The organism is Pseudoalteromonas sp. MIP2626 (assembly GCF_013414205.1).
GTDB lineage: Bacteria > Pseudomonadota > Gammaproteobacteria > Enterobacterales > Alteromonadaceae > Pseudoalteromonas > Pseudoalteromonas nigrifaciens.
This window is the reverse complement of the sequence record NZ_JAATTW010000031.1, coordinates 1-41,913: the sequence shown is the minus strand read 5'-3', so window position 1 is coordinate 41,913 and position 41,913 is coordinate 1. Positions and strand designations below refer to the sequence as shown.

Annotated in this window: 42 protein-coding genes, 1 tRNA gene and 1 riboswitch; of the genes, 29 read left to right on the top strand and 14 right to left on the bottom strand. The window is 40.7% G+C overall.

Features of this window, described 5'->3' with window-relative positions:
* Positions 1-621: 621 nt before the first annotated feature.
* A complete protein-coding gene (locus HC000_RS12810) occupies positions 622-1,548 on the bottom strand; it encodes a manganese-dependent inorganic pyrophosphatase (RefSeq protein WP_011327155.1) in 927 nt (308 codons plus the stop codon).
* Positions 1,549-1,667: 119 nt separating this feature from the next.
* Here HC000_RS12810 and HC000_RS12805 point away from each other — a divergent pair, with 119 nt between their 5' ends.
* Positions 1,668-2,174, top strand: a complete 507-nt coding sequence (locus tag HC000_RS12805; RefSeq protein WP_089367731.1) for a hypothetical protein — start codon at positions 1,668-1,670, stop codon at positions 2,172-2,174.
* A gap of 26 nt (positions 2,175-2,200) precedes the next feature.
* Entirely contained in the window at positions 2,201-3,010 is an 810-nt protein-coding gene (gene mutM, locus HC000_RS12800) for a bifunctional DNA-formamidopyrimidine glycosylase/DNA-(apurinic or apyrimidinic site) lyase (RefSeq protein WP_058372547.1), read from the top strand.
* 127 nt (positions 3,011-3,137) lie between these two features.
* Here mutM and HC000_RS12795 read toward each other — a convergent pair whose 3' ends face one another.
* Genes HC000_RS12795 through HC000_RS12785 form a run of 3 tightly spaced genes read right to left on the bottom strand, consistent with a single transcriptional unit; the run spans position 3,138 to position 5,580 of the window.
* Positions 3,138-3,638, bottom strand: coding sequence for a DUF3299 domain-containing protein (locus HC000_RS12795; RefSeq protein ID WP_011327159.1), 501 nt, complete (start codon positions 3,636-3,638; stop codon positions 3,138-3,140).
* A gap of 11 nt (positions 3,639-3,649) precedes the next feature.
* Positions 3,650-4,897 (bottom strand): ABC transporter permease, encoded by a 1,248-nt coding sequence (locus HC000_RS12790; protein ID WP_179807851.1) that lies wholly within the window; start codon positions 4,895-4,897, stop codon positions 3,650-3,652.
* Positions 4,894-5,580, bottom strand: coding sequence for an ABC transporter ATP-binding protein (locus tag HC000_RS12785; RefSeq protein WP_179807850.1), 687 nt, complete (start codon positions 5,578-5,580; stop codon positions 4,894-4,896). The genes HC000_RS12790 and HC000_RS12785 overlap by 4 nt, the downstream gene beginning before the upstream one ends.
* A 360-nt stretch (positions 5,581-5,940) precedes the next feature.
* Here HC000_RS12785 and HC000_RS12780 point away from each other — a divergent pair, with 360 nt between their 5' ends.
* The 8 genes from HC000_RS12780 to HC000_RS12745 all read left to right on the top strand — a co-directional run bounded on the left by HC000_RS12780 (position 5,941) and on the right by HC000_RS12745 (position 13,985).
* Complete coding sequence (locus tag HC000_RS12780; protein WP_041454642.1) at positions 5,941-6,231, top strand: helix-turn-helix transcriptional regulator; 291 nt, start codon at positions 5,941-5,943, stop codon at positions 6,229-6,231.
* Positions 6,221-7,516, top strand: coding sequence for a type II toxin-antitoxin system HipA family toxin (locus tag HC000_RS12775; protein ID WP_179807849.1), 1,296 nt, complete (start codon positions 6,221-6,223; stop codon positions 7,514-7,516). The genes HC000_RS12780 and HC000_RS12775 overlap by 11 nt, the downstream gene beginning before the upstream one ends.
* 149 nt (positions 7,517-7,665) lie before the next feature.
* A complete protein-coding gene (locus tag HC000_RS12770) occupies positions 7,666-8,769 on the top strand; it encodes a phosphoribosylaminoimidazolesuccinocarboxamide synthase (protein ID WP_179807848.1) in 1,104 nt (367 codons plus the stop codon).
* A 121-nt stretch (positions 8,770-8,890) separates the two neighbouring features.
* Complete coding sequence (locus HC000_RS12765) at positions 8,891-9,568, top strand: methylamine utilization protein (RefSeq protein WP_179807847.1); 678 nt, start codon at positions 8,891-8,893, stop codon at positions 9,566-9,568.
* Positions 9,561-11,876, top strand: a complete 2,316-nt coding sequence (locus HC000_RS12760; RefSeq protein ID WP_179807846.1) for an EAL domain-containing protein — start codon at positions 9,561-9,563, stop codon at positions 11,874-11,876. The genes HC000_RS12765 and HC000_RS12760 overlap by 8 nt, the downstream gene beginning before the upstream one ends.
* Positions 11,863-12,696 carry a DUF3034 family protein gene (locus HC000_RS12755; protein WP_179807845.1) on the top strand — a complete coding sequence of 278 codons (834 nt, stop codon included), beginning with the start codon at positions 11,863-11,865 and terminating at the stop codon, positions 12,694-12,696. The genes HC000_RS12760 and HC000_RS12755 overlap by 14 nt, the downstream gene beginning before the upstream one ends.
* Positions 12,696-13,115, top strand: coding sequence for a group 1 truncated hemoglobin (locus HC000_RS12750; protein WP_179807844.1), 420 nt, complete (start codon positions 12,696-12,698; stop codon positions 13,113-13,115). The genes HC000_RS12755 and HC000_RS12750 overlap by 1 nt, the downstream gene beginning before the upstream one ends.
* Before the next feature lie 66 nt (positions 13,116-13,181).
* Positions 13,182-13,985: a sulfurtransferase gene (locus HC000_RS12745; RefSeq protein WP_179807843.1), complete on the top strand. Its 804-nt coding sequence runs from the start codon at positions 13,182-13,184 to the stop codon at positions 13,983-13,985.
* A 253-nt stretch (positions 13,986-14,238) separates the two neighbouring features.
* Here HC000_RS12745 and HC000_RS12740 read toward each other — a convergent pair whose 3' ends face one another.
* Entirely contained in the window at positions 14,239-14,589 is a 351-nt protein-coding gene (locus HC000_RS12740) for a cysteine-rich CWC family protein (protein WP_179807842.1), read from the bottom strand.
* A 42-nt stretch (positions 14,590-14,631) separates the two neighbouring features.
* On the opposite strand from HC000_RS12740, the gene HC000_RS12735 reads away from it, so the two are divergent.
* Positions 14,632-14,955 carry a hypothetical protein gene (locus HC000_RS12735; RefSeq protein ID WP_179807841.1) on the top strand — a complete coding sequence of 108 codons (324 nt, stop codon included), beginning with the start codon at positions 14,632-14,634 and terminating at the stop codon, positions 14,953-14,955.
* 210 nt (positions 14,956-15,165) lie between these two features.
* On the opposite strand, the gene HC000_RS12730 is transcribed toward HC000_RS12735, so the two are convergent.
* On the bottom strand, positions 15,166-16,134 hold the full coding sequence (locus HC000_RS12730) for a class 1 fructose-bisphosphatase (protein WP_011327173.1): 969 nt from the start codon (positions 16,132-16,134) through the stop codon (positions 15,166-15,168).
* A 154-nt stretch (positions 16,135-16,288) separates the two neighbouring features.
* Here HC000_RS12730 and HC000_RS12725 point away from each other — a divergent pair, with 154 nt between their 5' ends.
* Entirely contained in the window at positions 16,289-18,718 is a 2,430-nt protein-coding gene (locus tag HC000_RS12725) for a zinc-dependent metalloprotease (RefSeq protein ID WP_179807840.1), read from the top strand.
* A gap of 210 nt (positions 18,719-18,928) precedes the next feature.
* Positions 18,929-19,702, top strand: a complete 774-nt coding sequence (locus tag HC000_RS12720; RefSeq protein WP_011327175.1) for a YggN family protein — start codon at positions 18,929-18,931, stop codon at positions 19,700-19,702.
* A gap of 115 nt (positions 19,703-19,817) precedes the next feature.
* On the opposite strand, the gene rsuA is transcribed toward HC000_RS12720, so the two are convergent.
* A complete protein-coding gene (rsuA, locus tag HC000_RS12715) occupies positions 19,818-20,516 on the bottom strand; it encodes a 16S rRNA pseudouridine(516) synthase RsuA (RefSeq protein WP_089367748.1) in 699 nt (232 codons plus the stop codon).
* A gap of 59 nt (positions 20,517-20,575) precedes the next feature.
* On the opposite strand from rsuA, the gene zapE reads away from it, so the two are divergent.
* Positions 20,576-21,685 (top strand): cell division protein ZapE, encoded by a 1,110-nt coding sequence (gene zapE / locus HC000_RS12710; protein WP_179807839.1) that lies wholly within the window; start codon positions 20,576-20,578, stop codon positions 21,683-21,685.
* Positions 21,686-21,866: 181 nt separating this feature from the next.
* On the opposite strand, the gene galE is transcribed toward zapE, so the two are convergent.
* Entirely contained in the window at positions 21,867-22,880 is a 1,014-nt protein-coding gene (galE, locus tag HC000_RS12705; protein ID WP_179807838.1) for a UDP-glucose 4-epimerase GalE, read from the bottom strand.
* A gap of 274 nt (positions 22,881-23,154) precedes the next feature.
* Between galE and HC000_RS12700 the strand changes: the two genes are divergently transcribed.
* Positions 23,155-23,646, top strand: coding sequence for a DUF3016 domain-containing protein (locus HC000_RS12700; protein WP_179807837.1), 492 nt, complete (start codon positions 23,155-23,157; stop codon positions 23,644-23,646).
* Between the two features lie 79 nt (positions 23,647-23,725).
* Here HC000_RS12700 and HC000_RS12695 read toward each other — a convergent pair whose 3' ends face one another.
* Positions 23,726-24,016: a hypothetical protein gene (locus HC000_RS12695; RefSeq protein WP_011327181.1), complete on the bottom strand. Its 291-nt coding sequence runs from the start codon at positions 24,014-24,016 to the stop codon at positions 23,726-23,728.
* A gap of 168 nt (positions 24,017-24,184) precedes the next feature.
* Between HC000_RS12695 and HC000_RS12690 the strand changes: the two genes are divergently transcribed.
* Complete coding sequence (locus HC000_RS12690; protein ID WP_089367752.1) at positions 24,185-24,394, top strand: hypothetical protein; 210 nt, start codon at positions 24,185-24,187, stop codon at positions 24,392-24,394.
* A gap of 8 nt (positions 24,395-24,402) precedes the next feature.
* On the opposite strand, the gene epmB is transcribed toward HC000_RS12690, so the two are convergent.
* Positions 24,403-25,416 (bottom strand): EF-P beta-lysylation protein EpmB, encoded by a 1,014-nt coding sequence (gene epmB / locus HC000_RS12685; RefSeq protein WP_179807836.1) that lies wholly within the window; start codon positions 25,414-25,416, stop codon positions 24,403-24,405.
* A 41-nt stretch (positions 25,417-25,457) separates the two neighbouring features.
* Between epmB and efp the strand changes: the two genes are divergently transcribed.
* Both efp and epmA read left to right on the top strand, forming a co-directional pair.
* Entirely contained in the window at positions 25,458-26,024 is a 567-nt protein-coding gene (efp, locus tag HC000_RS12680) for an elongation factor P (RefSeq protein WP_011327184.1), read from the top strand.
* 59 nt (positions 26,025-26,083) lie between these two features.
* A complete protein-coding gene (gene epmA / locus HC000_RS12675) occupies positions 26,084-27,058 on the top strand; it encodes an elongation factor P--(R)-beta-lysine ligase (protein WP_011327185.1) in 975 nt (324 codons plus the stop codon).
* 139 nt (positions 27,059-27,197) lie between these two features.
* Here the strand turns inward: epmA and HC000_RS12670 are convergent, their stop codons facing one another.
* The gene (locus HC000_RS12670; protein WP_179807854.1) at positions 27,198-29,297 is read right to left on the bottom strand and encodes a TonB-dependent receptor; all 2,100 of its coding nucleotides are present in this window, start codon (positions 29,295-29,297) and stop codon (positions 27,198-27,200) included.
* 102 nt (positions 29,298-29,399) lie between these two features.
* Between HC000_RS12670 and HC000_RS12665 the strand changes: the two genes are divergently transcribed.
* Positions 29,400-29,801, top strand: a complete 402-nt coding sequence (locus tag HC000_RS12665) for an acyl-CoA thioesterase (RefSeq protein WP_086993121.1) — start codon at positions 29,400-29,402, stop codon at positions 29,799-29,801.
* Between the two features lie 164 nt (positions 29,802-29,965).
* Here HC000_RS12665 and HC000_RS12660 read toward each other — a convergent pair whose 3' ends face one another.
* Positions 29,966-31,063, bottom strand: a complete 1,098-nt coding sequence (locus HC000_RS12660) for an RNA-guided endonuclease TnpB family protein (protein WP_179807835.1) — start codon at positions 31,061-31,063, stop codon at positions 29,966-29,968.
* A gap of 70 nt (positions 31,064-31,133) precedes the next feature.
* On the opposite strand from HC000_RS12660, the gene tnpA reads away from it, so the two are divergent.
* From tnpA to HC000_RS12620, 8 genes are all read left to right on the top strand, one after another.
* On the top strand, positions 31,134-31,553 hold the full coding sequence (tnpA, locus tag HC000_RS12655; RefSeq protein WP_179807834.1) for an IS200/IS605 family transposase: 420 nt from the start codon (positions 31,134-31,136) through the stop codon (positions 31,551-31,553).
* Positions 31,554-31,710: 157 nt separating this feature from the next.
* A complete protein-coding gene (locus HC000_RS12650) occupies positions 31,711-32,109 on the top strand; it encodes an META domain-containing protein (RefSeq protein ID WP_041454338.1) in 399 nt (132 codons plus the stop codon).
* A 162-nt stretch (positions 32,110-32,271) separates the two neighbouring features.
* A riboswitch (TPP riboswitch) is annotated at positions 32,272-32,384 on the top strand.
* A 172-nt stretch (positions 32,385-32,556) separates the two neighbouring features.
* A complete protein-coding gene (thiC, locus tag HC000_RS12645; RefSeq protein ID WP_218911006.1) occupies positions 32,557-34,509 on the top strand; it encodes a phosphomethylpyrimidine synthase ThiC in 1,953 nt (650 codons plus the stop codon).
* Between the two features lie 57 nt (positions 34,510-34,566).
* Complete coding sequence (locus HC000_RS12640) at positions 34,567-35,568, top strand: FAD-dependent oxidoreductase (RefSeq protein ID WP_179807833.1); 1,002 nt, start codon at positions 34,567-34,569, stop codon at positions 35,566-35,568.
* A gap of 7 nt (positions 35,569-35,575) precedes the next feature.
* On the top strand, positions 35,576-35,770 hold the full coding sequence (gene thiS, locus HC000_RS12635; RefSeq protein WP_011327191.1) for a sulfur carrier protein ThiS: 195 nt from the start codon (positions 35,576-35,578) through the stop codon (positions 35,768-35,770).
* Positions 35,771-35,775: 5 nt separating this feature from the next.
* Positions 35,776-36,567 (top strand): thiazole synthase, encoded by a 792-nt coding sequence (locus tag HC000_RS12630; protein ID WP_179807832.1) that lies wholly within the window; start codon positions 35,776-35,778, stop codon positions 36,565-36,567.
* An 11-nt stretch (positions 36,568-36,578) separates the two neighbouring features.
* Entirely contained in the window at positions 36,579-38,105 is a 1,527-nt protein-coding gene (gene thiE, locus HC000_RS12625; RefSeq protein WP_179807831.1) for a thiamine phosphate synthase, read from the top strand.
* Between the two features lie 22 nt (positions 38,106-38,127).
* The gene (locus HC000_RS12620; protein ID WP_179807830.1) at positions 38,128-38,874 is read left to right on the top strand and encodes a HesA/MoeB/ThiF family protein; all 747 of its coding nucleotides are present in this window, start codon (positions 38,128-38,130) and stop codon (positions 38,872-38,874) included.
* Positions 38,875-39,056: 182 nt separating this feature from the next.
* On the opposite strand, the gene asd is transcribed toward HC000_RS12620, so the two are convergent.
* Both asd and rsgA read right to left on the bottom strand, forming a co-directional pair.
* Positions 39,057-39,923 (bottom strand): archaetidylserine decarboxylase, encoded by an 867-nt coding sequence (gene asd / locus HC000_RS12615; protein ID WP_041454339.1) that lies wholly within the window; start codon positions 39,921-39,923, stop codon positions 39,057-39,059.
* 15 nt (positions 39,924-39,938) lie between these two features.
* Entirely contained in the window at positions 39,939-40,997 is a 1,059-nt protein-coding gene (gene rsgA, locus HC000_RS12610; RefSeq protein WP_011327196.1) for a small ribosomal subunit biogenesis GTPase RsgA, read from the bottom strand.
* Positions 40,998-41,118: 121 nt separating this feature from the next.
* On the opposite strand from rsgA, the gene orn reads away from it, so the two are divergent.
* Both orn and HC000_RS12600 read left to right on the top strand, forming a co-directional pair.
* Positions 41,119-41,664: an oligoribonuclease gene (gene orn / locus HC000_RS12605; protein ID WP_058372577.1), complete on the top strand. Its 546-nt coding sequence runs from the start codon at positions 41,119-41,121 to the stop codon at positions 41,662-41,664.
* 175 nt (positions 41,665-41,839) lie between these two features.
* Positions 41,840-41,912: transfer RNA gene (locus HC000_RS12600), tRNA-Gly, on the top strand.
* Position 41,913 lies beyond the last annotated feature (1 nt).

Genomic DNA, 41,913 nt, shown 5'->3' with positions numbered 1-41,913 from the left:
CATGTTCATCGCCTAATCCTTAAACTCTTGATAGAGTAAATTATGATAGGCAGTTACACAAAATTAGTTACATCCTCAAAAAAATAAAGATGAGGTAGGGTAACGCAATTCTCTTTAAAATCTTTAGCGCACTGTTTTGAATATTAGCGTTAAAACTAAAAAAGTAACCCGATAAAATAAGAAATAATGGCATATGAAACGTGTATATAAAGGCTTTCACTGTATAAAGACTACTTGTAAAAGAACCTATATATGAAACGTGACCAAATACCATCAATAAAATGCACATTCCTTTAATTGCATCCGGGCTATTATCACGATTTATCATTATTATTTTTCTCACTCATATTTTGTTGTTTTAATTAGTATAAGTTAGCCGACATTGAAGAATTTATCTTGTGCTTATTAAAAATAGCATAAAGAGTGAGTTTCAGCGATAAAGTGCTGTTTTTGGCTTGGAGGTGAACTTTAAGGGGGCGGTCGGTTTCTGGTTAGAGTAATGTTTGTTGATAGTGTGACTTTATAGCATTTGATTACTACGATTTTAAATAAAAACACCGCGTTTATTTAAACGCGGTGTTTTTTTGAAGTCTGATTGCTGACCTCTAGTATCTGCTTACATTATACTTTTTGAAAAGCATCTTGTAGTGGTGGTACTACTTGCTTTTTACGGCTCAGTACGCCGTCTAGCCATACTTTTCCGTCTGCTGGTTTTTCACCATAAGCTTGCTCTACTAGGTTTGCGTCGTCTGATGCAATTAGCATTTCTGAGCCTTCTTTCATGATGTCGGTAAGCAGTAAAAATACTGAGTGGCGGTTACCTTCAGTTTTAAGCTTGGCGATATCGGTCGCTAAATCAGCTTTAATATCGTCAAATACTGCAAGGTCGATCACTTCTAGCTGGCCTATACCTACTAGGTTGCCGTTCATGTTAAAGTCTTTAAAGTCGCGCATAACCAGGTCGCGTATAGGCGTGTCGGCAACTGCCGATTTAACGCGAAACATCTCCATGCCGAGCTCTTTAGGATCGTCAATACCGGCTATTTCTGCTAGCGCTTCAACACATTTAATATCGGCAGTAGTGCACGTTGGCGATTTAAAAATAACGGTGTCGCTTAAAATAGCGCACATCATAATACCGGCGATGTTTTTAGGGATTTCTACATTGTAAAAATCGTACATCATTTTAATTATGGTGTTTGAACAACCTACAGGGCGGATCCAACACTCTAGTGGTGCTGATGAGGTTAGGTCACCAAGCTTATGGTGATCTACTACGCCGACTATGCGAGCTTGGTCTATATCATCTGGTGCTTGGGTTTTTTCTGTGTGGTCAACAATATACACATCTTCGCCGGCGTAGCTAAGCTTTAGCTCTGGCGCTTCGAAGCCAAATTTATCAAGAATAAATTGAGTTTCTGGTGAAATTTCACCAAGACGCGTTGGAATGGCTGGTTCATTAATTTGGTTTTTTAAATAAGCGAGTGCAATTGCGCCGCATATTGAATCTGAATCTGGGATTTTATGGCCCACTACATACATTGACATTGATGAAACTCCTAAAAATTTGCGCGTATTCTAACAAAGTATAGTGGATTTAACATATAGACAGTGTAATTAAGTTTTGGTTACACTTTAAACTATTGAACTAATTAGGAACATCGAGCATGCAATTAAGCCGTAAAGGTTGGAACAACGTTATTATTTTTTCGATGTTGATTATGATCTTCTTTTTAAATGGTTGGCATAAAAATATTGGTGGTAATAATATCGAGCCGGTACTGCAACCAGTGTTACCAATACAAAGTTTTGTATTAACGTTGAGTTTTGTTGATCAAAAAATTGAACGTATAGGCACAAGCTGGCGTACAACCGCATTACAAATCGATGTGCCGCTTACTTGGCAAGGCACGGAGCAGCAGCTAGGTGAACTGGTTAACGTGTGGCAAAGTGCTCAGCTTATGTCGGTTCATGAGTCAGTTGTTTTTAATCCTAATGCGCCACTTTCGGTAGCTACCTTTGAACTGGCGGGCGAACCTTTACCTTGGGTGTATTTGCTTTACAAGGGCGATGGGCAGTATTATCTACTCGAAAAAAATAGCCAGCGTGTATTTGCGCTTGATTTAGCTGTAGTTAAACAGTTGTTTCCTAGTTCAACCCCGAGCGAACAATAATCTTTATAATAAAGTGAGTGTATTAAATGCCTGAATTACCAGAGGTAGAAGTAAGCCGCATGGGCATAACCCCGCATGTTTTAAATCAAGTTGTTACTAAGGTAAATATTCATAATGGCAGCATGCGTTGGCCAGTGCCAGACGATGTATATCAGCTAACGGGTTTAACCGTAACGGGCGTTGAGCGCCGCGCAAAATATTTGTTATTACACTGTGAGTTAGGCTCTACTATTTTGCATTTAGGTATGTCGGGAAATTTACGCGTAGTAAGTGCTAACGAGCCACTTAAAAAACACGATCATATAGAATTTATTTTTGCTAACGGTAAAGCGCTGCGCTTAAACGATCCGCGCCGCTTTGGTTGTTGCCTATGGCAAGCGCCGGGCTCAGTTCATAAGTTATTGGCAAAGCTTGGGCCTGAGCCGCTTACGGACGAATTTTTTGCGAAACAGGTATATCAGCAATCACGCAATAAAAAAGTGCCGGTAAAACAATTTATAATGAATAACGCTATTGTCGTAGGGGTCGGTAATATTTACGCTAACGAATCATTATTTAAAGCGGGAATAGATCCTCGCCGCGAAGCCGGTAAAGTATCGCTGAAAAGTTTTGAAGCGCTTATTCCTATAATTAAAGACACGCTAGCCGCGGCAATAACCCAAGGTGGTACTACCTTAAAAGATTTTGCCCAAAGCGATGGGAAACCGGGTTACTTTGCTCAGCAACTTTTAGTGTACGGTCGCAAAGGGCAACCTTGCTTGGTGTGTAAAAGCGAATTACAAGAAGTTAGGTTAGGGCAAAGAAGTACTGTGTTTTGTGGGAAGTGTCAGAAGTGAAGGGCAGCGAATAGTACTAAAGATTCTCATCTACCCTCTTTGTGCAAAATGCTTTTAAGTGATTAATTCACAAAGAGGGTGAGATCGTGATGTGGAGGGGGAACCTTACCCGCTGAAACCTCCGGTTTTAAAGCTCAAACGGGGCTACGCCTACGGCTTTCATTGTGTAGCCTACTTGGGCTATTTCGCCTGACCATGTTTGGGTGCTAATTACACCAGTCACTACTATGGCGTCGTATAGGCTGTCGATGGGGACACCGCCTTTAATGGTTACATGTACTATTTGATTTGGCGGCGGCGGCGGTACGTGTATACAGGCGCCAAAATAAGGAACCAGTAAAAATTCGGTAATTACTTCACTGTCGCCTTCAAGTGGTACTACAAAGCCCGGTAGGCTTACCGATTTACCATCAAGTGCTTTTACTACAGGTGCGTTTAGATCTGGTTGAACCCAGTTTTGCTCACTGCCTTCGTGGTTAGCTTGCGCTTGGGTGTTTATTTGCATATGACCTTGTGGAATTAGGTCTTCCCAAAAAATTTCTTTGGGTGGATTTGCACTACTAACAAAGCTGGTTAGTATTAAGCTTACCAAGGCGATGTATTGAAAAGTTGTTTTTAAAAACGTCATGATTGTCCTAGTTATATTTTTATACTCATGCCATCGCTGAGTGAGTAAAAGTAAGCGCGAGTTGCGGGAATTAAACCAATAATAAATCCTGCAATCATAATAACGCCTATAAGTGTGAGTTCATAGTAAGAGAGCATAGCAATGTTAATGCTAATACCAGCGTGACTTTGTAAGTAACCTGCGCCAAAAAACATCAGCGCATAAAATAATACACACCCAACTATGCAGCCGAGTAAAGTGGTAAGCAGCGACTCTATGCTAATGAGAGTAAATAATTGCCATGGCCGAGCGCCTACTGAGCGTAATATGGCAAGCTCTCTACGGCGCTGATTAAGATTAGCTAGGAGCGTGGTTAACATGCCAAGCAAGCTAATAATGACTACCACAACAGAAAATAACAGCAGTATTTTTTCAACAATGGCGAGCATTTCCCATAACTCTTTTAGTGTAACTGTAGGCATAATACCCAGCAGTGCTTCTTTTTTATATTGGTTTATATTGCGCCTAATTTGCAGCGTGTAAAGTGGTGAGTTAAAGCCCATTAAAAACGCAGTAATTTGTTTTGGGTGGCCAACTAAGTTGCTATGTTCCTCGTGCTCATGTTCGTCATGCTCAGCACTATGGCCACCATGGATTAAATCGATAGCAGCCAGCGGTATATGCAGCGTTTTATCTACAGGGGTGCCGGTGGCATTTAAAATACCGACCACTTTAAACGGGTTGTCATCATGATGATGAAAACTAGTGCTGCCCATACCATGAGATATAACAATGCTGTCGCCCAGTTTATAGTTTAATTTACTCGCTACCTCACTCCCCAGCACTACTTGGTTAATCGTGTTAAATGCGTGGCCTTGCTTAAAGCTCAGTGGCTGCTTTTTGCCAAACCGATAATAATTAAAGTAATCAAGGGTGGTACCTAATACTGCTTGGCCTTTGTGGCTGTCGCCAAGGCTTATTGGAATGCTCCACTTTACGCCGCGTTGTCCGGTTATGTATTCATAACTTTGCCAACTCACACCATTGTTAGTGTGGCCTATTCTAAATACGGACGAGAGCAGCAATTGAATATCGCCAGTGCGCGCACCGACAATTAAATCGGTGCCCGAAATAGTATTACTAAAACTGCTTTTTGCGTCTATGCGTACCCGTTCAATGCTTAGCAGTAACATAACGCTAATAGCGATAGTAAGTAAGGTTAATAGCACGCTGCTACGACGGTTTAATAGGCTTTTATAGGCGAGTTTAATTAAGATCATGATGCTGCCTGCAAATTAACTAAATCGATGCTGCGATTAAAAAGTGGTTGCAAACTTTCGTCGTGGCTAACAAAGACTAAAGTACTGTTGGCGTGCTTAGCTTGCTCAAACAGCAGTTTTATAAAGCTTTGACGGTTGTTGGTGTCGAGCGCCGATGTGGGCTCGTCGGCAATAATTAACTCTGGGCTGCCTATAAATGCGCGTGCTGCAGCAACACGCTGTTGCTGGCCAATACTTAATTTACCCACATCTTGATGATGTAAATGCTGCGCTAACCCTAAGGCATTAAGCAACCTTGCGGCCTCTGCGGTTAAGCAGTGTGATTGCTGTAGCGCCCTTTGTTGGCGCTGCTTTGAAAACTGACAACCCAAGCTTACGTTTTCCAGCGGCGTTAAATAGGGGAGTAAATTAAAATTTTGAAAAATATAACCAATATGATCCGCTCTAAACACATCGCGTTGAGTATTACTTAGGGTGTTTAAGTTTTTATTTAAAATACTTACTTCACCGCTGGTGGCGGTATTAATACCCGCTAATAACGCCAGTAAAGTAGACTTACCACAGCCACTTGGTCCATGTAAAAACACATGCTCGCCTTGCTTAATGTTCAGCTGGTTAATATTAAGTGTGGAGCTAACTGCATTTTTATGCCATTTAAATAACAGCTTAGAAAGTGTGATCATAACAACTTAATAGTTAAACATTTATAGTTGTGATGTTAAGCGATAATAAAAGGGAAAGGAAGGAGGGGCGCGTTCAGTGGTTATATTTCAGCGGCCAGCTTAATATTAGCCAAGCATTGAGCTAATCAAACCCTTTACGCATGGCTTAAAATATAAGCATTCATATAATGGGTATGAAAGAGAGTAAATGAAAAGCAATACAGTGATATTAATAAACCCAATAGCTAAGGAATTATTTGCATTTGAGAATCGAAGTATATTAACTTAATACAAATAATTGGACGCTATGATGTCTTTTTTCTTTTATTTTAGTCTTTTTTGGGTATGGTGGTGTCTAATTGTGTTTTTAGGGCTACAGTTATCAATTATTTATTATTAAGTGAAGGCGATGTGCAACTTGCTTTTGCAGCACATTTACAAGCGCTTCGAAAAAAAGCTAAATTGTCTCGAGAAGCTTTAGCTAAGAAAAGTACCGTACCGGCTTCTACAATAAAAAAATTTGAAGTTACGGGACTCATTTCATTTAGGCAGCTATTACTTTTGTGGCAATCATTAGACGACTTAACTCGTTTATATGATTTAACAAAAGATCTTCCTCAAAGTAAAGATGCACCAACGTCTATAGAGCAGGTTTTGAAAAATGGTCTTTAAGCCAATAAATAAACTAGAAGTTAAACGTACGCTATCTGATTCCACAGAATTACTTGTTGGTGTGCTTGCTCAAAATCGGCAGGGTGTTTATTTTCAATTTGATCAAAACTACTTAGATCAATATAGCAACCTTTCACCATTTTCATTGTCCTTTAATAGGGATGTGCAATTAGCACCTAAAAGCCCACACAATGGGCTTCATGGAGTTTTTTCTGATTGTTTGCCTGATGGTTGGGGATCATTACTTCAGGACCGTGTTTTTAGACAAAATAATATAATGCCAAACTTCATTACTGCAATGGACCGATTATCGTTTGTTGGTCATTCTGCTATGGGGGCATTATCTTTTACACCAGAGACTAATTATAATATTCCAAGTGAAGAGGAGCCAGGTCTAGCTGAATTAGGCCAACAAGCTCAAGCCATTTTTGATAGGCAAACAGAAACAGTACTTTCGGCATTGGTTGCAGCTGGTAGCTCTGGTGGTGCACGTCCTAAAGCTCAAGTATATTTTCCTGAACATAATATAGAAGAATGTAGAACTCAGCCTAAAATTGGTGATGATGCATGGCTGATAAAATTTACATCCAAAAATTTGTCTTTAGGCCATGAAGAAGGATTGTGCGAAGCTGTGTATTTGGAGTTAGCAGATAAAGCTAAATTAAGCCCACCTGAAAGACTTTTGGTAAATGCACCTGAAGGCACTGGAGCAAAACAATGGCTGGCATTAAAGCGATTTGATAGATTTAAATTACCAAGCAATAAAATGGGCCGTAAACATATGCACAGCGCATGTGGTTTATTGGATGCTGACTTTCGTGCACCCACATTAGATTATGAAGATTTAATTAAAGCTAGTCGTGTTTTATGCAAGTCTCCTGCTGCTGGGCAGTTACAGTTTCGCCGAGCTATATTCAATTTGTTTAGTTGTAATCAAGATGATCATTCAAAAAACTGGGCATTTCTTCAAGAAGATTCTGGCGAGTGGAACCTAGCTCCTTTTTACGATGTTACTTTTAGTCCTCATCCGTTTAATGAGCATGCAACTTCGTTTGCAGGATATGGGAAAAACCCTCCAATAAAAGCAATTCAAAAGTTAGCCTCTGCGGCTGGGTATGCAAATTGGAAACAAGTTCAGATTATAATCTCTGAAATTGCAGACATTGTTTTTAGCTTTAAAGACACAGCTAAAACATTTGAGGTAAATAAACAGACTATTCAATTGATTGAACAACAACTTGATAATACTTACCGCATAAATAAACAGTTATGCGGGAGTCTTTAATAATCCTTAAACCTAAATAGTAAATCACTAGCTAAAACCGGCTCATTAGCCAAAGCGATTGAGCTTTTTATGACTCTGGATTATTATGTGTGGCTTATAACCCCAATCCCATACTTTGCTCTTTGAGCATGCCTAACCCCGGAGATAGCATGACTAGCTATAAAGTTTTAGACGTAAATGATGATTTACCTATTCGTACCAAAGGTGACGTACACAGTGGTAAAGTACGCTCGGTTTATTGGCTAACCGACGCAGACAGCAAACGTTTAATTAGCGAAAAGGGCTATAAAGTACCAGCCGATACTGAGCTGGCAATTATGGTTATTTCCGACAGAATTTCAGCTTTTGATTGTATTTGGCAAGGCGAAAACGGCTTAAATGGCGTGCCAGGTAAAGGCATAGCGTTAAACTCGGTGGCTGCGCATTGGTTTAAGTTATTTGATGAAGCAGGACTTGCGGGTAATCACATTGTTGATATTCCGCATCCGTATGTTTGGATTGTACGCAAAGCCAGTACGGTAAAAGTAGAAGCCATTGCCCGCCAATATATTACTGGCAGCATGTGGCGCGACTACGCTAAAGGCATACGAGACTTTTGTGGTATTAATTTACCAGAAGGTTTAACAGCTAATCAAAAGCTCGATAAAGTATTAATTACTCCCTCTACCAAAGGCATTATTACTGGCGTGGCAGATATTCCCCCAGTTGATGATGTAAATATAACGCGTAGCAATATTACTAATAACTTAAGCGTATTTAACTTTAGAACAGGTGATGATGTAGCCCAATACGAAAAATTATTAGTGGAAGGTTTTGAGCTAATAAGTGGCGAGCTGGCTAAGCTTGGGCAAATATTTGTAGATACTAAGTTTGAATTTGGCTATGTAGAAGATATAAATGGTGCAGAGCAGCTTATTTATATTGATGAAGTAGGCACGCCTGATTCATCGCGTATTTGGGATGAGGCATCTTATCGCGACGGTAAAATTGTTGAAAACTCAAAGGAAGGTTTTCGTCAGCTGTTAATTAATAACGTGCCAGAGAGCGACGTACTACTTAATAAAGACCGCATGGATGAGCGTGAGCAACTAGCTAAAAATTATATTTTACCTGAGTCAGTAATGCTTGAGGTGTCAAATACCTACGTGGGCATTGCCAGTAAAATTGTAGGCAAAGAAATTGTTATTCCTGCTGATCCGCGCCAAGAAGTAATTGCTATTTTAGATGCCGATTATGGATTAATTATAAAATAACACGACTAAAGTGCTAAAAAATGAATGCTAAAATGTTTATTTTTAGTGACTGAACTATATTTCTTGCAATTGGTGCTCGTCTCTAATTAACTGAACTTAAAATTAATATTTGAGTATGGTTATGTTTGAACGAGCATTGCAAGTTTTTGCAAAAAAACGTTATTTATTCGCTTTAAGTGTGCTTTTTAGCCACGCTGCTATTAGCGCAAATATTGATTTAGTAATAAAAGATCAACACGGTATGGTGTTACCTAATGCCGTTGTTGAAATAGGCCAAGCAAACACTGCTTTTAAGCCTACAAATCCAAGTGTTAAAAAGCTCCCCGTTGCGGTAATAGATCAGGTAAATAAGCAGTTTTTACCTGAGCTACTTATTGTGCAGCAAGGGCAATTAGTTAACTTTCCTAATAGCGATAATATTCGCCATAACGTGTATTCGTTTTCAAGCGCTAAATCTTTTCAATTAAAACTCTACTCAGGGCAACCCAAAGAGCCAATTGTTTTTGACACTCAAGGTGTTGTGGTACTAGGCTGTAATATTCATGATTCTATGGTGGGTTATATCTATGTGGCTAAGAGTGAGCAAGTTTATAAAACCGATAAAAACGGAGTTGTAAGTTTGCCTATTACTACGCAGCCTTTACAAATAAGTATTTGGCATGCGTTGCAAACTGCGCCTTTAGAAAATAAAAAAATGATGAATATAGAGCCACAAGCTATTTTACCTATAACCATAAATACTTCCTCGCCAGCACCACGTAACACCTTTGGCAGTCAGTTTAAGGGCGGTAATGACTAACAATTTGCGAAACCGTATAACCATTTTATGTGTAGGCTTGGTGTTATTAACCACTGTGGTTAGTTTGCTGAGCTTTTGGTGGTCTACAAGTAAGTTTCAAGAAGAAAAAGTCAATCAAGACATAAGCGTGGCACAAAATGTTTATAAACAATATTTAAACTCGAAAGAAAACCTACTATTAACTGCCGCTAAAGTACTTACCTCCGATTTTGGCTTTAAACAAGCGGTTGCCACGCGTGACGCTGCTACTATAAGCAGTGTTTTATACAATCATAGCCAGCGTATAAATGCCGATTTAATGCTGCTGTTAGATTTGTCGGGGCAGTTAATATCAACCAATGATGATGAGGACAACTTTACCGATAACCTGCAGCCTTTAATGAGCGAGTTATTAACTAACGCAGAGCGCTCTAGTTTTGTGGTATTAAATGGCCAACTGTATCAGGTTATTTTACTGCCAGTTAAAACCCCGCGCACCATCGCTTACAGTTTAGTAGGCTTTAAAGTAACCAGTAATGTAGCTTCAGAGCTTAAAAGCCTAACCGGTATGGAAGTAAGCTTTATAGCGATCGCAGACAGTGTAGTAAAAACCTCATTGGTAGCCCCTCCAGCAAACTTGCAACCAGTTAATTATTTTAATAGCAAAACGACGTCGCGCTTTTTTGGTGATTATTTAGTGTATAAAAATCGTGAAATTGAGCTGCCTGCACTGCAAGCGCACCCGGTAATAATTTTACTCAGCGCCGATTTAACCCAAAGCTATCGCGATTTTGAACAGCTATTTATTACGCTGATTATACTTGCCATACTTACTTTAATTGTTGGGGTAGTAACCAGTAGTTTATTAGCAAATAATTTAACTACACCACTGTCGCAATTGGCCGTGGTGGCTAAGCAATTTGCAAAGGGTAATTATAATTTTGAATTTAAAGGCAGCAAACAAAGCAGTGAAATAGCTACCCTTATGGATGCTTTTCATAACATGGGTAGCGATATAAATGAACGTGAACAGCAAATTAGCTACCAAGCTCGCCATGATGCGCTAACCGGATTTTATAACCGCTCGGCCATGCTAGAAATGCTAGCTAAACAATTAAATAAAAGCACTGCACACACGTTAGTAGCTATCGATATTAAAGGCCTGCGACATATAAACGATAAGTTGGGGCCACGCATTGGTGATAAGTGCTTAAAAGCGGTGGCACATCGTATTCGTGAGTTTTCAGAGGAGTTGGGTGGGTTTCATGCGCGTATTGGTGGTGATGAATTTTTAACCGTATTTCCGGCGGGGGCAGTGAGCGAATTTAAACGCGGCATTATTGCTTTAATGGCGCAGCTCCAAGCGGGTTACACCATTCAAAACTTAAAAATAAATTTACGCTTTAGTGTGGGGGTGGTGCAATATCCGCTACACGGTGAACAAGCTGAGGATCTAATTCGTCGAGTACTTATAGCAGTAGAAAGCGCAACCAGCCATCATCAAAATATTCATTACTATCAACAAGGCGAAGACGAAGCGCATTTAGAGCGCTTAGTTATGCTTGATGAGCTTAAGCAAGCTATAAGCGATGATGACGGCCAGTTATTTATGACCTATCAGCCAAAACTAAATATGAAAATACAAAAGGTTGATAAGGTTGAGTCCTTAATTCGCTGGCAACGTAAAGATGGTAGTTGGGTGTCGCCTGAGGTGTTTATTGATTTAGCCGAACAGTCGGGATTAATTGTAGAGCTTACCGCCTGGGTGGTTAATACCGTTATTGCACAAGTTGCCGCTTGGCAGCAAAAAGGCATACATTTACAAGCGGCTATCAATGTATCAGCACAAGATATTGCGTTTGCGGGGTTTCATTCGTCATTAGTACGTACTTTAAAAAAGCATAAGGTTAACCCTGCGTTGATCACCATTGAGCTCACCGAGCGCGATATGATCGAAAATGAAGAAAAAGGCATAATTGCCCTCGAAAACTTAAAAGCTATTGGGGTAAAAATATCGCTTGATGATTATGGCGTAGGGCAAACATCGTTAGGGCGTTTAAAAATGCTACCAATTGATGAGCTTAAATTAGATAAGTGCTTTATTTTAAAGCTTGATGAATCGCAAAAAGATCAATTTATTGTGCAGTCGAGTATTACTTTAGGGCATCAATTAGGGTTTTCGGTAGTAGCCGAAGGGGTAGAAACAGCAGGTACCTTAACATTACTTAAGCAGATGCAATGCGATCACGCACAAGGTTATTATTTAAGTCGGCCATTAAAAGCTGAGCTATTAGAGCAGTGGTTAGAGGAATACGATGGCGTACATTAAGTGTTTTATGGCAGGGGTATTACTCACAGCCAGTTTTATTACTGCTGCGAGTAGCGGTAAATTATTAGCTACTCCTGGGGTGTCTCAAGTTGAGGGCGCTGGTGGCGGTGGCCTTGTTCCGTGGGCGCAACTTGCTGGGTATGCCAGTGAGGATGAGGTTTCGGTTAATGGTTTTTGTAGCCGTGCAGATGTAACCGACTATACGTTAGATGTATGTGGCGCACAGCTTAATTTGTTTAATCGCGTTGAGCTTAGCTATGCGCAGCAAGAGTTTGATGTACCCGCGCTGAGTACGCAAATAGAGCAGTCGATAACTGGTGCTAAAGTTCGTTTATATGGCGACATTGTTTACAGTAATTGGCCACAAGTAAGTTTAGGTATGCAGCATAAGTCGTTAGACGATGGCACGGTTGCAAAGCTAGTGGGTGCACAGAGCACCAGCGGCACCGACTTTTACTTAGCGGCAAGTAAATTACACTTAGGTGCTATTGCAGGATACAACTGGTTTTGGAACGTGACCACCCGTTACAGCAAAGCCAACCAACTAGGTTTACTGGGTTATGGCGGCAATAATGCCAGCAATAAATTGTTATTTGAGGCAAGCACAGCGATATTTTTAAGCCGTAAAGTCGCGTTAGGTGTTGAGTATCGTCAAAAAACAAATAACCTAGGATTAGGCGAGCAAGATTGGAAAGATGTGTTTGTAGCTTGGATGCCAAATAAACATATAAGCGTAACCGCCGCCTACTTAGATTTAGGCAGTATAGCTGGAACAAGCGATCAAACCGGTTGGTACTTATCGGTGACAGGATATTGGTAATGAGAATTTTTATACTATTTTTATTGGCTACAAGTGTATTAGCTGGCTGTAGCAGCAAGCCTAAACAGAGTTTGTATCAGCAAATAAATGGTAATGCCGGCATAGAAAAACTAGTGGATAGCTTTATTTATCAAATAGGTAATGACAGGCAAGTGTTTCACTATTTTGAGCACAGTAACATTACTCATTTTCGCCAAGGCTTTATAAGCCACTTATGCGCGCTAACAAACGGCCCGTGTGAGTATAAAGGCGACTCTATGGTTGCTATTCATACTGGCATGAATATTAATGAAAAAGATTTTAATCATGTAGTCGATCTGCTAATTAATGCGATGGACGAGCAAAGTATACCCCATCCAGTACAAAATAAAATAATATCGAAAATGGCACCACTGCGCAGTGAAATAATAAAGATTTAAGAGCTGTAAAGTGGCAGCGCTCAGCTGTTCACTTTTAAAAAAGCAGCCAAACCTTGAGATAGATAAATGAAAAATATAATTACCAATGAGCAGCTTTATACGCAATTAAATGATCCTGCATTAATATTATTTGACGCGGGTATGCTGCGCCCGGGTTTAACTGGTAACTACGTTGCTAAAGCAGTACTGCCTAACGCGCAGCGCTTTGATATTAAAAATGAACTAGCAGATCGTTCTAACCCGTTACCTAATACTTTGTGTAGTGCAGAACAATTTACTCAAGTGATGCAAAAGGCAGGCGTTAACCACGATTCGTACATTGTTATTTATGAAGATGAGGGTTTGTTTAGCGCAGCTAGGGCATGGTGGATGCTAAAATCTATGGGCTTTGATAATGTAAAAGTGCTCAGTGGTGGGCTAAGTAAATGGCTTGAGAGCGGCTACCCGGTACAGCAAAGCTATAGCAAGGCAAAACATAATGGTAATTTTATTGCGCGTTATAGAACGGGTTACTTTATTAATAAGCAACAGGTACAAAACGCAATTGATGATCCGGCCATAGTATTACTCGATGCGCGAGCACACAAACGCTTTACAGGCGAAGACCTTGAACCCCGTGCTGATATGCGCAGCGGCCATATTCCTAATAGTCTTTCATTACCTTATAGCGAATTACTGTGCAGTGGTGAGGCTAAGCCACTTAACGAAATACAGCAGCAATTTAAAGCCCTAGTCGGTAATGCAGAAAAACTACAATTTACATGTGGTGCGGGTATAACCGCCTGCATATTAGCGTTATTTGCTGATGAGTGCGGTTACGCTAACTTAAGTGTTTACGATGGTTCGTGGAGTGAATGGGGAAAGAAATAAAGAGTAGATAAAGCCGCGGTGAGTTATTAGTAAAAACAAACCAAATCAAACACCGCGCTTGGCTTTTGCTAGTAGGCGCTGAGCTTGCTGGCGCAATATGTTCAACGAATATATAATTACTTAAAGCATTCGCACCTTGTGCGCGCGGTGGCAAGCCACTCGCCTACGGGTTAACTAAACACCGCGCTTGTTTACTCCTTTACTACCAGCCCCAAATTAAAAACTGTTATTTAACGAGCTTCTTTAACCGCTATTACTTGTACGGGCAATTTTTGCAGCCATTTTTACAGCATGTGCCACGCTTTAAAAAAAACCACTTACTAAATACCATATAGCTGTTTTGCATAGTGTAATCGAGCCCTTTAATCAGCTCTCCATTATTTTTAAATTGCTTAGCAAACGCGAGTTGTATTTTAATCGGCTGCGAGTAAAGGTTTTGTAAGTAAGTGTTTATTTTAGCCAGCGTACAGTTACGGCATAAACAGCTTGTAGCGTTAAGATCTAACGGTAAAATAGCGGGTAACTCGTTGCACCAACATGCTGATATGTCAGTCACATTACAGGTAAGAGCAGTATTACATTGGGGGCAGTTAATTTGGGTCATTATTTTACTTTTAAATCACGGTGAGCGCAGAATAACAATATTATGGATATACAAAAAGCATTAGCGCAGTTTATTACCTTCGGGCCAGAAAAAGACGAGGCTATTGCTGTTATTGTATCTGCGGCAGCAGCAAAACAGCCATTATTTACCCTAAGTACGTCAATCATACTAAATGTGTTTGAGCGTTGTTTACATAATGAAATAGCACTTGATGATTTGGAACTGTGGGCGAATGTGATTGAAGCGCGAGATGATATTGATTGCGCTGAATGTGAGGGCGTTATTTATGCACTTAGTAACAGTGAGCAAATGGGCGAGCTTAATTATGAAAAGCTCGCCAAATTAGCCACGCTTTTACAAGAGTAAAAGCGTGGCTAATTTTTAGTCAAGTATTAAAGGTACGAGATCTCAGGTGTTGATAAAATACCGAACCGTAGGCGGGAGTTTACCTCGCGCATTTTATAAATTTAACAAGCGCGGCATAAAGCCCCGCCTTGTATCTACGGTTAATTTAAACACCGCGCTGGCTTAATTCTCGCCTAAAATCTGATACCTAAAACCTTGTATTTCTATTTATTACTTATGATATCCCAAGCAGGTTTCTACTTCGTTTTTTGAGCCTAAAATTACAGCTACGCGCTGGTGAATGGCATTAGGCTGTATATCCATAATACGCTCGGTGCCAGTTGACGCAATCCCGCCAGCTTGCTCTACTAGCATGGCCATAGGGTTTGCTTCGTAAAGCAGACGAAGCTTATTTGGCTGGCTTGGGTTTTTGGTATCGGTTGGATAGGTAAATAACCCGCCACGGCTTAATACGCGGTGTACATCGCCTACCATTGCAGCAATCCAGCGCATATTAAAGTTTCGAGCGCGTGGGCCAGTGTCGCCAGCTACAAGGTCGTTAATGTAGTTTTGCATAGCAGGTTGCCAATGGCGTTGGTTTGACGCATTAATAGCATATTCGTTGGTATCTGCTGGTATTTTTGCAAAATCTTGAGTTAATAAAAAGGTGCCGTGAGTTTTATCTAGGGTGAAAAAGCGGGTGCCTTTACCTGTCGTTAGCGCCAATATAGTCGATGGACCATATAATACATAACCTGCCGCTACTTGATTAATACCCGGTTGCATAAAAATACTTTGGTCAGCAGGATCTGCGCCTTCAGGCGCTTTCATTACTGAAAAAATAGTACCTACTAACGAGTTTATGTCGGTGTTTGATGAGCCATCAAGTGGGTCAAACGCTACAATATATTCTGCATCAGGATTACCAGCAACTGTGTAGTCTTCTTCTTCAGAGGCGATGGCTTTTACGTAGCCCGATTCCAATAATATATCTTTAAGCAGTTGGTTGGTTAAAACATCAAGCTTCTTTTGAGTTTCGCCTTGAATATTCTCGTCAAGTGTTGAGCCTAATACACCCGATAATTCGCCTTGGCCAACACGAAATGAAATTTCTTTACATGCGGCTAAAATAGTTCTGATCAAAGAGATTAATTCTCTTGGGCAACCATCTTCAAGTAATACTGGAGGAAGTCTACGCATTCTATTTTCCTGATAACGTGATTAAACTAATCATAATGTGAGAGGGATTAGTTTGGAGCGCTGAAATTCGTCTTAAATAACTGTATTATTTAAATTCCCCCCTATAATGGGGTTACCTAATCGTACTTAAAACGCCAATAACAAAGATAAGATTATGCAAAAAATAAAACTACTAGGTTACATTCTCTTTACTGTGTTGCTCACTATGATAACTCAAGCGCACGCAGCAATTAAGTCTATTGATGAATTTACTGGAAAGATGAATCATTTTCCGGGATATTTTTCATTTTTTTACGATACAGAAAACGGCAAAGTTTATTTAAAAGTAGATAAACTAGAGCAGCAATTTTTGCTACAACAAAGCTTGCCAAATGGCTTGGGCTCTAACGATATAGGGCTCGATAGAGGGCAGCTTGGTAATACACACTTAGTGCAATTTGAGCGCTTTGGCGACAAAGTAATGCTACGTGCTGTAAATACTTACTATCGCGCAAATACCAGTAATAAAGCCGAGCAGCAAAGTATTAATGAAGCGTTTGCATCAAGTATATTAGCGGGCTTTAAAGTGGTTGCGCAAAATAAGCGGGCGCTATTAATCGATTACACTCCGTATTTACTTAGTGATGTACACGGTGTAAATCGAACCCTGGCAGCGACTAAACAAGGTAACTTTAATCTAGACGAATCGCGTAGTGCAGTTTATATGAACCGCTCCAAAGCATTTATTAATAATACAGAGCTTGAAGCTGTGCTGACCTTTGCCGGTACTCAACCGGGTAAGTTTGTGCGTGAAATAAGCCCTGACGCCTATTCGTTAACGGTGCATATGCACCATTCACTAATTAAATTACCAGACGATAACTACACCCCGCGCAACTTCCATCCACAATCGGGTTTTTGGAGTATTGAGCATAAAAACTATGCTGCAGCACTTGGTGAGTCTATGTATGTGCGATATATACCGCGCCATCGGTTAACTAAAAAAGATCCGAGTTTACCTATTAGCGAGCCCATTGAGCCGATTGTTTATTACCTTGATCCTGGGGTGCCGGAGCCGGTAAAAAGTGCATTGCTTGAAGGTGCACAGTGGTGGGATGAAGCGTTTAGTGCAGCGGGTTATAAAAATGCATTTATAATAAAAGTACTACCAACAAACGCTGATCCTATGGATATTCGCTACAACGTAGTGCAGTGGGTGCATCGTGCTACTCGTGGTTGGTCGTATGGCAGTTCGGTAATTGATCCGCGCACCGGCGAAATAATAAAAGGGCATGTAACGCTTGGTTCATTGCGCGTACGCCAAGATATTTTAATTGCAGAAGCGCTGGCTGCGCCTTACTTAAACGGCAATGAAATAGCAAAAACACTACAAGCTATGGCACTTGATCGTATTAGGCAGTTAAGTGCCCACGAAATTGGGCATACTTTAGGTATTTCTCATAACTTTGCCGCTTCAGTGGGCGATAGAGCCTCGGTAATGGATTATCCGCATCCGCTGCTTAGCTTTGATGAGCAAGGCAAGCTTGATGTATCACGCGGTTATGCTACGGGTATGGGCGTGTGGGATACACAAGTTATTAAATACGGCTACAGCGACTTTACTAATCAAAACGAAGCAGCAGCATTGGCAGCTATTTTAAAAGAAAACAACACAAAAGGGCTCGAATTCATATCAGATAACGACGCCCGCGCTGCTGGTGGTGCGCATCCAACAGCTCATTTGTGGGATAACGGCGCAGCACCAAGCGAAGAGCTATTAAGAGTACTAGAAGTGCGTAAGCAAGCACTCGCACAATTTGGTATTCATAATATAAAAACGGGTGAGGCGTTATCGCAATTAGAAGAAAAACTAGTGCCCTTGTATTTATTTCACCGTTACCAAGTAGAGGCGGTGGCTAAACTAATCGCAGGGGTAAATTACGAGTACGAAGTACGTGGTGATAAACCTGTAAAAGGCGCGCAAGTGGTTGCTAAACAAACGCAACAACAGGCGGTTAAAGCTATTTTAACCACGCTTGAGGGCAGTAATTTAGTGTTGCCAGAGTCGATACTCGCACTTATTCCGCCAAAAGCGTACGGCGAGTCTAGAACGCGCGAAAGTATAGTGGGGCGCACTGGTTTAACCCTTGATGCAATGGCGTTACCTGAAGTTGCCGTGCAGCATAGCTTATCGTTATTACTAAATGCACAGCGTTTAAATCGCCTTGCGCAACAACAAGCACGCAGTGATGATTTTTATAGTTTAGATGAGTTACTTTTACAGCTTTATAAGCAGGTTTTTGTGGCATTGCCATCCAATAACATGGTGGCAAAGATCACTCAGCGAGTGCAATTTTTAAGTGCTAAAACAATGGCTGATTTAGTGGCCAGCGATAACGTAAGTCCAGAAGTACAAGCACAACTGCGTTACTATTTAACTAAGTTAAAAGATGACTTTGAACAAAATTCACTACTAAGCAACACCAGTATAGGTGAAAGCGCGTTTAAACAATATTTAGCTGAACAAGTTAACCTGTTTTTAACCACAGGTAGCTGGCCAGATAACTTTAAAGCATTACCAATCCCGCCAGGTTCGCCAATTTAAAAGGATCGCTTTTAGCTATAAAGCAGCAGACGGCTTTTAACTAAGAAATTAAAAAACACCGCGCTTAATTTAAACGCGGTGTTTTTTTGTATTACTCATTGCATAGGTTAAATACGCAGGGCTGTCTTTATTATTGTGTTACTTTTGCTTGCATAAAGTTGTTTTTTTGTTAATCTACCCGCCTTCTGTTGTGGCTATTTTGAGGTGTTTATGGCGTTTTTATCTCGTTCGATATTGGCGTTGTCTGTAGCACTTTTAAGCAATAATGTATTTGCGCAAAAGCAGTGTGATGTAGAGCTTCGTCACGGTTTAATCATTACTGATGATATTATTCGCATTGTTGATAAAGGCCAAACCCGCGTACAAATTAATAATAATAACCAATTGTTTATCCGTGGCTATTGGATTGACTTAAGTGATGACGAAAGTAAAGTCCTTGAGCAGTTTAGCAGCGGTATTCGTCAAACTGTTCCTGAACTCGTTAACTTAGCCACCGATGGTGTTAATTTAGGGCTCAGTGCAATTGAGCATGTTGTTGAAGGCATGACAGATAAAGAATCAGAAGTGCTTAAAACGCAATTGCAGTACGTTGAACGTGCGCTAATGGATAAGTTTAAACGCGGCGATGATTTTTTCTTTATTGCGCCGCAATCACTTTCCAAAATAGACGACTTTTTCACTAAAGATATTAGCAAAAAAATTCACTCGGCAGTGCATGGCTCCCTCGGGGCTATTTTAATGTCGTTAGGCGATGCATTTAAATCGCGCGAAGGTAATATTGAAGATCGAATGAACGACATGAGCCAACGCATGGATATCATTTCTTCAGAAATAGATAAATCACTCCAAGAAAAAGCCCGCCAACTCGAACTTAAAGCCGCGGAATATTGCGAATGTTTAAACGCCCTTGATGTGACTGAATCTCGCCTACAAGCCATAGTACCAGGTATGGTGAACTTTGACTTAGTGCAAATAAAGTCTTAAAACAGGCTAAAGGGCTGCTATCAGACTCTAGCTAGCAGTGTTGATATAAAAAACACCGTATTACTAGTAGCGCACGGTGTTTTTTATGTTTTCCTGACAACTAAAAATTTTAACTTTACAGTTTAATCTCTTCGGCTGTTAACAAGCGATATTCACCCGCTGCTAGGTTTTCATCTAGTTTAATATTGCCAATTTGTTCGCGGTGCAATTCAACCACTTTGTTGTCTACAGCGGCTAACATGCGCTTAACTTGGTGGTATTTACCTTCACAAATAGATAAACGTAAGCCGTAATTAGCGAGGCGCTCTGCTTTTGCCGGACGGGTTAGAGCTTTTTCGTTATGTAATTGTACCCCTTCGCGCAGTGCCTCTAACGATTCGTCAGTAATGGGCTCTTGGGTTTCTACTAAATAGGTTTTAAATTTATTGTTTTTAGGAGACGTTATTTTATGCGACCAGTCGCCATCGTTGGTTAAGATAACTAAGCCAGTGGTGTCAATATCGAGGCGGCCTGCTACGTGAAAGTCGCTCATATTTGGCTCGTCAATTAAATCGAATACCGTTTTGTGTAGTTCATCACTATTGGCACTTACATAACCAACGGGTTTGTTTAACATGAAGTAGCGTTTACCTAAAAATACGAGTTGTTCACCTTGAAAAACTACTTCGTCTTGCTGCTTAATTTGAAAATCGAAAGCAGTGACCACTTCACCATTGACTAGTGCGGCTTGGCGTTTAATGCTGGCTCTGGCTTTTGAGCGTGGCAGCTCTGCTAAATGGCTAATAAATTTATCTAGGCGGCAAGGGAATTTCATTGGGGTTCACATTTTGAGTCGGCTACAATGGACGCGATTATAACGGATAGTGAAATACCATGACAGTGCAGGACACACAAATAATAAGCCTTTACCAAGCTAAGGTTGCATCGGGCGAGCTTAGCTTCGATGCTGCGCAAAATAATGCCGTACAGGCACTTAATTCGCTTAGTGAACAATTACAAATACACTATAGCTGGTGGCAAAAGTCGCCACTCATAAAAGGTGTGTATTTGTATGGACCGGTAGGGCGTGGTAAATCCATGTTAATGGATTTATTTTATAACAATGTTGCTATAAGTAAAAAGCAGCGGCTGCATTTTCATCACTTTATAGCGCAGGTACACCAGCAGTTAGGGCAGTTACAAGGGCAAAAAGATCCGTTAATAATTATAGCTAAAAATTGGGCCAAAAATATTCGGGTGCTATGTTTTGATGAGTTTTTTGTTAGCGATATTGGCGACGCTATGATTATGGCCCGGCTGTTTGATGCATTATTTAAACAAGGTGTAGTGTTAGTGGCCACTTCAAACGCAAAACCAGAGCAGCTTTATTACAATGGCCTGCAGCGAGCACGATTTTTACCTACCATAGATTTAATTAATAATTATTGCGAGATAGTTAATGTAGCGGGAGAGGAGGATCATCGTTTTCGTTATGGTAAAAATAGTAGCCATTACTTTATTAATTTACCCAGTGATGACTTTAAAGCTAAATTTTTAACGCAGTACCCGCAAGCATCACACAGTGGCAATATCACGGTACACGGTAGAGCGCTGTCTTATTTATTAAAAACAGCAAATGCCTTAATGATTGATTTTATGGCGTTGTGCTCTGGCCCGCGTAGCGCTAACGATTACATGTTTTTAGCTCAGCAATTTTCTGTGTTATACGTGGCAAATGTGCCAAAAATGGGCGTTGGCGCAACCGGTAAAGTAATAGTGCACGGTATAGAGGACAGCTACCAGCGTGAAAAAAAAACTCTAGACGAGCACTTTTTTGATGATGAAGCACGACGTTTTATTGCTTTGGTCGATGAGTTTTATGACTGCCATAAGTTACTGGTTATAAATGCACAGGCTGATATAGACACCTTGTATCAAGGTAAAAAACTAAGCTTTGAATATGCACGAACGCAATCGCGTATAGTCGAAATGCAAAATTGGTAAAAATAATAATCGTACTAGGAAGTAAATCAGGGCTAGGTTCTAGGTTAAACTCTAAACCTTAAACTCTGAGCTTAAATTTGAACACGTATATCTTTATTGAATTAAATAAATGACTTACTCCAACCATAATTAACATGCCCCTATAAAAACAGGGACATATTGATTATAGGTATATGGTTTTCTACTTATACCCATTTGGGTTATTTGACTGCCAGCGCCAGGTGTCTTGCATCATAGTATCGATACCGCGCATCGCTTGCCAGTCTAGTTCATTCAGGGCTTTTTCAGGAGCTGCGTAACAAGCGGCTATATCGCCTGGACGACGTGGTGACACTTGATATGGTACTGCTTGCCCACTGGCCTTAATAAAGGCGTTCACCATTTGCAGTACTGAATAACCGTTGCCTGTACCTAGGTTATAAACCAATGCACCGGTGTTTGTGGCAATTTTATTCAGCGCTTTAAAATGTCCTAAAGCTAAGTCGACTACGTGAATGTAGTCGCGCACGCCGGTGCCATCTACTGTGTCGTAATCATCGCCAAATACGGCTAGTTGCTTGAGCTTGCCCACAGCGACTTGTGAAATATACGGTAATAAATTATTAGGGATCCCGTTTGGATCTTCGCCAATTAACCCCGATTCATGCGCGCCTACTGGATTAAAGTAGCGCAAAATAGCAAAGGCAAAGCGCTCGTCTGATTTTGCGATATCTTGCAACATCATTTCAACCATTAACTTTGATGTACCATAAGGGTTGGTGGTGCCACCAACAGGAAAGTCTTCTTTAATAGGTAAGCTTGCTGGGTCGCCATAAACGGTTGCTGATGAGCTAAATACTAACTTAAATACACCCGCATCGCGCATCGCATCAACTAGTGTTAATGTACCTTGTACGTTATTTTGATAGTACTCAATTGGTTTTACAACCGACTCACCCACCGCTTTTAAGCCAGCAAAGTGAATTACGCTTTCAATAGTATGCTTAGCAAATACTGAGTCTAAAAATGCTTTATCGAGAATATCACCTTGGTAAAAAGTTACTTCTTTACCGGTAATATTTTTAACGCGCGTAAGTGACTCTGATGATGAGTTGCTTAAATTATCAATAATAACAACATTACTGTTTTGTTGTAAAAGTTCTAAAACAGTGTGCGAGCCAATATAGCCTGCGCCACCGGTTACTAAAATAGTCATGAATGCTCCGTGGATACCTTTTATCAATAATGTTGATTGCACCATAAATTGCGATATTTTACATGCATTATCTGCTTTATATACGCTGTTATTTAAAAAAAGCTAAATTTACATATTTGATTACATTTTGAACGCTTTAAATAACACTTATGTCACAAAATTAAGTTATAGTTAATAAACAGCTGTTAAAATGAACTCAGTTATTTAGGTGTTAATACTGAGCATGCCCTAATTGCAATAATGTAATATTCGGCGCACCTTTTTGGAGAGTGATATGAATCCAGTAAACAAAATCGCAATGTTAATGTGCTTTGCACTACCAGCACTTGCCCATGCGGGTGAGTCGGCTATTAAATGGCATGATTTTAAAGACTATCGTGATGTACGCGAATCCAATCAAGGTAAAGCTTCGTACCATAAGCATATAGCGAGCAGTATTGAAGAGCATGTTGCTAAACTTGCAGAGCAATTGCCAAAAGACTACAAACTTAGCCTAGATATTACTGATGTCGATTTAGCTGGCGATGTACGCTATGGCGGTATAAATGAAATCAGGGTGGTTAAGCCTATTTACTTTCCGCAACTCAAACTTAATTATTCACTTACTAATGAAAAAGGTGAGGTAATAAGTGCAGCAAGTGATGTAAAGCTTAAAGATATGGGCTTTATGGATAAAATTAAAATGGGCCGAGATGGACCTTTCAATTACGAAAAACGCTTACTTACAGAGTGGTTTGGTGAGGAAATATTACCGAAAGTTGATTAACTGAGCTTTACAAAAACGCCGCTAAATAGCGGCGCTTTTAATGCTTATAGAATAATAAACTTTTTAACTAAAGTTTACGTTACTTAAACGTAGCTAACAAAGTAAGTAGTTGCTGTAATTTAATAACGGTGGTTTTAAGTTTTTCTTCATTAAAACCGTCACTAGATAAGCTCTCTACGTCGGCTGCTACATCAAGCACATATGGCTTAAAGCGTTTAGCTTCAAAGGTAAAACCTGAGTCGGCTGTAAAGAGTGCTTTAAATTTGCCGTGACCTTGCTGTTGTAACTCGTCGAGTTTTTTGTCAGCATCAAGCGCCTGTCGGTAAACAATTTTTAAGTTAGCGTTGAGTTGTTCAATAATAGAATCCATGGTTTTCCTAAAGCTTTGTATTGAGTTGCCGATAATTTATTATGTAGCATGCGCATACTGCATATGTTACTTGGATTATATTTAAAAGTCAGGTTTTTAGCACTGTGCATTGTTTAACTCCTTTTAAATTATTGCACAACAAACACTGATTAAAGGTGGGTTAATTTTATGAATATATCAGGCGGAAATTTACCGGTAATGCCAAGTTCAAGCCAAGGCGGCGAAGTGTTGAGCGCTGCATTGTCTAAAAAACAGCAACTAGCTGATGGCGCAGCTGCATTAGCACTGATTGAGGGTGCTGCGCAGTCATCCAGCGCGCAAACACCGACTAAGTCGGCGACTGCAACACTGGGTAATAACGTAAACATTTACGTTTAAATACTGCTTTAAATTAACTTAAGATCGATAGGTGTTTTACTTTTTTCACCGCCAATCTCTCTGACCAATTTAGGCACTAAAAAACCAGGTAGGGCTTCTAACAGCTCTGCCATTATTTTAATTGCTTGCTCCTCACTAATGTCAAAGTGGCTTGCCCCTTCTACCTTATCTAGCAAATGTAAATAATAGGGCAATACATCGGCATCAAATAACGCTTCACTTAAATTCACTTGTGCTGCAGTTGTATCGTTCACGTCTTTTAAAATAACCGCTTGATTAAATAGCACTACACCTACTTGTTTAAGCTTTTGCATTGCGGCTTTAAAGTCGTCGTCTATTTCGTTGGCATGGTTTATATGATTAACAAACACAATTTTTAATGGCGTTCTTGCAAGTCGTTCGCATAACTCATCGGTAATGCGCGCCGGAATAACCACCGGCAGACGGGTATGAATTCGCATGCGTTTAATTTGTGGTAGTTGCTCAAGCTCATCTAAAAACCAACTAATGGCATCGTCTTTGGCCATAAGCGGATCGCCACCACTTAAAATCACTTCATTTATATTATTGTCGGATTTTATATAGCTAAGCGCATCTAGCAGGCTACGCTTATTAAGTTGGTTTTCTTGATACGGAAAATGGCGTCTAAAACAATAGCGGCAATTTACTGCACAACCGGTTTTAAACATTACTAAAACACGCGATTTATACTTGTGTAATAGCCCTGGCTGCTGGTTACTTTGCTCAAGCAGGGGATCTTTATTAAAACCACTTTTAGTTAAGAATTCTTGATGGCGCGGCATAACTTGTAATAATAATGGATCGTTTGCATCGCCTTTACGCATTTTTTTTATAAATGGTATTGGCACACGAACTGGGAACAAGCTACGAGCTTTTATGTCGTTATCATGGACTTGGCTCGATAAACCGACCATTTCTAGCAACACTTTTGGGCAGGTAACTACATTTGCTAATTCTTTTTGCCAGTTTTTATGCAAATTTGCTTCATTTCTTTGTATCATTGGCACGTAGATTACTCGAAAAAATATAAATAGAGGAAACGATGGCGAATTATAGCACCAACGAGTTCAAGGGCGGCCTAAAAATTATGATGGATGGCGAGCCTAGTAGTATCATAGAAAATGAAATGGTAAAACCTGGTAAAGGCCAAGCGTTTAACCGTGTTCGTATCCGTAAACTTATTTCAGGTAAAGTACTTGAAAAAACCTTTAAATCGGGTGAATCTGTTGAAGGTGCTGATGTAATGGATACTGATTTAGCGTATTTATACACAGACGGCGAATTTTGGCATTTCATGAATAACGAAACATTTGAGCAAATTGCTGCTGACGAAAAAGCGTTAGGCGATGCGGGTAAATGGTTAGTTGAAAATGACGTGTGTACAATTACATTATGGAACGGTAATCCTATTGTAGTAACACCACCTAACTTTGTAGAGCTTGAGATCACTGAAACTGATCCGGGCCTTAAAGGTGATACAGCCGGAACTGGCGGTAAACCTGCAACATTAAGTACTGGTGCTGTAGTACGTGTTCCACTATTTGTACAAATAGGCGAAGTTATTAAAGTAGACACCCGTAACGGTGAATACGTAAGCCGCGTTAAATAATTTTAAGCGTCGCTTTATAAAATCCTAGCTTAAAAGCTGGGATTTTTTTTGGAGAAAATATGTCAGTAAATCTTTGGGCTCCCAGTGCAAGTATTGCAACACTTAAGCAGCGAGCTGTTATTTTACGCAGTATTCGCGAGTTCTTTTATGCTCGCAATGTAATGGAAGTAGAAACCCCCAGTTTAAGCGGAGCCAGTGTAACCGATATACACTTAGTGAGTTTTAACACTCGATTTGTAGGCCCAGGGCACGCCAGCGGCCTTGAGCTATATTTACAAACCTCTCCAGAGTTTGCAATGAAGCGCTTGTTAGCGGCGGGCTCAGGGCCTATATTTCAGTTGTGTAAAGCATTTAGAAACGAAGAAGCTGGCAGCCATCATAATCCAGAATTTACTATGCTGGAATGGTATAGACCGGGGTTTGACGAATTTGCATTAATGGCTGAAATAGATGAGCTAATGCAGCTTATTTTAGATGTTGCGCCGAGTGAACGGTTAACTTACCAACACGCATTTGAACAAGTACTTGGACTTGATCCACTCACTGCTAGTTTAGAGCAATTACAACAACTTGCCTGCGAGCAAGGGTTTGCTGATATAGCTAAAAATGAAACGCATAGAGATACTTTACTGCAGCTTTTATTTTGTATGAAAGTAGAGCCAACAATTGGCCAACATAAGCCGTGTTTTGTGTATCACTTTCCGGCATCGCAAGCAGCACTGGCACAAATTTGCGATCATGACAGTCGCGTAGCAGGGCGGTTTGAGCTGTATTATAAAAATATGGAATTAGCTAATGGCTTTAACGAGCTAACTAATGCGACAGAGCAAGCTAAGCGTTTTAATGACGATAATGAATATCGTAAACAAAATGGCTTAAAGCAAGTACCAATGGATAAGCATTTAATTGCTGCGCTTGAACATGGATTAGCGCCTTGTGCAGGGGTAGCGCTGGGCATAGACAGGCTAGTAATGTTAGCCACGCAAAAGAGTAATATAAAAGAAGTTATTGCGTTTGATGTGACAAGGGCTTAAAGCAACTTAACATGCAGGGGCTGTCAGTTAGTAACTAACCTCTCGCATGAGCAGGCTCTACGACTAGCACATAAAAAACCGCGTTTATTTTAATAAACGCGGTTTTTTTAACTGAGTACTAAAAGCTGTCAGCTTTACTTTATAAATTAAGTGTAAAGGTAACGCCAGCTACACGTGGCTCACCTAGTTGGGTGTAGGTATGATCAGCGTAACCATCAAGTGGGTTGTTGTCAAACTCAAAACCGCGAGTAGGTACTGTTTCGTCAAACACGTTACGTGCCCAGGCGCGTACAGCCCAGCTATCGGCTTCATAACCTAAGCTTACATTCACTAAGTTACTGTTTGGTGCCTGTGCATTATGGCTATCTGAGAAGTAATAATCGTCTTTGCCTTCAACACCTACCATGGCATAAAGCTCGTTGGTAAGGTTATAACGAGCACTCAGTGCGTATTGATATTTAGGTGACTGTGCTTGGTCGCGACCGTCTTGGTTTAAACCCGCTTTAGTTACAAATTTATTTATTTTAGTATTTAAATAACCAGCACTACCGGTAATAAGTAAATCGTCGGTTAGCTGATAGCTACCTTCAAGTTCAAGGCCATAGTTACTGCCAGAGCTCGCGTTATCTACATAACCGGTAAACTTCTGATCTTGTACTTGCCATGACTTTAACTGAATGTTGTCGCGGTGCATGTAAAACGCAGCTAAACGTAGAATAAATTTATCATCAAGGGATGATCCCTTAACACCAAACTCACCGCTCCATAAGTATTCTGAATCAAAACTGGTGTGCTGTTTAAAAAATTCGGCGTCGAGGTTTAAGCCTTCATCTTTAGCTTTGGCGAGCGCTTCTGAGTTAATGCCGCCTGCTTTATAACCACGGGTAATACTGGTGTAGATCATGGTGCGATCAATTACTTGGTACTCAAGCGCTATTTTTCCGCCAACCATAATGTCGTCGGTATCTTCAATAAAACCGTTATTATCGGTGTAATCACCTTGGTATTGCTCAACACGTAAGCCAGTAATTAAGGTGGTTTTAGGCCCAATAGGAGTCGCTAATTGGCCATATACTGCCACGTTATTGGTTTCATACGTTGAGTTAAATGGGCTAGCTAACCGGGTATATTGGCGTTCTAAATCTACGTCACGGTTTTGATAGTAAAGACCTGCAACCCAGTTGCCGGTTTTGCTTTTAAATTGTAAATCGACCCCTTGATCATCGCGATCGCGGCTGTAAACATCAGTTGAGCTGTCACCATCAGGATGCAAACCGGCGGCGCAAAGCTGCGGTTTACTCGGATCGTTACATACCCAATCTTCATCAAAGCTATAAAATAATTCACTGTCGATCGCCGATAAACTTAAGTTTACGTCAAATAAATCAAAGCCCGTATAAGTGTTATTTAGACCAATAGCGTAACTTAATTGGTTATCTTCACCGGGTTCATCGGCAACGCTGTTACGGCCGTTATCAAGTGCGAAGGTGTCGTAACCGTTGTTAATGTCAATATAGTGTAGATTTAATTCAGTGCGTAAATTGGCAGTTATTTGGCTGTTTAATTTAAAGCGTGCTACTTGCTCGTCTTGCCCTTGAGTTGGCTTATTTAGGTATAGGTTATCTACATAGCCGTCTGATTTTCTACGAAAGTAGCTAACACGAGCGCTGGTATCGTCGGTTAAACCTGTACTTGCAGCAAGACCTGCTTCGCGGCTGTTGTAAGTGCCTGCACCTACTTGTAGTTTTAAACTAGGATCGCTTGTTGCTTGCGCCGATTGCATTTGGATCATACCTGCCATACCGTCGGCACCAAAGCGTGTACCTTGTGGGCCACGGTAAATTTCTACTTGGTCAATATCAAATAATAATGCACTGCCACCAAGGCCTGAGTAGTTAATGCCATCAATAACTAAACCAACCGAAGGATTTATGGGGTCAACAAACTGTGAACGTAGTCCTACGCCACGAATTTGAATATAACGACCGCGAGAAGCTCCAGAAGCAAAATTAATATTGGCAGTACTCCCAAGCATTTCATCTAGGTAGGTTGCACCTCGTAAATTAACTTCATCTTCGCTAAATAAGCTGGCGCTAGCACTTAAGGTTTGAATGCTTTCTCGTTGAAAATCACCAGTAACAACAATGCGTTCTAGATCTGTATCGTCAGCGTTGGCGGTAACTGATGCACCAAACAGTGGTAATAATGCGGCGGTAATTAAAGACAAACGTAAGTTCATTAGGTTACTTAACTCCATTTTAGGGACTTGCATGGTAGCAATTATTTCAGTACATGTGCTATAAACGCGGCAATTATACGTTAAATAATTTGGATTACGAATATGACCTTTACAGTAGACTTTAAAGTGCGAGACTACGAATGCGACCTACAAGGCATTGTAAATAATAGTGTGTATTTTAATTACTTAGAGCATGCGCGCCATGAATTTTTGCATGCACATGGGGTTGATTTTGCTCAGCTTGCCAAAGATAAAATTAACCTGGTCGTGATGCGCAGCGAAATGGATTATAAACAGTCATTATTACCGGGTGATGAATTTTATGTAGCTGTAGAGCCACAACGTATTAGCCGACTTAAATTTGCTTTTAAACAAACCCTGATCCGTAAACACGATGAAAGAATAATGCTTAATGCATTGGTAATCGGCACAGCTTTAAATGAAAAAGGTCGGCCATTTTTACCAGCGCAAATAGATAATTTATTTAAAACGGATTCTGAATAAAAAACAGCGTAATTTTCAAACTATCTTAGATTGAAGTACCCCTAGATAAATCAAGGGGATTCTTGTCGTCAACGGTTTAAGCATTGTGATACTAGATCACTTTAGACTTCTAAAACCTCTTACAAGCATTTAATGTGTCGGTACTACCTACCGCCACAAATTATTTAAGCTATTAGCCTTAATCCCTCATTATGGATATTAATAGCAGCATTATGATCTCTATCGTGGATAGCTCCACATTCACAAGACCACGTTCTTATAGCTAATGACCATTTACCAGAATACAGCGAACCGCACTCATTACACATTTTACTTGATGGAAACCACTGGCTAATAGCTGACACTTTACGGCCATACCAATCGGCTTTATATTCTAACTGTCTTACTATTTCACCAAAATTAGCATCGTGGATATGCTTAGATAGCTTACGGTTCTTAACCATGTTTTTGACTTTCAATGACTCGATCCCTATCACTTGGTTTTCGTTTATAAGTTTCGTTGTCATTTTTTGGGTAAAGTCTTTGCGTGAGTTTGCTATCTTTTCGTGAATTCGAGCAACAACACGTTTTTGCTTGTTGAAGTTGTTGGAGCCTTTTTTCTTCTTGGCTAGTTTACGTTGTGCTTTGGCTAGCTTGCTAGCGTACTTGTTTGTTAATCGTGGATTATTGAACTTAGTGCCATCCGAACAGATAGCAAGATCTTTAATGCCAACGTCTAAGCCTACCGTTTTATTCGCTACTGGTCGTTTTTTAATATCTTCTTTAACTAAGATACTAATGAAGTACTTACCTGATTTAGTTTTAGATACAGTCAGCGAACTAGGCTTACCAGTAAATGAGCGTGACCACTTAATTTTTAATGGCTGCTTCATCTTAGCAAGTGTTAACGATTGCTTATCAGCCTCCCACTTAAAGCCGTTACTCATATAGCTTACTGATTGATTACCATGTTTATTTTTAAACTTAGGGTAGCCAAAGCCAGACTTAAAGAATGATTTAAAGCCTTTATCTAGGTGCTTTAATGCTTGCTGCAATGGCACACTTGAAACATCTTTCAACCATGCAAAATCAGGGTTCTTTTTAAGCTGAGTGAGGTTTTTACTCCAATCGTTATAATTGGTTTTATTACCTAAGTCGTATTGCTCTTTAGAGTAACCAAGTGCTGAATTATAAGCGAAACGAACACAGCCAAATGTATGAGTAAGCATTAGCGCCTGTTCATTATTTGGGTAAACTCTGTATTTGTATGCTATTAAAATCACTTGGTCTTACTCCTTGCTTTTTCTTATTATATACCTAAGTATGACAATCAACTATTGGTCCATTATAATTATGACGCATAAGAATGAGGCAGAAGTAAGAAAAGGTAGGCACTGTGTTAGCGCATTACATGCACATTTAGTATTCGTGACAAAATACAGGCACAAGGTGTTTAATGATGTAATTTTAAATCGGCTAGAGGCGATACTATTAGATGTGTATAAAGATTTTGAAGTTGATTTAGTCGAATTTAACGGTGAGCAAGATCACGTTCATTTGTTAATTGAATACCCTCCTAAAGTACAATTAAGTAAATTAATTAATTCGCTTAAAGGTGTTAGCTTAAGACTAATGAGGAAAGAGTTTACAGAAATACACCGCTACTTATGGAACGGTGCGCTTTGGTCGCCTAGCTACTTTGCTGGATCTTGCGGTGGCGCGTCATTGGACGTATTAACAGCCTATATAGAACAACAAAATAGACCTAAGTAATGTTAATGCTACGCATTAAAGACTTACATCCTCGACATAAATGACGGGGGTTTTCATCAGGAACGATAAAATTTACACTTTAAACATGTATTTTTAACGGATTAACTTGTTGAAAATTGTTATTATTACAGTAATTAGACAAATAATTAGTAATAACATGAAATTAGCAGCAATACCCATGCTTATAATCGGTTTATGTGTTGGTTGTGCATCAACGCAAACGGTTACCTCAGAGCAGCTTAAACATACTCAATGGCAGTTATCACGTATTGATGGCCTAGCTATTCCGCCTTCGTTTAATGCGTCGGTGGGTTTTATTGAAGCACTGCAAGTCAATGGTTTTGCTGGCTGCAATAAATTTTTTGGTGAAGGTGAGCTGGACGATAGTAGCTTAACAGTTAACAAAATAGGGATGACCCGTAAGTCGTGTGGCCAACAACTTGATAAGTTTGAGCAGCAGTTACTACACGCACTGCAACAAGGCGCGCAGCTTAAAATGCAAGACCAGCAATTGGTAATGCAGGGCGAGAAAACATTTGTATTTATTGCGAAATAAAAAACGCCCTCTTGCAGGCGATTTTTAACTGGCGTACACTCAACGCTGATTTGCTAGATACTATTCGCAAATTAATAAATTACAAATACCAATTTGATACCTAAGCAACTTAGCATTGCAGCTGCAGTTATAAGTAGCAAAGGTATATTTAATAATTGGTATTAATACTTGTCGGAGTGCCTAACTAAATAATTAGTTGAGGCTGAGATCGCGAAAGCGGGATCCGTGAACCTGATCAGGCTAATACCTGCGTAGGGAACAAGCTGCCTAAAATAGGACGCTTGTGCGTCTTTTTTTATGCGTACAAGTTATACCATCCGGTATTAAGTTCTGTTGGCTGCCAAGATTGGCTGTGACAGTAAACTGCTTAACCAATCTACGATCCAATGAGGCATTTTGCCTTCTCAATTCTTCGCACAAGACAACCCATAAACTATGAGGTAAGTCATGTCGAATACTGCAAAAAAATCATCGCGTCGTGAAACGCGAGCCGCTGCATCTGAATATATTTATAACTTAACGGGACAACCGTTTCCTAATTCGCACAAAGTGTATGTTGAGGGTACGCAAAACAACATTCGTGTAGGAATGCGTGAAATAACCCTAAACGATACTTATATAGGCGGCAGTGATGAAAATCCAGTGTATGAGCCAAACGAACCGTTACGTGTTTACGACACATCAGGCCCGTATACCGATCCAAATTTTAAGCTTGATGTACGCCAAGGCTTAGCAAAGTTTCGTGAACAATGGATTGAAAGCCGCGGTGATACCGAGTTACTTGAATCAGTTACTTCACGTTTTACGCAACAACGTATGGCTGATGAAGGGCTTGATCATCTTCGTTTTGAGCATTTACCAAAAATACGCCGTGGTAAAGCGGGTAAAAATGTCACGCAAATGCATTACGCTCGCCAAGGCATTATTACCCCTGAAATGGAATACGTAGCGATACGCGAAAACATGGGGCGCAAAAAAATTCATGCTGAACTATTAGCCGCGCAGCATAAAGGCGAGTCATTTGGGGCCAGTATTCCTGATTTTATTACACCTGAATTTGTACGCGACGAAATTGCACGTGGCCGCGCTATATTACCCAACAATATTAACCACCCCGAAACCGAACCTATGATTGTAGGGCGTAACTTTTTGGTAAAAGTAAACGCTAATATAGGTAATTCATCGGTAAGCTCATCGATTGAAGAAGAAGTAGAGAAAATGGTGTGGTCTACTCGCTGGGGCGCCGATACCGTTATGGATTTATCAACCGGGCGTTATATTCATGAAACTCGCGAATGGGTAGTACGTAACTCGCCTGTACCTATTGGCACAGTTCCTATTTATCAAGCGCTGGAAAAAGTAAACGGCGTAGCGGAGGACTTAACCTGGGAGATTTTTCGCGATACGTTAATAGAGCAAGCTGAACAAGGCGTCGATTACTTTACTATTCATGCAGGTGTGCTACTGCGTTACGTACCAATGACCGCAAAACGAGTAACCGGTATTGTGTCGCGCGGTGGCTCTATCATGGCAAAGTGGTGTTTAGCGCACCATAAAGAAAACTTTTTATACACCCACTTTGAAGATATTTGCGAAATTTTAAAGCAATACGATATTTGTTTTTCGCTTGGCGATGGCTTGCGCCCAGGCTCGATTGCTGATGCCAACGATGAAGCTCAGTTTAGCGAATTGCGCACCCTAGGTGAGTTGACTAAGTTAGCCTGGAAACACGATGTACAAGTATTTATAGAAGGCCCCGGGCATGTGCCAATGCATATGATTAAGGCCAATATGGATGAGCAACTTAAACATTGCGACGAAGCACCGTTTTACACTTTAGGCCCGTTAACTACTGATATTGCACCTGGGTATGACCATATCACCTCAGGTATTGGTGCGGCTCAAATAGCATGGTACGGCTGCGCTATGCTGTGTTACGTAACACCTAAAGAGCATTTAGGTTTGCCAAATAAGGAAGACGTAAAAGAAGGTTTAATTACCTATAAAATTGCTGCCCATGCCGCCGATTTAGCAAAAGGTCACCCCGGTGCGCAAGAGCGTGATAATGCCCTATCAAAAGCGCGCTTTGAGTTTAGATGGCATGACCAATTTAATATTGGTTTAGACCCTGAGCGTGCCCGCGAATATCACGATGAAACACTCCCGCAAGAGTCGGGTAAAGTAGCGCATTTTTGCTCTATGTGTGGCCCTAAGTTTTGCTCAATGAAAATCAGTCAAGAAGTACGCGAATATGCAAAAGATTTAGAAGCGCGTGGCATTGACCCTGCTAATGCTGCAGATACGATTACAATAAAAATGATTGATGTAGAAGCACAAATGAAAGCTAAATCGGACGAGTTTAAAAAAACCGGATCAGAAATATATCATAAAGCGATATAAATCAGCTTAAGGAGTTGGGCTGCGGGCAGCGAGGGCTCGCAGCTAAAAGGAACTTTTATGTTTTACAATATAGCGGTAGTGGGGTTTGGTTTAACCGGTAGGTTGGCGGCGCTTGAGCTGAGTAAGCAACACCGAGTTACTGTATTTGAGGCAGATGATGAGCACTCTCAAAACAGCGCAGGCAAGGTGGCTGCGGCTATGCTTGCTCCTCTTGCTGAGTCGGTATTGTGCGAGGCTGATTTAGCTTTAATGGGGCTTGATTCTATAAAGCGTTGGCCTGGGATTATTGATGAGCTTGATAGTGAGGTTTTTTTTCAGCAGCAGGGCACATTAGTTGTCGCGCATCAGCAAGATAAAGGCGATTTACAAAGCTTTGCTCAGCGGCTAAAACCGTTAGCTAATTATACCGGGGAGTCGGTGAATTCCCAGCAAATTGAAATGTTAGAGCCTGAGCTTGCTAATCGTTTTAGTCAGGGGTTATTTTTACCCTGTGACGGGCAAATAGATAATCAGGCATTTTATCAAGCCAGCTTTACACAGCTCAATAAACGCAAAGTAAAGTTTGTATTTAATCAACGGGTAACGATTAACGATAATAAAATTAATAACCGAGAGTTTGATTATATTATTGATTGCCGAGGGCTTGGCGCAAAAGATGACAAGCCTCTGCGGGGCGTGCGTGGAGAAGTAGCTAGGTTATACGCGCCAGAGGTGAGTTTAACGCGACCCGTGCGCTTAATGCATCCGCGTTACCCCATTTATATAGCGCCTAAACCCAATAATGAATATGTAATTGGCGCGACTGAAATAGAGTCGCAAGATACAGGCCCAGCCACAGTGCGCTCTGCTTTAGAGTTACTTTCGGCGGCTTATACGGTGCACAGCGGTTTTGCCGAAGCGCGGCTATTAAATATTCAAACAGGGTTACGCCCGGCATTTTGCGATAACCGCCCACAAGTAACACACGTTGGGCGAGTTATTAGTATTAATGGCTTATATCGTCATGGTTACATGTTAGCGCCAAGTTTAGTGGCAAATGCCCTTTTATGCATAGAGTGAAAATTAAATGAACATAACAATTAATGGTGAGTTAATAGCTATTAGCAGTAATAAGCTCATTAACTGTTTGCAAGATTTTGGTGGTGTTGCGCCATTTGCGGTGGCGATTAATGGTGAGTTTATACCGCAAAGCCAGCATAGCGATTATCAATTAACTGAGGGTGATAGTATTGAGTTGCTCTCGCCGATTCAGGGCGGATAACAGCTATGCTAAATAATGACTATTTAACTATTTATGGTGAGCAAATAAAAAGCCGATTGCTAATAGGCTCGGCGCTTTACCCGTCGCCTGCAGTGATGAATGAATCGATTGTTGCATCGGGCGCTGAAATAGTCACGGTGTCGCTTAGGCGTCAGCAAAGTGCGGCTGCGGGTGATGATTTTTGGCAGTTAATAAAAAATACTGGGCTTAAAATTTTACCAAATACAGCAGGGTGTCATAGTGTTAAAGAGGCCATAACGCTTGCTAAAATGTGCCGTGAAGTGTTTGCTACCGATTGGATTAAGCTTGAACTGATAGGGGACGATTACAACTTGCAGCCCGATCCGTTTGCACTGTTAGAAGCAACTAAAATACTGATCGACGATGGCTTTAAAGTACTGCCATATTGCACAGACGATTTAGTGCTGTGCCAGCGTTTAAATGCTTTAGGCTGTGAAGTATTAATGCCATGGGGTGCACCGATTGGTACAGGTAAAGGCTTGTTAAACAGTTATAATTTAAAAACAATCAGAGAGCGCTTACCTGAGGCAACGTTAATAGTGGATGCTGGTTTAGGTTTGCCCTCGCATGCCAGCCAAGCACTTGAACTAGGGTATGATGCAGTATTATTAAATTCGGCGATTGCCGGAGCGGGTTGCCCTATAACCATGAGCCGAGCATTTAAAGCCGCGGTAGAGGCTGGACGTTTTGCATATAACGCCAAAGCAATGCCTGAAAAAGACGTTGCAGCCCCTTCAACCCCGACTATGGGTATGCCATTTTGGCATCAAGAATAAGTGAGACGAATATGAATAACGTAGTATGGACAATCGCCGGCTCAGACTCAGGCGGTGGCGCAGGTATTCAAGCCGATATAAAAGCAATGCAAAGTTTTGGTGTGCATGGGTGCACTGCTATTACAGCACTGACTGCGCAAAATAGTTTAGGTGTTGAGGCAATTAATGCCGTATCAACCGATATTATTGAATCGCAGCTTTTAGCGCTCGAAAAAGATATGAAAGCCAAAGTAATTAAAATAGGCATGCTGGCAAATGTGCAGCAAATTCAATTGATCAGTGAACATATAAGCCACTATAAAGCCAAATGGCCAGTGCCGCCTGTTATTGTTTACGACCCAGTAGCTATTGCTACTAGCGGCGATTTATTAACAGAGGAAGACACAGTAAGTGCTATTAAAGAATGCTTATTGCCGCTGGTGGATGTAATAACCCCAAATACGCACGAAACCCAGTTATTAACTGGCGTGTACTTAATTGGTCCTGCGGCAATAAAAGAAGCCGCCAATAAGTTATTAAGCTGGGGCGCAAAAGCCGTGGTTATAAAAGGCGGGCATTGGGATTATCCAAGCGGCTACTGTATAGATTACTGCATAAATAATTTCACTCAAAAAGGCGAAGAATACTGGCTGGGAAATGAAAAAATTCAAACGCCACATAACCATGGTACAGGCTGCAGTATGGCCTCGGTTATTGCTGCTTGCTTAGCAAAAGACTACCCGTTAAAAGATGCGTTTATTTTAGCTAAAGCTTATATTAATCAAGGATTGAAAGTAGCGGTGCGCTACGGAGAAGGAATTGGCCCAGTAGCACAAACCTCATTTCCAACCAACTTAGCCGATTACCCCCAAGTAATAGAAGCGGGCAGTTGGTTAGGTGATGAACTCGATTTTGACGTTCCGCTTGATTTTAATATGGCTGCAGATTTTGCACCCTGCGAAAGTAAATCATTAGGTTTATACGCAGTGGTTGATAGTGTTGACTGGCTAGAAAAGTGCTTACAACAAGGCGTTAAAACTGTGCAGTTACGAGTTAAAAATAAAGACGATGCACAACTTGACGAATTAGTGGCAAAAGCAGTGGCACTGGGGGAGCAATATAATGCGCAGGTATTTATAAACGACTATTGGCAACTTGCAATTAAGCATGGTGCATATGGTGTGCATTTAGGCCAACAAGATCTAGAAAGCACTAATTTAGCGGCGATTAAAAATGCAGGACTTAGGCTGGGGCTTTCTACTCATGGCTTCTATGAAATGCTCCGCGCACATAATTACCGCCCAAGTTATTTGGCATTTGGCGCTATTTATCCTACCACTACCAAAGATATGACAGGGCAAATACAGGGACTAGAAAAGTTATTTAAATTTGTCCCCTTGATGCAAAGCTACCCAACAGTGGCAATTGGCGGTATAGATTTAAAGCGCGCCAGCCAAGTTGCTAAAACAGGCGTTGGTAGTGTGGCTGTGGTACGTGCAATTAGCGAAGCCGATGATTATGTGCAGGCAATAAGTGCGTTGCAAGCGGCAATAAATTAAAGTGGGCCAGGTTAATAGCCAAATGAATGAACTTAGCGATAAAGAAATGCTGCGCTATAGTCGCCATATATTGCTTAAAGAAGTGGGACTTGCAGGGCAGTTAAAGCTTAAGTCGGCAAGTGTTGCAGTAGTAGGTGCGGGCGGCTTAGGCAGCCCCGCATTACTGTATTTAGCTGCTGCGGGTATTGGTAAGCTTATTTTAATTGATGATGATGCGGTTGAGCTTTCGAACTTACAGCGCCAAGTGCTTTATAAAGTAAATCACTTAGGGCAAAAAAAGGTGGTTGCAGCAGGTAAAGTGCTTGCAAGTCTGAATAACCAAATCACTATAATTACTCACGCTGAAAAGCTTACTCAAGATAATAGCGCAGCATTACTCAATAATGCGGATATTGTGTTGGATTGCAGTGATAACTTTACCACTCGTTACAGTGTTAATCGCTTTTGTATAGAGCATAAAACCCCGTTAATCTCGGGTGCGGCACTGGCAACAAAAGGGCAGCTGATTGGCTTAGACTTTAGAAATGCAAATAGCCCGTGTTATGGCTGTATTTTTCCACAAAACGATATTGCGCCGCTTATCAATTGTGATAACGCCGGAGTAATAAGTCCGCTGTTGGGTATTATCGGCTCAATGCAGGCGCAGCTGACACTCAATATGTTATTAGGTCATTCTAGCGATTGTGTGTTTATGAGTATTAATGCACTCACTTTGCAGCAGCAACAATTTAAAGTGGTGAAAGATATCGACTGTAAGGAGTGTAGGTAAAGCCACGGTTTCAGGTGTTAGGTATCAGGCAGAGATCAGCCAAACTCGGTATTTAAGCAAACTGTAGGCGAGTTATTTTCCACCGCGATTGAATTTATAAACTCACTGAAAAATAAAAACCCCGCGTTTATTACCATAAACGCGGGTTTTTTTTACCTGATATCTATATCGATATCTATATCTTAATCATCAATTTTGGCAAACGGGGTGCCTAAGCGGGTCACTGTTTCAGGAAGTTGATCATCAAGAATATCCGCTTTGTCGTCGCCCCAAGCAAGTACCACGGTAGAGCCAAGTTTAAAGCGGCCCATTTCTTCACCTTTTTTAAGGCTAATAGCGTTTTCGCCCTTGGTTGGGTAGTTCCAGCTAAATACATCGCTACCAGCTGGTGGTGTTACTGTACCCGCCCAAATAGTTTCAATGCTGGCAACAATAGTTGCGCCAACCAGTACCATAGCAAGTGGGCCTATTTCAGTTTCAAAAATAGCAACCACACGTTCGTTACGTGCAAACAAGTTAGGCACGTTTTGCGCAGTCAGCGGATTTACTGAAAATAAATCGCCTGGTACGTAAATCATTTTACTTAATGTGCCATCAATTGGCATATGAATACGGTGATAGTCTTTTGGCGCTAAATAAATAGTTGCAAACTTACCGCCTAAAAATGGGGTTGTATCGTCTTTATTACCACCAAGTAGTGCTTGTAGGCTGTAATCGTGACCTTTAGCTTGAATTAGTTGGCCGTCAACAATATCGCCTAATTGGCTAATTGCGCCATCTACTGGATGAATAATAATGTCGCTGTCTGCAACTATTGGGCGTGCGCCATCTTTTAACGGACGGGTGAAAAACTCGTTAAAGCTTTCATAATGAGCAGGATCTGGGTGTTTAGCTTCACTCATATCTACTTTGTATTGCTTAATAAACAGTTTAATTAACGTGGTTGTTAACACACCCGCTTTAGCAGCGGCTAGTTTTCCTACTACGCGTGAAATAAAGTGTTTTGGCATTGCGTACTGCATTGCGATTTTAAATTTATCTAAACTCACTGGTTGTTTCCTAAATTATACGCGAGGCGCGCGAGAGCCTGCACGGCCATCGGCCATTGTTTCTAAAATTCTGTGGTAGCTGTCAAAGCGCAATTGCGAAATTTTGCCATCAGCTACGGCTTCTTTAATTATACAGCCCGGATCGTTTAAATGTTTACAGTCTCTAAATCGACACCCGCCTATAAATTCTCTAAATTCTTTAAAGCACCAAGTTACACGATCAACTTCTAAGTGCCATAAACCAAATTCACGTATACCCGGTGAATCTATTAAGTTACCGCCGCTTGGTAAATGATGTAGGCGAGATACCGTGGTGGTATGTTGGCCTAAACCACTGTTTTCAGAAACTTCTTTAGTTAGAATTTCAGCATCTGGAAGTACGGTATTAACTAAAGTAGATTTACCTACGCCACTTTGACCAACAAAAATATTGTTTTTGCCAACGAGTACATCTTTTAATTCGTCAATACCATCGGTACTTATATTACTAACCAATAAAACTTTGTAGTCGAGCTTGCGGTATACATCGAGTACTTTTTGTATTTCACTAAGACCTTGCGCATCTATTAAATCTATTTTATTTAGTACTAAAATAGGCTCTATACCCATATCTTCGCAGGCTATTAAATAACGGTCGATAATACTTGGGGTAAATTCGGGTAATACTGCTGACACCATTAATATTTGGTCAATATTAGCAGCTATTACTTTTACACCGTCGTAAAAATCAGGGCGAGTAAGTTGTGACCGACGCTCTTGCGTTGCTTCAATTACACCAGCTAAATCGCCTTCACTTACTTTAGCGCGGCGAAACAGTACTTCATCCCCACACACTAAATTAGACACAGTACGGCGTATATTACAGCGTAGTACTTCGCCGCTTTCAACTTCCACATCAGCATGTTGACCAAAACGACTGATCACAATAGCGCTTTCTACTTGGCCTAAATTATCAGTTTGCCATTCTTGCGCACCTTTTTTAGCAGGCCTTGCATCGGCACTGCTTATACGCTTTTGATGATTAGCCTTGATCTGACGAGACTGGCCTTTACTTAATTTTTTTTGTTTTGCCACAGGAGGCCTATAACCTTAGTTAAATGTCGACTTAGCTAAAAAATGCTTTAGCTCGACGTATGATGCTAATATGATATATCGAAATGCGCTGGATCTAAAGGAAAGCACCGCTTAGGTAATTATGAATATTAATAAATCAAACTTAATTTGGCTCGATCTTGAAATGACCGGACTCGAACCAGAGACCGATAAAATACTCGAAATTGCGACCGTTGTCACTGATGCTGATTTGAATATATTAGCTGAAGGACCAACTATTGCCATTCATCAAAGTAATGAGTTACTTGATAGTATGGATGAGTGGTGCACCACTCAGCATGGAAAATCGGGTTTAACAGCACGCTGCAAGGCAAGTACTTACGACGAAGCCTATGCGGTTGAGCAAACAATAGCCTTTTTAAAACAATGGGTACCTGCAGGTGCATCACCGATGTGTGGTAACTCCATAGGGCAAGATCGTCGCTTTATGAATAAATATATGCGCGAATTGGAAGACTTTTTTCACTATCGTAATCTAGATGTAAGCACAATTAAAGAGCTCGCGCGTCGCTGGAAACCAGAGGTACTTGCACAAGTGAATAAAAAAGGCTCACATCTTGCGCTAGACGACATTAAAGATTCGATTATGGAATTAAAGGTCTATAGAGAAAAATTCTTTAATTTATAAAAAACACTTGCAAACACACTGTATTATTGTAGAATCCTGCCCCGCTCAAGACGATAACCCACGCGGGGTTAGTGTGTTTGAGTTGTTTAAATATAAAGCAATACTAGCTCAGTTGCTAGAATGTTGAACGCGACTTGTCGCTCAGCAACAGACGAACTACTGACTACTTTATAATGCGGCACTAGCTCAGTTGGTAGAGCGCGACCTTGCCAAGGTCGAGGTCACGAGTTCGAGCCTCGTGTGCCGCTC

What these genes read in the sequence shown, in the direction of transcription:
- HC000_RS12810 (WP_011327155.1), bottom strand. Translation starts at nt 1,548, where the DNA reads ATGTCAATGTATGTAGTGGGCCATAAAATCCCAGATTCAGATTCAATA.
- HC000_RS12805 (WP_089367731.1), top strand. Translation starts at nt 1,668, where the DNA reads ATGCAATTAAGCCGTAAAGGTTGGAACAACGTTATTATTTTTTCGATG.
- mutM (WP_058372547.1), top strand. Translation starts at nt 2,201, where the DNA reads ATGCCTGAATTACCAGAGGTAGAAGTAAGCCGCATGGGCATAACCCCG.
- HC000_RS12795 (WP_011327159.1), bottom strand. Translation starts at nt 3,638, where the DNA reads ATGACGTTTTTAAAAACAACTTTTCAATACATCGCCTTGGTAAGCTTA.
- HC000_RS12790 (WP_179807851.1), bottom strand. Translation starts at nt 4,897, where the DNA reads ATGATCTTAATTAAACTCGCCTATAAAAGCCTATTAAACCGTCGTAGC.
- HC000_RS12785 (WP_179807850.1), bottom strand. Translation starts at nt 5,580, where the DNA reads ATGATCACACTTTCTAAGCTGTTATTTAAATGGCATAAAAATGCAGTT.
- HC000_RS12775 (WP_179807849.1), top strand. Translation starts at nt 6,221, where the DNA reads ATGGTCTTTAAGCCAATAAATAAACTAGAAGTTAAACGTACGCTATCT.
- HC000_RS12770 (WP_179807848.1), top strand. Translation starts at nt 7,666, where the DNA reads ATGACTAGCTATAAAGTTTTAGACGTAAATGATGATTTACCTATTCGT.
- HC000_RS12765 (WP_179807847.1), top strand. Translation starts at nt 8,891, where the DNA reads ATGTTTGAACGAGCATTGCAAGTTTTTGCAAAAAAACGTTATTTATTC.
- HC000_RS12760 (WP_179807846.1), top strand. Translation starts at nt 9,561, where the DNA reads ATGACTAACAATTTGCGAAACCGTATAACCATTTTATGTGTAGGCTTG.
- HC000_RS12755 (WP_179807845.1), top strand. Translation starts at nt 11,863, where the DNA reads ATGGCGTACATTAAGTGTTTTATGGCAGGGGTATTACTCACAGCCAGT.
- HC000_RS12750 (WP_179807844.1), top strand. Translation starts at nt 12,696, where the DNA reads ATGAGAATTTTTATACTATTTTTATTGGCTACAAGTGTATTAGCTGGC.
- HC000_RS12745 (WP_179807843.1), top strand. Translation starts at nt 13,182, where the DNA reads ATGAAAAATATAATTACCAATGAGCAGCTTTATACGCAATTAAATGAT.
- HC000_RS12740 (WP_179807842.1), bottom strand. Translation starts at nt 14,589, where the DNA reads ATGACCCAAATTAACTGCCCCCAATGTAATACTGCTCTTACCTGTAAT.
- HC000_RS12735 (WP_179807841.1), top strand. Translation starts at nt 14,632, where the DNA reads ATGGATATACAAAAAGCATTAGCGCAGTTTATTACCTTCGGGCCAGAA.
- HC000_RS12730 (WP_011327173.1), bottom strand. Translation starts at nt 16,134, where the DNA reads ATGCGTAGACTTCCTCCAGTATTACTTGAAGATGGTTGCCCAAGAGAA.
- HC000_RS12725 (WP_179807840.1), top strand. Translation starts at nt 16,289, where the DNA reads ATGCAAAAAATAAAACTACTAGGTTACATTCTCTTTACTGTGTTGCTC.
- HC000_RS12720 (WP_011327175.1), top strand. Translation starts at nt 18,929, where the DNA reads ATGGCGTTTTTATCTCGTTCGATATTGGCGTTGTCTGTAGCACTTTTA.
- rsuA (WP_089367748.1), bottom strand. Translation starts at nt 20,516, where the DNA reads ATGAAATTCCCTTGCCGCCTAGATAAATTTATTAGCCATTTAGCAGAG.
- zapE (WP_179807839.1), top strand. Translation starts at nt 20,576, where the DNA reads ATGACAGTGCAGGACACACAAATAATAAGCCTTTACCAAGCTAAGGTT.
- galE (WP_179807838.1), bottom strand. Translation starts at nt 22,880, where the DNA reads ATGACTATTTTAGTAACCGGTGGCGCAGGCTATATTGGCTCGCACACT.
- HC000_RS12700 (WP_179807837.1), top strand. Translation starts at nt 23,155, where the DNA reads ATGAATCCAGTAAACAAAATCGCAATGTTAATGTGCTTTGCACTACCA.
- HC000_RS12695 (WP_011327181.1), bottom strand. Translation starts at nt 24,016, where the DNA reads ATGGATTCTATTATTGAACAACTCAACGCTAACTTAAAAATTGTTTAC.
- HC000_RS12690 (WP_089367752.1), top strand. Translation starts at nt 24,185, where the DNA reads ATGAATATATCAGGCGGAAATTTACCGGTAATGCCAAGTTCAAGCCAA.
- epmB (WP_179807836.1), bottom strand. Translation starts at nt 25,416, where the DNA reads ATGATACAAAGAAATGAAGCAAATTTGCATAAAAACTGGCAAAAAGAA.
- efp (WP_011327184.1), top strand. Translation starts at nt 25,458, where the DNA reads ATGGCGAATTATAGCACCAACGAGTTCAAGGGCGGCCTAAAAATTATG.
- epmA (WP_011327185.1), top strand. Translation starts at nt 26,084, where the DNA reads ATGTCAGTAAATCTTTGGGCTCCCAGTGCAAGTATTGCAACACTTAAG.
- HC000_RS12670 (WP_179807854.1), bottom strand. Translation starts at nt 29,297, where the DNA reads ATGAACTTACGTTTGTCTTTAATTACCGCCGCATTATTACCACTGTTT.
- HC000_RS12665 (WP_086993121.1), top strand. Translation starts at nt 29,400, where the DNA reads ATGACCTTTACAGTAGACTTTAAAGTGCGAGACTACGAATGCGACCTA.
- tnpA (WP_179807834.1), top strand. Translation starts at nt 31,134, where the DNA reads ATGACGCATAAGAATGAGGCAGAAGTAAGAAAAGGTAGGCACTGTGTT.
- HC000_RS12650 (WP_041454338.1), top strand. Translation starts at nt 31,711, where the DNA reads ATGAAATTAGCAGCAATACCCATGCTTATAATCGGTTTATGTGTTGGT.
- thiC (WP_218911006.1), top strand. Translation starts at nt 32,557, where the DNA reads ATGTCGAATACTGCAAAAAAATCATCGCGTCGTGAAACGCGAGCCGCT.
- HC000_RS12640 (WP_179807833.1), top strand. Translation starts at nt 34,567, where the DNA reads ATGTTTTACAATATAGCGGTAGTGGGGTTTGGTTTAACCGGTAGGTTG.
- thiS (WP_011327191.1), top strand. Translation starts at nt 35,576, where the DNA reads ATGAACATAACAATTAATGGTGAGTTAATAGCTATTAGCAGTAATAAG.
- HC000_RS12630 (WP_179807832.1), top strand. Translation starts at nt 35,776, where the DNA reads ATGCTAAATAATGACTATTTAACTATTTATGGTGAGCAAATAAAAAGC.
- thiE (WP_179807831.1), top strand. Translation starts at nt 36,579, where the DNA reads ATGAATAACGTAGTATGGACAATCGCCGGCTCAGACTCAGGCGGTGGC.
- HC000_RS12620 (WP_179807830.1), top strand. Translation starts at nt 38,128, where the DNA reads ATGAATGAACTTAGCGATAAAGAAATGCTGCGCTATAGTCGCCATATA.
- orn (WP_058372577.1), top strand. Translation starts at nt 41,119, where the DNA reads ATGAATATTAATAAATCAAACTTAATTTGGCTCGATCTTGAAATGACC.